Source organism: Blautia caccae (assembly GCF_040095955.1).
Classification (GTDB): Bacteria; Bacillota; Clostridia; order Lachnospirales; family Lachnospiraceae; genus Blautia; species Blautia celeris.
Window position 1 is genome coordinate 1 of sequence record NZ_JBBMFP010000029.1, and the last position, 56,108, is coordinate 56,108.

General features: G+C 47.1%; 66 protein-coding genes (1 of these 66 running past the window's edge). 4 read left to right on the forward strand and 62 right to left on the reverse strand.

Annotated features, from left to right (window positions below; translation table 11 throughout):
- Positions 1–98: 98 nt before the first annotated feature.
- The 49 genes from WMO65_RS22810 to WMO65_RS23050 all read right to left on the reverse strand — a co-directional run bounded on the left by WMO65_RS22810 (position 99) and on the right by WMO65_RS23050 (position 41,446).
- Positions 99–1,880, reverse strand: coding sequence for a cobaltochelatase CobT-related protein (locus tag WMO65_RS22810; protein WP_148392901.1), 1,782 nt, complete (start codon positions 1,878–1,880; stop codon positions 99–101).
- Positions 1,877–2,797: an AAA family ATPase gene (locus WMO65_RS22815; protein WP_148392900.1), complete on the reverse strand. Its 921-nt coding sequence runs from the start codon at positions 2,795–2,797 to the stop codon at positions 1,877–1,879. Before WMO65_RS22815 ends, WMO65_RS22810 begins: the two co-directional genes overlap by 4 nt.
- Before the next feature lie 228 nt (positions 2,798–3,025).
- Positions 3,026–5,140, reverse strand: a complete 2,115-nt coding sequence (locus WMO65_RS22820; RefSeq protein ID WP_033143860.1) for a glutamine synthetase III family protein — start codon at positions 5,138–5,140, stop codon at positions 3,026–3,028.
- A 172-nt stretch (positions 5,141–5,312) separates the two neighbouring features.
- Positions 5,313–5,867 carry a manganese efflux pump gene (locus tag WMO65_RS22825; RefSeq protein WP_227212154.1) on the reverse strand — a complete coding sequence of 185 codons (555 nt, stop codon included), beginning with the start codon at positions 5,865–5,867 and terminating at the stop codon, positions 5,313–5,315.
- 61 nt (positions 5,868–5,928) lie between these two features.
- The gene (locus WMO65_RS22830; RefSeq protein WP_033143862.1) at positions 5,929–6,849 is read right to left on the reverse strand and encodes a diacylglycerol/lipid kinase family protein; all 921 of its coding nucleotides are present in this window, start codon (positions 6,847–6,849) and stop codon (positions 5,929–5,931) included.
- Between the two features lie 372 nt (positions 6,850–7,221).
- A complete protein-coding gene (locus WMO65_RS22835) occupies positions 7,222–7,758 on the reverse strand; it encodes a bL17 family ribosomal protein (RefSeq protein WP_033143863.1) in 537 nt (178 codons plus the stop codon).
- A gap of 91 nt (positions 7,759–7,849) precedes the next feature.
- Positions 7,850–8,809 carry a DNA-directed RNA polymerase subunit alpha gene (locus WMO65_RS22840; protein ID WP_018595063.1) on the reverse strand — a complete coding sequence of 320 codons (960 nt, stop codon included), beginning with the start codon at positions 8,807–8,809 and terminating at the stop codon, positions 7,850–7,852.
- A gap of 26 nt (positions 8,810–8,835) precedes the next feature.
- Positions 8,836–9,429 carry a 30S ribosomal protein S4 gene (rpsD, locus tag WMO65_RS22845; RefSeq protein ID WP_033143864.1) on the reverse strand — a complete coding sequence of 198 codons (594 nt, stop codon included), beginning with the start codon at positions 9,427–9,429 and terminating at the stop codon, positions 8,836–8,838.
- Between the two features lie 18 nt (positions 9,430–9,447).
- The gene (gene rpsK, locus WMO65_RS22850) at positions 9,448–9,840 is read right to left on the reverse strand and encodes a 30S ribosomal protein S11 (protein ID WP_018595061.1); all 393 of its coding nucleotides are present in this window, start codon (positions 9,838–9,840) and stop codon (positions 9,448–9,450) included.
- Between the two features lie 96 nt (positions 9,841–9,936).
- On the reverse strand, positions 9,937–10,308 hold the full coding sequence (gene rpsM, locus WMO65_RS22855) for a 30S ribosomal protein S13 (RefSeq protein ID WP_018595060.1): 372 nt from the start codon (positions 10,306–10,308) through the stop codon (positions 9,937–9,939).
- A gap of 321 nt (positions 10,309–10,629) precedes the next feature.
- Positions 10,630–10,743 carry a 50S ribosomal protein L36 gene (rpmJ, locus tag WMO65_RS22860; protein ID WP_003022746.1) on the reverse strand — a complete coding sequence of 38 codons (114 nt, stop codon included), beginning with the start codon at positions 10,741–10,743 and terminating at the stop codon, positions 10,630–10,632.
- 1,078 nt (positions 10,744–11,821) lie between these two features.
- Positions 11,822–12,082 carry a hypothetical protein gene (locus tag WMO65_RS22865; RefSeq protein ID WP_148392899.1) on the reverse strand — a complete coding sequence of 87 codons (261 nt, stop codon included), beginning with the start codon at positions 12,080–12,082 and terminating at the stop codon, positions 11,822–11,824.
- A gap of 154 nt (positions 12,083–12,236) precedes the next feature.
- Positions 12,237–12,455, reverse strand: coding sequence for a translation initiation factor IF-1 (gene infA / locus WMO65_RS22870; protein WP_003022750.1), 219 nt, complete (start codon positions 12,453–12,455; stop codon positions 12,237–12,239).
- A gap of 3 nt (positions 12,456–12,458) precedes the next feature.
- On the reverse strand, positions 12,459–12,734 hold the full coding sequence (locus tag WMO65_RS22875) for a KOW domain-containing RNA-binding protein (protein WP_033143865.1): 276 nt from the start codon (positions 12,732–12,734) through the stop codon (positions 12,459–12,461).
- A gap of 8 nt (positions 12,735–12,742) precedes the next feature.
- Positions 12,743–13,498 (reverse strand): type I methionyl aminopeptidase, encoded by a 756-nt coding sequence (gene map / locus WMO65_RS22880; protein WP_033143866.1) that lies wholly within the window; start codon positions 13,496–13,498, stop codon positions 12,743–12,745.
- 3 nt (positions 13,499–13,501) lie between these two features.
- Positions 13,502–14,146: an adenylate kinase gene (locus WMO65_RS22885; RefSeq protein ID WP_033143867.1), complete on the reverse strand. Its 645-nt coding sequence runs from the start codon at positions 14,144–14,146 to the stop codon at positions 13,502–13,504.
- A gap of 159 nt (positions 14,147–14,305) precedes the next feature.
- Entirely contained in the window at positions 14,306–15,622 is a 1,317-nt protein-coding gene (secY, locus tag WMO65_RS22890) for a preprotein translocase subunit SecY (protein ID WP_033143868.1), read from the reverse strand.
- Entirely contained in the window at positions 15,622–16,062 is a 441-nt protein-coding gene (gene rplO, locus WMO65_RS22895; RefSeq protein WP_033143869.1) for a 50S ribosomal protein L15, read from the reverse strand. The genes secY and rplO overlap by 1 nt, the downstream gene beginning before the upstream one ends.
- Before the next feature lie 23 nt (positions 16,063–16,085).
- Positions 16,086–16,268 (reverse strand): 50S ribosomal protein L30, encoded by a 183-nt coding sequence (gene rpmD / locus WMO65_RS22900; protein WP_033143870.1) that lies wholly within the window; start codon positions 16,266–16,268, stop codon positions 16,086–16,088.
- 12 nt (positions 16,269–16,280) lie between these two features.
- The gene (gene rpsE, locus WMO65_RS22905) at positions 16,281–16,790 is read right to left on the reverse strand and encodes a 30S ribosomal protein S5 (protein WP_033143871.1); all 510 of its coding nucleotides are present in this window, start codon (positions 16,788–16,790) and stop codon (positions 16,281–16,283) included.
- A gap of 19 nt (positions 16,791–16,809) precedes the next feature.
- Positions 16,810–17,178: a 50S ribosomal protein L18 gene (gene rplR, locus WMO65_RS22910; RefSeq protein WP_033143872.1), complete on the reverse strand. Its 369-nt coding sequence runs from the start codon at positions 17,176–17,178 to the stop codon at positions 16,810–16,812.
- A gap of 17 nt (positions 17,179–17,195) precedes the next feature.
- On the reverse strand, positions 17,196–17,735 hold the full coding sequence (rplF, locus tag WMO65_RS22915; protein WP_033143873.1) for a 50S ribosomal protein L6: 540 nt from the start codon (positions 17,733–17,735) through the stop codon (positions 17,196–17,198).
- Positions 17,736–17,958: 223 nt separating this feature from the next.
- Entirely contained in the window at positions 17,959–18,360 is a 402-nt protein-coding gene (rpsH, locus tag WMO65_RS22920; RefSeq protein WP_033143874.1) for a 30S ribosomal protein S8, read from the reverse strand.
- Positions 18,361–18,460: 100 nt separating this feature from the next.
- Positions 18,461–18,646: a type Z 30S ribosomal protein S14 gene (locus WMO65_RS22925; protein WP_018597906.1), complete on the reverse strand. Its 186-nt coding sequence runs from the start codon at positions 18,644–18,646 to the stop codon at positions 18,461–18,463.
- Positions 18,647–18,664: 18 nt separating this feature from the next.
- Positions 18,665–19,204, reverse strand: a complete 540-nt coding sequence (gene rplE / locus WMO65_RS22930) for a 50S ribosomal protein L5 (RefSeq protein ID WP_033143875.1) — start codon at positions 19,202–19,204, stop codon at positions 18,665–18,667.
- A 22-nt stretch (positions 19,205–19,226) separates the two neighbouring features.
- A complete protein-coding gene (gene rplX, locus WMO65_RS22935; protein WP_018597904.1) occupies positions 19,227–19,538 on the reverse strand; it encodes a 50S ribosomal protein L24 in 312 nt (103 codons plus the stop codon).
- Between the two features lie 11 nt (positions 19,539–19,549).
- Positions 19,550–19,918 carry a 50S ribosomal protein L14 gene (gene rplN, locus WMO65_RS22940; protein WP_033143876.1) on the reverse strand — a complete coding sequence of 123 codons (369 nt, stop codon included), beginning with the start codon at positions 19,916–19,918 and terminating at the stop codon, positions 19,550–19,552.
- A gap of 21 nt (positions 19,919–19,939) precedes the next feature.
- Complete coding sequence (gene rpsQ / locus WMO65_RS22945) at positions 19,940–20,194, reverse strand: 30S ribosomal protein S17 (RefSeq protein ID WP_033143877.1); 255 nt, start codon at positions 20,192–20,194, stop codon at positions 19,940–19,942.
- Between the two features lie 16 nt (positions 20,195–20,210).
- Positions 20,211–20,423 (reverse strand): 50S ribosomal protein L29, encoded by a 213-nt coding sequence (gene rpmC / locus WMO65_RS22950; RefSeq protein WP_033143878.1) that lies wholly within the window; start codon positions 20,421–20,423, stop codon positions 20,211–20,213.
- A complete protein-coding gene (gene rplP, locus WMO65_RS22955; RefSeq protein ID WP_103731980.1) occupies positions 20,413–20,850 on the reverse strand; it encodes a 50S ribosomal protein L16 in 438 nt (145 codons plus the stop codon). The genes rpmC and rplP overlap by 11 nt, the downstream gene beginning before the upstream one ends.
- Positions 20,851–20,852: 2 nt before the next feature.
- Positions 20,853–21,509 carry a 30S ribosomal protein S3 gene (gene rpsC, locus WMO65_RS22960; RefSeq protein ID WP_033143880.1) on the reverse strand — a complete coding sequence of 219 codons (657 nt, stop codon included), beginning with the start codon at positions 21,507–21,509 and terminating at the stop codon, positions 20,853–20,855.
- Positions 21,510–21,520: 11 nt separating this feature from the next.
- Positions 21,521–21,907, reverse strand: a complete 387-nt coding sequence (gene rplV, locus WMO65_RS22965; RefSeq protein ID WP_018597898.1) for a 50S ribosomal protein L22 — start codon at positions 21,905–21,907, stop codon at positions 21,521–21,523.
- 23 nt (positions 21,908–21,930) lie between these two features.
- The gene (rpsS, locus tag WMO65_RS22970) at positions 21,931–22,212 is read right to left on the reverse strand and encodes a 30S ribosomal protein S19 (protein WP_018597897.1); all 282 of its coding nucleotides are present in this window, start codon (positions 22,210–22,212) and stop codon (positions 21,931–21,933) included.
- A gap of 14 nt (positions 22,213–22,226) precedes the next feature.
- Positions 22,227–23,072, reverse strand: coding sequence for a 50S ribosomal protein L2 (gene rplB / locus WMO65_RS22975; protein ID WP_033143881.1), 846 nt, complete (start codon positions 23,070–23,072; stop codon positions 22,227–22,229).
- Positions 23,073–23,204: 132 nt separating this feature from the next.
- Entirely contained in the window at positions 23,205–23,504 is a 300-nt protein-coding gene (gene rplW, locus WMO65_RS22980) for a 50S ribosomal protein L23 (protein WP_033143882.1), read from the reverse strand.
- Positions 23,504–24,124, reverse strand: a complete 621-nt coding sequence (gene rplD, locus WMO65_RS22985) for a 50S ribosomal protein L4 (RefSeq protein WP_033143883.1) — start codon at positions 24,122–24,124, stop codon at positions 23,504–23,506. Before rplD ends, rplW begins: the two co-directional genes overlap by 1 nt.
- 29 nt (positions 24,125–24,153) lie before the next feature.
- On the reverse strand, positions 24,154–24,789 hold the full coding sequence (gene rplC / locus WMO65_RS22990) for a 50S ribosomal protein L3 (RefSeq protein WP_033143884.1): 636 nt from the start codon (positions 24,787–24,789) through the stop codon (positions 24,154–24,156).
- Positions 24,790–24,927: 138 nt separating this feature from the next.
- Positions 24,928–25,245, reverse strand: coding sequence for a 30S ribosomal protein S10 (gene rpsJ, locus WMO65_RS22995; protein ID WP_018597892.1), 318 nt, complete (start codon positions 25,243–25,245; stop codon positions 24,928–24,930).
- Between the two features lie 467 nt (positions 25,246–25,712).
- A complete protein-coding gene (locus WMO65_RS23000; RefSeq protein WP_148392898.1) occupies positions 25,713–26,660 on the reverse strand; it encodes an L-lactate dehydrogenase in 948 nt (315 codons plus the stop codon).
- A gap of 59 nt (positions 26,661–26,719) precedes the next feature.
- Positions 26,720–27,127: a hypothetical protein gene (locus WMO65_RS23005; protein ID WP_148392897.1), complete on the reverse strand. Its 408-nt coding sequence runs from the start codon at positions 27,125–27,127 to the stop codon at positions 26,720–26,722.
- 390 nt (positions 27,128–27,517) lie between these two features.
- Positions 27,518–28,696 carry a sortase family protein gene (locus tag WMO65_RS23010; protein ID WP_148392896.1) on the reverse strand — a complete coding sequence of 393 codons (1,179 nt, stop codon included), beginning with the start codon at positions 28,694–28,696 and terminating at the stop codon, positions 27,518–27,520.
- Between the two features lie 110 nt (positions 28,697–28,806).
- Positions 28,807–30,177 carry an aminopeptidase gene (locus WMO65_RS23015; RefSeq protein ID WP_148392895.1) on the reverse strand — a complete coding sequence of 457 codons (1,371 nt, stop codon included), beginning with the start codon at positions 30,175–30,177 and terminating at the stop codon, positions 28,807–28,809.
- A 186-nt stretch (positions 30,178–30,363) separates the two neighbouring features.
- Complete coding sequence (locus WMO65_RS23020; RefSeq protein ID WP_148392894.1) at positions 30,364–33,507, reverse strand: alpha-mannosidase; 3,144 nt, start codon at positions 33,505–33,507, stop codon at positions 30,364–30,366.
- Positions 33,508–33,531: 24 nt separating this feature from the next.
- The gene (locus WMO65_RS23025) at positions 33,532–34,353 is read right to left on the reverse strand and encodes a carbohydrate ABC transporter permease (RefSeq protein WP_052099733.1); all 822 of its coding nucleotides are present in this window, start codon (positions 34,351–34,353) and stop codon (positions 33,532–33,534) included.
- A gap of 13 nt (positions 34,354–34,366) precedes the next feature.
- Positions 34,367–35,251, reverse strand: coding sequence for a carbohydrate ABC transporter permease (locus WMO65_RS23030; protein WP_148392893.1), 885 nt, complete (start codon positions 35,249–35,251; stop codon positions 34,367–34,369).
- 104 nt (positions 35,252–35,355) lie between these two features.
- Positions 35,356–36,753, reverse strand: coding sequence for an extracellular solute-binding protein (locus WMO65_RS23035; RefSeq protein ID WP_148392892.1), 1,398 nt, complete (start codon positions 36,751–36,753; stop codon positions 35,356–35,358).
- Between the two features lie 106 nt (positions 36,754–36,859).
- Positions 36,860–38,116 carry an ABC transporter substrate-binding protein gene (locus tag WMO65_RS23040; RefSeq protein WP_054351894.1) on the reverse strand — a complete coding sequence of 419 codons (1,257 nt, stop codon included), beginning with the start codon at positions 38,114–38,116 and terminating at the stop codon, positions 36,860–36,862.
- A complete protein-coding gene (locus WMO65_RS23045; RefSeq protein WP_033143892.1) occupies positions 38,113–39,630 on the reverse strand; it encodes a response regulator transcription factor in 1,518 nt (505 codons plus the stop codon). The genes WMO65_RS23040 and WMO65_RS23045 overlap by 4 nt, the downstream gene beginning before the upstream one ends.
- A 10-nt stretch (positions 39,631–39,640) precedes the next feature.
- Positions 39,641–41,446 (reverse strand): cache domain-containing sensor histidine kinase, encoded by a 1,806-nt coding sequence (locus tag WMO65_RS23050; RefSeq protein WP_118593782.1) that lies wholly within the window; start codon positions 41,444–41,446, stop codon positions 39,641–39,643.
- 221 nt (positions 41,447–41,667) lie between these two features.
- Here WMO65_RS23050 and WMO65_RS23055 point away from each other — a divergent pair, with 221 nt between their 5' ends.
- A complete protein-coding gene (locus WMO65_RS23055) occupies positions 41,668–42,414 on the forward strand; it encodes a GNAT family N-acetyltransferase (RefSeq protein WP_033143900.1) in 747 nt (248 codons plus the stop codon).
- A 375-nt stretch (positions 42,415–42,789) separates the two neighbouring features.
- On the opposite strand, the gene WMO65_RS23060 is transcribed toward WMO65_RS23055, so the two are convergent.
- Positions 42,790–43,350 carry a PadR family transcriptional regulator gene (locus WMO65_RS23060; protein ID WP_148392891.1) on the reverse strand — a complete coding sequence of 187 codons (561 nt, stop codon included), beginning with the start codon at positions 43,348–43,350 and terminating at the stop codon, positions 42,790–42,792.
- A 161-nt stretch (positions 43,351–43,511) separates the two neighbouring features.
- Between WMO65_RS23060 and WMO65_RS23065 the strand changes: the two genes are divergently transcribed.
- From WMO65_RS23065 to WMO65_RS23075, 3 genes are all read left to right on the forward strand, one after another.
- On the forward strand, positions 43,512–44,855 hold the full coding sequence (locus tag WMO65_RS23065; protein ID WP_148392890.1) for an MATE family efflux transporter: 1,344 nt from the start codon (positions 43,512–43,514) through the stop codon (positions 44,853–44,855).
- 72 nt (positions 44,856–44,927) lie between these two features.
- Positions 44,928–45,566, forward strand: a complete 639-nt coding sequence (locus tag WMO65_RS23070; RefSeq protein ID WP_052099735.1) for a TetR/AcrR family transcriptional regulator — start codon at positions 44,928–44,930, stop codon at positions 45,564–45,566.
- Positions 45,559–46,131, forward strand: a complete 573-nt coding sequence (locus WMO65_RS23075) for a hypothetical protein (RefSeq protein WP_148392889.1) — start codon at positions 45,559–45,561, stop codon at positions 46,129–46,131. Before WMO65_RS23070 ends, WMO65_RS23075 begins: the two co-directional genes overlap by 8 nt.
- Positions 46,132–46,170: 39 nt before the next feature.
- On the opposite strand, the gene WMO65_RS23080 is transcribed toward WMO65_RS23075, so the two are convergent.
- The 12 genes from WMO65_RS23080 to WMO65_RS23135 all read right to left on the reverse strand — a co-directional run.
- Positions 46,171–46,404: a hypothetical protein gene (locus WMO65_RS23080; RefSeq protein ID WP_148392888.1), complete on the reverse strand. Its 234-nt coding sequence runs from the start codon at positions 46,402–46,404 to the stop codon at positions 46,171–46,173.
- Between the two features lie 124 nt (positions 46,405–46,528).
- A complete protein-coding gene (gene araA / locus WMO65_RS23085) occupies positions 46,529–48,025 on the reverse strand; it encodes an L-arabinose isomerase (RefSeq protein ID WP_148392887.1) in 1,497 nt (498 codons plus the stop codon).
- A 107-nt stretch (positions 48,026–48,132) separates the two neighbouring features.
- The gene (locus WMO65_RS23090) at positions 48,133–49,389 is read right to left on the reverse strand and encodes an AfsR/SARP family transcriptional regulator (RefSeq protein WP_052099736.1); all 1,257 of its coding nucleotides are present in this window, start codon (positions 49,387–49,389) and stop codon (positions 48,133–48,135) included.
- 105 nt (positions 49,390–49,494) lie between these two features.
- Complete coding sequence (locus WMO65_RS23095) at positions 49,495–49,749, reverse strand: HPr family phosphocarrier protein (protein WP_054352075.1); 255 nt, start codon at positions 49,747–49,749, stop codon at positions 49,495–49,497.
- On the reverse strand, positions 49,746–50,705 hold the full coding sequence (gene whiA / locus WMO65_RS23100) for a DNA-binding protein WhiA (protein ID WP_033143396.1): 960 nt from the start codon (positions 50,703–50,705) through the stop codon (positions 49,746–49,748). Before whiA ends, WMO65_RS23095 begins: the two co-directional genes overlap by 4 nt.
- On the reverse strand, positions 50,684–51,574 hold the full coding sequence (gene rapZ / locus WMO65_RS23105; protein WP_033143397.1) for an RNase adapter RapZ: 891 nt from the start codon (positions 51,572–51,574) through the stop codon (positions 50,684–50,686). The genes whiA and rapZ overlap by 22 nt, the downstream gene beginning before the upstream one ends.
- A 21-nt stretch (positions 51,575–51,595) precedes the next feature.
- Positions 51,596–52,507 (reverse strand): UDP-N-acetylmuramate dehydrogenase, encoded by a 912-nt coding sequence (gene murB / locus WMO65_RS23110; protein WP_033143398.1) that lies wholly within the window; start codon positions 52,505–52,507, stop codon positions 51,596–51,598.
- A gap of 223 nt (positions 52,508–52,730) precedes the next feature.
- The gene (locus WMO65_RS23115; protein WP_103732536.1) at positions 52,731–53,498 is read right to left on the reverse strand and encodes a tRNA threonylcarbamoyladenosine dehydratase; all 768 of its coding nucleotides are present in this window, start codon (positions 53,496–53,498) and stop codon (positions 52,731–52,733) included.
- Positions 53,499–53,645: 147 nt separating this feature from the next.
- Positions 53,646–54,002, reverse strand: coding sequence for a stage V sporulation protein AE (spoVAE, locus tag WMO65_RS23120; protein WP_033143953.1), 357 nt, complete (start codon positions 54,000–54,002; stop codon positions 53,646–53,648).
- A 25-nt stretch (positions 54,003–54,027) separates the two neighbouring features.
- Entirely contained in the window at positions 54,028–55,053 is a 1,026-nt protein-coding gene (locus WMO65_RS23125; protein WP_033143954.1) for a stage V sporulation protein AD, read from the reverse strand.
- Positions 55,050–55,541: a SpoVA/SpoVAEb family sporulation membrane protein gene (locus WMO65_RS23130; protein ID WP_225305380.1), complete on the reverse strand. Its 492-nt coding sequence runs from the start codon at positions 55,539–55,541 to the stop codon at positions 55,050–55,052. Before WMO65_RS23130 ends, WMO65_RS23125 begins: the two co-directional genes overlap by 4 nt.
- 132 nt (positions 55,542–55,673) lie before the next feature.
- Positions 55,674–56,108: the 3' portion of a GTP pyrophosphokinase gene (locus WMO65_RS23135; protein WP_033143955.1), read on the reverse strand. The gene runs 156 nt beyond the window's last position; only the last 435 of its 591 coding nucleotides appear in the window; its start codon lies off the right edge, out of view — the gene reads right to left on this strand; it ends in the stop codon at positions 55,674–55,676.

Sequence of the window (56,108 nt, forward strand, 5' to 3'; positions counted from 1 at the left end):
GTGGTGATTTGGACATAAAAATACCTCCTAAGTAGCTTTTGGTTATTTCCATTGTCTACTTAAGAGGTATCATATCACGAAGGCCTCTGCCGTCTGTACTATTCCTCTTTTTCCAACTGCCGGATCAGATATCTCCCCACCACTTTGGAAAATCCGTTTACATTGTGGATATAGGCAAAATCCTTCCCAAAGATTTTCTTCTCCGCCGGCAGATCCTTCTCCTCCCCTGCAAATACCCCCAGGACACACACACCCTGATTCCGCAGTCTCCGCACCTCGAAGGCCGTATCCGAGATGGCGTATTTTCCCTGGTACGGCTGCGGGTTTCTGGCATTTGGACGGTTTAATATCACATCATAGGGACGACCGTCGCTTAACACGATAAGGACTTTATGTTCCTCGTCCCGGTTCAGCAGTTCGTGGCCTGCTGCCTTCAGGGCAAGTCCGTCTCTGTTATTAGAGGATGTGATATATTCAAAAATATTACTGTTTGCACTCCTGTCATCCTCATAACCGCGGAAACGGTGCATGATTGTATAATCCCAGAAAGTGCAGAAACTCATCACCCTGTGGGGAATATTCACATTGCTCAGGGCTTCACTCAGAATATACGCCTGCATGGCAACCTGACCCTGCCGGCTCCTCTGGGAGCCGCTGGCATCAATGAGCACATCCACCACAAAATCACTATTGTCCTGCTTCAGTTCCCGTACAAAAAACTTGGCGTCATCTGTCCTGCCGATCCTCCACAGCCGGGAGGGAATGATTCTGCCCCTGTCCGACAGCACTTCATCTGTCTCATCCCGCATGGTAAACGCTTTTTTCAGCATGTCTGTAAGCGTCCAGATATTATTTTTCACCATTCTGTGATTATTGTGATAGGCATAAAGGTTCTTATCCTTCTGCTTTTTCGCATATTCATATTGATAATTGCGGAGCACCGGATTCTTTAGAACTCCCTCCGTAAAATACAGGCTGCAGTCTGCATGGATTCCCCTGCACAGTAAATAGTTCAGGCGTTTTTCCTCCGGTTCTGTCAGAAAAGTCTTCCCGTAATTTCTCTGTACATAGCTGTACATGCGCTCCAGGGCCTTTTCATCCACCACCAGCACCTTTTTCCTGTTGGTGTTCTCCTCTTCCCCGTCCTCTTCCTTCTCCTGCTGCTTTTCCTGCTCCATCATATCCAGGTTGGTCATGCTCTCCGTCACTTTGTCCAGGTAAGCGGAAAATGTCTCCTCGAGGGCTTCCTCCTCCAGATAATCCTTCCAGGAAAACTCTGTCAGTTCCTCCAGGGTGACCGCCAGCACCCGCTCCAGGGAACCATGCTGCTTTTCAAACTGGGGATCCACGATCTCATTATAAAGAAAATCCACTGTCCGTATGACTTCCATAGTATCTGCGGCATTTTTCAGCTCATAGACTCTCTCCATGAAGCCCCGGAGTCTGTCCGTGGCTGGTTCCTTTCCATTCAGAGCCTCCTTAAAAAGAGAGATTTTTAACCGCCCTGCCTCATATCCTACCAATTGGGAAAAATCCAGCTCCAGGGTGTCCTCAAAAGCTCTTCTTCTGATCTCCCCTACGCCTTCTCTCTCCTCCATGATCCGGTCACAGATGGCCCACTCAATACAGAGCTGCGCAAGGCTTATAAGCTCCCCTTCCGAAGCATGGAGGTATATTTTCTTGACCAGATAAAGAGATAGCTCCTCCCGGTCAAAATAGCGGGCAAATGCCCCCTGTTTGATACCGTCATAGAGGGCAATATACCTGGAACGCCGGAAACTGTCAAGATCCGGCTTCACATCCAGGGTATAATCCCCGCTCACCGTCCACATGAGGTTGCGGATTCTGTTTTCCAGCTCCAGCTCAAATTCTTCTCTCATTGAAACACATCCTCTGTGGTCCAGGATTCCGGTATTCTTGTCATAACCACATCCTGGACGATCTCTTTTTCGAACACGTCAAAGCATTTATTAACTACCCCCATACGGACAGCAAGCGCCGGGTCAAGGCCGCAGGAAACCGCCTTCAGCGCCCCCAGCATTCCCCGCAGATCAAGGGACTTTGTTGTGATCTCACTGTTGCCAGCCTTTGTCTGCAGGTCCATGAACAGTCCAATCCACTGCTTCAGGGCGTTTTCTTTGATACTGGGGAATTTTCTCCGGAATATATATTCCAGGGTTTCCTCATTCTGAGGGGGCATATCGATCACAAGAAAACGGGAGACCAGGGCCTCATTCAGTTCTTTTGTTCCCGCATATCCGTAATTCATGGTTCCGATAAAGCGTGCTGCGTCGTGCAGGTCAATCTTGTCATATCCGGGCACATCAATGCATCGCCTGTAATCCAGGGAGGCGTGAAGAACGGAAACCGCATCATTTTTTGCCATATTGATCTCATCCAGGACTCCGAAACCGCCGAACTCGGCACACCGGTAGATACTTCCCTTTCTCAGCTCCACCTCATTATTGACAAATGTATCTGTTCCTATTAAGTCACCGCTGTTGGTATTTACATGGAAAGAAACATTGTACACCGGACGTCCGAAAATCCAGGCCAGATTTTCCGCCAGCATATTTTTTCCTGTAGCTTTGGGGCCTGTCAAAAGCAGGTTCTCCCCTTCCAAAAGAGCAGCGATTCCCATTTCCAGAACTTCCCTGCCGTAAAAGGGCATATCCGGGCAGATCACACGCCCCTTTGCCTCCTCTGCCACATCATATTTTGCCCGAAATTCCTCCACGCCGTCAATGAGTCCGCTGTCCACGCCCTGTTCCCGTAAAAATTCCAATTCTTTCTCCATGTCTGATTCCTCTCACCTATTTATTCTACTCCTACCCTGCGTCAGGGTAATTACAAAATACTTCTTCACATATGAATCTCTAACTTTTATCCGATTATATCATCCCATATGGATTCCAGTCTGTTGCAGATGCAACACCGCTTTTATTATTATAACACAAAAGGTGTTCCGAATCTGTATCCGGAACACCTTTTCCTGTATTATTTATAATGATTCCCGGCAGCCGTTTTATACATCAAACAACAGATCCCCATAAGACGGCATGGGCCAGATATCCTTATCCACGATCATTTCCAGTTCATCCACAGGACGGCGCAGGGCTTCCATTGCCGGCATTACCTTTTCACGGTAATAGAAGGCACGGTCTCTTCCCTCCTCCATGTCCGCTGCTGTCTTTGCCACTTCTTTTAAATGGTTCAGCGCATTCCTGGTATCCTTCAGAAGGCCGGATGTGTCCCTGAGCAGTTCTGTCTGCACATCTACATCCAGAATGCCTGCTGACACCACTGCATTGATGGAGTCCGCCAGATTCTTCGTGTATTTGATCACTGCCGGAATGATCTGTTTGCTGGCAATATCTATCATAGTCCTTGCCTCAATATTGATGGCCTTGGAATATGTCTCGTATTTGATCTCTTTTCTGGATTCCAGCTCAGCCTTTGTAAATACGCCGAACTCCTCAAACAGGCTCACGGATTCCTCATAAGTCAGGGCTTCCACAGCTTCCACCATGCATCCGATGTTGGGAAGGCCTCTCTTAGCAGCCTCTTCCACCCACTCCTCGGAATATCCGTTTCCGTTGAATACAATCCTCTGATGCTCTGTAAAATTCTTCTTGATCAGGTCATGGACTGCCATATCGAAGTCCTCTGCCTTCTCCAGCACATCACAGGCTTCCTTGAAGGACTGGGCAACAATGGTGTTCAATACCATATTGGCCGGCGCTATAGAATCCCTGGAACCAACCATACGGAATTCAAACTTATTGCCTGTGAAGGCAAAAGGTGAGGTCCTGTTCCTGTCTGTGGTATCACGCATAAACTCCGGAATGGATTTTACACCGGTCTCCAGCTTCTCGCTCTCAATACTGTGGTCAGCCATTCCTGTTGTGATCAACTGGTTCATAACATCTGTAAGCTGGTCTCCCAGGAATACAGAGATGATGGCCGGAGGAGCTTCATTTGCGCCCAGACGATGGTCATTTCCCACATCTGCGGCGGATTCCCGAAGCAGTGCCGCGTGTCTGTCCACGGCCTTCAGTACACAGCTTAAAACAAGCAGGAACTGGATATTCTGATGAGGTGTAATACCCGGATCCAGCAGATTTACACCTGTGTCCGTTGTCAGGGACCAGTTGTTGTGCTTACCGGAACCATTTACGCCTGCAAACGGCTTCTCATGAAGCAGACATTTCATCCCGTGCTGGGAGGCGATACGCTTCAGCGTCTGCATTATGATCTGATTATGGTCAACCTCCACATTGACTTCCGCATAGATGGGAGCCAGCTCATGCTGTGCCGGAGCCGCTTCATTATGCTGTGTCTTGGAGGTAACGCCCAGTCTCCACAGTTCCTCATTTACATGCTTCATATATGCAGATATTTTCTGGCGGATGGTTCCAAGATAATGGTCATCCATCTCCTGACCCTTGGGAGGCATGGCTCCGAAAAGCGTACGCCCTGTAAAAGTCAAATCCTTTCTCTGCATAAAATTCTTATCACTTACCAGGAAATACTCCTGCTCCGCTCCCACGGAGGGGGTAACTTTCTTGGCTGTTGTATCGCCAAAAAGGCGGATCAGGCGCAGTGCCTGTTTATTGACAGCCTGCATGGAACGCAGCAGCGGGGTCTTCTGGTCAAGAGCTTCCCCGGTATAGGAGCAAAAGGCTGTAGGAATACAGAGTGTGGCACCTGCCGCATCATGCCTTACAAATGCCGGAGAGGTACAGTCCCAGACCGTATAACCCCTGGCCTCAAAAGTGGCGCGTAGCCCGCCGGACGGGAAGGAAGACGCATCCGGTTCACCCTTGATCAACTCTTTTCCGGAAAAACTCATCAGGACTTTTCCACTTGGAAGCGGTGCTGTGATAAAAGAATCATGTTTCTCAGCAGTCACGCCTGTCAGCGGCTGAAACCAGTGTGTATAATGTGTTGCCCCTTTTTCTATAGCCCATTCCTTCATTTCATGGGCAATCACATCAGCCATCTCAGGAGACAGTTCTTTCCCCTCCAGGATCGCCTGTTTCAAATCCTTGTAAACCTTTTTCGGCAGACGCTGCTGCATGACAGTGTCATTAAACACGTCCTCTCCAAAAATTTCAGCTACGTTTGTATACTCGCTCATATGTTTTTCCTTTCCTTACTGTGCTGCCCCATACTACATCTCTCCCAGGCCCCATATCTACCCCTTAACAAGTCATATGTCCCCGCACCTGAGACCCGCAGAGACACCTGGTCATTGAAACTGTTTCTAAGATACCTCAAAAACCGCTAAAAATCAAGAAAAAATTTACAATTCATCCCCTCAGGGAGCCAATTGCCAGCAGAAGAAGACACACTCCGCTGAGCCAGGACAGGTCCCGGTTCAGTATATGCCTGGTCCCATGTCCCAGCATCCATCCAGCCTCCATCACAGCGATACCCGCCAGAAAAGAGCCGATGACCAGCATCACCTGCCCGGACTGCACCAGCCCGGTCCCGATGCCCACCGCAATACTGTCGAGAGACAAAATAAAAGCAAGCCCCAGTCCTTCCAGCAGATTCAGCGCCTTCACCTTATCTGTATCCGCTTCCCCCTTCTTCAAAAAATAAGAAAAAAGCCTGTAACATCCAATCCCAAACAGCAGAAGAAACCCCAGTCTTCCCGTAACTCCTTCCGGAAGCAGCGCTGCCAGTCGACTTCCCATAAAAATAGCGGTACCCAAAATTGTACTCATCAGCAGGTTCATACAAACCACAATACCAAAAGGCATCTTAGTCTTACTCACCCCATAAGCAAAACTGACCACGAAAGAATCCATGGTCAGTGCAAGAATCAACAATATACCCTTTAAAACAGCCAGAGAATTCATTGCACACCTGATTAGTTTCTGTTTCTATTATAGTATTCTGATGTGTGCAGAAGTGGTATCCCTATTCCAGCGTATTGATCAGAGGCACCGTCTCATCCTCTTTGATCATAATCTGTACTGCATGCTTCATATTCGTAATTTCCACATCCCTGTGCTCTCCCCCGAATTCCCCGTCCAAAGTCCAAGAAACAGGCCCGTCACAGGAAATCTTCAGCGAAGACGTCTTAAATGACTCGATCAGCTTCGTATCCGCCCCACCCAGCAGAGACGCAATGATCTCATTCAGCTCCAGTATATTTTTAGGCCTGTGCACCAGCATAACCTCAAACACCCCGTCATCCAGCATCACATCCGGCCCTGTCAGCTTCCGAAATCCTCCCACAGAAGTGGCATTACTCACCATCCCAAAGATAAATTCCCCTTCCATGTTACATTCCGCGCTCTCCACCGCCATATTATAGGACCTGATATTAAAAAGCCTCTGTGTTCCCTCTAATATATAAGCCGCATGCCCCAGAATATTCTTCAGATCCTGGTTCGTCTCATAAGAAACATCCGTAAACAGCCCGAACGCCGCAATATAAACAAAAAAGTCATCATTAAACTTTCCCACATCAAAAGCGTGCGCCCTTCCCTCCACAATATCCACAGCCGCCTCCAGCATATTCTTAGACACATGCAGACTATTGGCAAAATCATTAGTACTCCCCGCAGGAATATACCCCACCGGAGTCGAATGTCCCCCTTCCATGATCCCCGTCACGATCTCATCCAAGGTCCCATCCCCCCCGCTGGTAACCAGCAGGTCATACTCTCCCCCCTTACGTCTTGCCACTCTCTGCCCATCCCTATAAGCCTGCGTAGGATGCACAGTCACCTCATACCCAGCCTTCACAAATATATCAAGAATATCCACCAGCCTGTTCTTAATACTCCCCTTCCCAGCCCTGGGATTAAAAATAAACAACATCCTCTTACCCATAACCAATCCTCCCTTTTCATCTCCAGCTTATTTTACTACCGAACCCCCAATTATACAACCCTCATCCCCCGCATCCTCTTTTTTATTCTCTTTTTTTCCCGCATGACGCTCTCAGGGGAACCCGCGGCAGGGAGCAGCCCTGTGGTATCCTGTGAACGGTGTTCACGGAGCGCCTGGGAGATCCACCTGCCTCAGACGCTTAATGAGGAAGCCTCTGCTGACGAATTTAGCGACTGAAAGCAGGTTAGCTCCCTGGCAAGCGCAGTGCACCGTTCACAGGATACCACAGGGCTGCTCCCTGCCGCGGGTTCCCCGTCCCCTTCATCATACAAAAAAAGGCCCCCAGGTTCCCCCAGAGGCCCAACACTCATATTAAACTAACTCCAATACCACTTCCATAGCAGCATCGCCCTTACGCGGTCCGATCTTGATGATACGAGTATAACCACCATTACGATCAACATATTTCGGAGCGATCTCAGTAAACATTTTGTCTACCATGTCCACTTCTTTGGTATTTTTCTTCTTACCAGCAGCTGCAGCCGGAACTTCCTTAATCGGATAGAAAACCTTCAGCATCTGTCTTCTTGCATGTAATCTGGAAGGAGCATCTTTTTTGATCTCCTTTTCCACTTCGTCATATACGGTAACTTTCTTACCATCAACAACTTCTTTAACTCTCTTTCCGTCAGCATCTTTGCGCGGAACTTTTGCCATAACTTTAACTGTCTCAAAGTTGTCTTTTTCTTTCACTGCCATAGCGATCAGTCCGTCAGCAATTTTGCGAACTTCTTTTGCTCTGGTCTCAGTGGTAACGATTTTACCGTGATATAACAGGTTTGTCACCTGGCTTCTCAGTAATGCTTTTCTCTGGTCAGATGTTCTGCCTAATTTTCTATATTTTGCCATCTCAATATTTCCTCCATTTGTGGAACCATATGCCATGCTTCTTCGGTCTTACTGACATATAGCTTTTTGCCCATAAATTCTTATCAGAGGCTTACTCCTCGCTGGGATTTAACTGTAAGCCCAATTCTTTCAGCTTCGCAAGCACTTCTTCCAGAGATTTGCGTCCCAGGTTACGGACTTTCATCATATCTTCAGAAGTACGGTTGCAAAGTTCTTCTACTGTATTGATACCAGCACGTTTTAAGCAGTTGTAGGAACGAACGGATAACTCAAGTTCATCGATGTTCATCTCCAGAACTTTTTCCTTCTCGTCATCTTCCTTCTCAATCATGACTTCTGCAGTCTTTGCACTTTCAGAAAGATCAATAAAGAGGCTTAAATGCTCGCTCAGTACTTTAGCCGCAAGGCTGACTGCCTCATCGGCGTCCAGGGTACCATTGGTGTAAATATCCAGTGTCAGTTTGTCAAAGTCAGTAACCTGACCGACACGGGTATTTTCAACAGTCATGTTCACACGCTCTACCGGAGTATAAATTGCATCAACAGCAATCACACCAATCGGCATATCGTCTGTTTTTCCTTTGTCAGCGCTGACATATCCGCGACCCTTGGTAATTGTCAGTTCTGCATTGAATTTGCATCCTGTGCCGCCGTTTAAGGTGGCAATTACCTGTTCTGGGTTCAGGACTTCGATATCCTGGTCAACCTGGATATCTGCGCCTGTGACAACACCTTCGCCTTCAAACTCGATATAAGCTGTCTTGGGTTCTGTGCTGTCGCTTGTGTTCTTGATTGCCAGGTTTTTCAGATTCATGATGATTTGTGTCACATCCTCTTTCACACCCGGAATCGAACTGAATTCGTGCAGAACACCGTCAATCTTGACCTGGCTCACTGCAGCACCCGGTAAAGAAGAAAGCATGATTCTTCTTAAAGAGTTGCCGAGAGTGATACCATATCCTCGCTCCAGTGGTTCCACCACGAATTTCCCATATCTCTTATCATCAGACATTTCTGTGATTTGAATTTTGGGTTTGTTAAAATCGAACATGCAAAGCCCTCCTTGCTACGTGCATATTACTTAGAATACAACTCGACGATTAACATCTCGTCAACAGGAACGTCGATTTCCTCTCTTGTCGGAAGTGCTTTTACTTCACCTTTCAGATTTTCCTGGTCAACATCTAACCAAGCCGGTACAAGACGTCCGCCTGTTGCTTCCAGAACGTCTTTATATCTCTGAGAAGATTTGCATTTTTCTTTGATTTCGATTGTGTCTCCGGCTTTTACCAGGTAAGACGGAATGTTTACCTGTTTGCCGTTTACCATTACATGTTTATGGTCAACGATCTGTCTTGCTTCTCTTCTGGTTCTTGCGAATCCCATACGGAAGATAACATTGTCCAGACGTGTCTCCAGCATGATCATCAGGTTTTCACCTGTCTGACCCTGTTTCTGGTCAGCCTTTACGTAGTAGTTACGGAAAGGTTTCTCCAGAACGCCGTAGATGAATTTAGCTTTCTGTTTTTCTCTTAACTGAAGTCCGTACTCAGACATTTTTCTGTTTGCTCTTCTTAACTGTCTGGTGGATTTCTTGTCAATTCCTAAATATACAGGATCCAGACCCAGGGATCTACATCTTTTCAGAACCGGTACTCTATTTACTGCCATGATTTCTTAACCTCCTAATTAGACTCTTCTACGTTTTGGTGGACGGCATCCGTTGTGGGGAACCGGTGTTACGTCGCGAATGCTTGTAACTTCCAGACCACAAGCTGAGAGCGCACGGATTGCTGCTTCTCTTCCTGATCCCGGTCCTTTTACAAAAACGTCAACAGTCTTCAGACCATGAACTAACGCTGCTTTTGTAGCAGTCTCTGCAGCCATCTGAGCTGCATACGGAGTAGATTTCCTTGAACCTTTAAATCCCAGACCACCGGCACTTGCCCATGATAAAGCATTTCCTTCAGCATCTGTCAATGTTACGATTGTATTGTTGAAAGATGACTGGATATGTGCCTGTCCGCGTTCAACGTTTTTCTTAATACGCTTTTTTGTCACTTTTTTTGTAACTTTAGCCATTTTTAAACTAACCTACTTTCTCACTTAATCAAAAATTATCATGTTTCTTATATTGACTGCAGAAAGCACGCACTGCGAACTCTCTCTTGTCATAAATTATTTCTTCTTGTTAGCAACAGTTCTCTTCGGGCCTTTTCTGGTTCTTGCATTTGTCTTAGTCTTCTGTCCGCGAACCGGAAGTCCTTTTCTGTGGCGGATTCCTCTGTAGCATCCGATTTCCTGTAATCTCTTGATGTTCAGAGCGATTTCTCTTCTCAGATCACCCTCTACAGCGATATTCAGTTCATCGATTGCATCACGAATCTTTCCTACTTCTTCGTCAGTTAAATCCCTGCAGCGAGTGTCAGGGTTTACTCCTGCCTCTACTAAGATACGGTCAGCGCTTGTTCTACCAATTCCGTAGATATAAGTCAGACCAATTTCAACACGTTTTTCTCTTGGTAAGTCTACACCAGCTATACGAGCCATGTATTTGTTCCTCCATTGTTCTTAAAAAATATTGTTCCTAATTGGGATACATAAAAATGACGGGTCTCTATGCATCCAGCCGCAAAATAAAATTTTACGCAGCCTTTCCGTCACGGCAGAGCGACGGTATTAAGCAATATTCTGTAATCGCCCTCTCGGCAGGACGACAAACGTGATATATTACTATATTTAATCAGTACGAACAACGCAACCGCGCGTTTCATACTGCAGCCGCACTAAAATAATTCACACAAATCACATCGTTTAAACACGCATCTCAAATTTCATGCCAAAAAACAGCATTCTTTTAGAGTTCCATGCTTAACCCTGACGCTGTTTGTGTTTCGGGTTTTCACAGATAATTCTGATACTGCCTTTTCTCTTGATAACTTTGCATTTTTCGCAAATCGGTTTTACAGATGATCTTACCTTCACGGATAACCCTCCTTTCTGAATTTCTCTGCACATGGGCATAAAAAGTCCACGTACGAGCACAAAAGTACGTTTTTAATGATAACACTGTCGTTGCAAGAATGCAAGCACTTTTTTAAAAAATTTCCACTTATTGATTGAAATGGCATATTTGTTGGCAAAGCGGACGCCGGAGGCGGTCCTGGGGTTCCCCGGGCGGACGAGAGCAGAGAACTTCCAAGCTAACACGTAACCCGCACTAAGTTCATCGCCTTATGGCTCTTCACTAAGTGCTTGCTAACGTGTGGATCTTGTAAGCTTCTCTACCCGCTCTTAAACGCCCGCCCGGGGAACCCCAGGACCGCCTCCGGCTGTTTTTAGACACCGAAAGGCTCAGTGAATGCTCATTTTTATTCTCAATAGCAGATTTGTATGAAAACAGGGAAGAATGTATTGAGGCTGCCTATCAGAGCACATCCACCATAATAGAAATAACCTCAACTATATCTCCAAAAATTATAGGATATCTTTAAGAAAAAGGCGTATCTCCCCGAACTACCTACTAAATTCAATGATTCATTGAAACCTATAGGTAATTTAACACCAAAACCAGGGCATCCCTCACCCATTTACCTACTAAAATACAAGATTCAATGAATCCTATAGGTATTTTGGCACCAAAAGCAAGGTCTTACCTCACCTATTTACCTACTTAAAGGCAAGTTTCAGTGAATCCTATAGGTATTTTGCTCCAAAAACAGGCTTACCCCACTCATTTACCTACTAAAATACAAGATTCAGTGAATCCTATAGGTATTCTACCGCCAAAACAAGGTTGAACCCTACCATTTACCTACTAAAATACAAGGATCATCGAACCCTATAGGTACTTTGGCACCAAAATCAAGTCTTACCTCACCCACTTACCTACTGAATGGCAAATTTCATTGAATCCTATAGGTATTTTACCGCCAAAACCAGATTTTACCTCACTTATTTACCTACTAAACGGCAAATTTCATTGAATCCTATAGGTATTTTACCGCTAAAACCAGATTTTACCTAACCTATTTACCTACTAAATGGCAAGTTTCATCGAATCCTATAGGCATACCGGATAGAAAACCTTTTCCACCAGTCTGTACAGCAATAAGGCACCTCCATAGATAAAAACATATCCGCGGAAAGAGAACACCAGTGAAACAGGGATGCGGCGGGGGCGGAGGTGGGAATGGGGTGAGCGGCGCACTGCGCCTGTCAGGGAGCTAACCTGCTCCCATACACTAAATTCGTCAGCAAGGGCTTCCTCATTAAGTGTCTGGGGCAGGTGGATCTCCCAGACGCTCCGTGAAACGCCGCTCACCCCATTCCCACCTCCGCCCCCGCCGCATCCCTGTTTCACGTCCGCCTTTCAAATCCCCGCCTTAAACCAAAAAAAGGAGATGCCTCCCACTCCGCAAAGCAGCCCGCATCCCCTTATAAAACTCTCAACTTATTTCAATTTGAAACCAAAACTCTTATTTGTCTCTCCAGATAATCCTGCCCTTACTCAGATCATACGGTGACATCTCAATCGTCACCTTATCTCCCGGAAGAATCCTGATGAAATTCATCCTCAGTTTCCCGCTGATGTGCGCCAGAATCACATGTTTATTCTCCAGTTCCACCTTAAACATAGCGTTCGGCAACTTCTCCAGTACCGTTCCTTCTACTTCAATAACATCTGCCTTTGACATATATCAAACCTCCTGTTTCCTTCTATATTCTTTTACAACTCTCTTGATAGTTTCATTCTTCCATTCCCCGCCTTCACTGAGAATACTCTCAATCTCCGGGGAAATCCTGCGGTTAATCTGGACATGCCTCATTTTCTTCTTCTTGGGATGCTCACAAGTCCTAAGCGTTCCGTCAGCCAGATAGACATATCCGTCCTCCGCTCTGACGATGATATAATATCTGCCGGTATCATGGCCAGCCATGGAAACCGCTGCCATTCCTGCTCTCACCTCGCTCATAGGTCCACCTACTCACTCAAGGTCAGTATTTCAGGATCGCCGTCTGTGATGAGAATGGTATTTTCATAGTGGGCTGACAGAGAACCATCTTCTGTCACCACGGTCCAGTCATCATCCAGCCAAACCACATCGGCTCTGCCTTCATTAATCATCGGTTCAATCGCAAGAGTCATACCTGCCTGAAGTCTCAGCCCTCTGCGCTTCTGACGGAAATTCGGTATCTGCGGGTCTTCGTGCAGGCTTGTGCCGATTCCATGTCCGACCAAATCCCTGACTACACCGTATCCGAACTTCTCTGCATATGCGCCGATGGCTGCGGAGATTTCATATAAATGCTGTCCTGCCCTGGCATACTTGATTCCTTCAAAGAAACTCTGTCTGGTCACATCAATGAGTTTCTGCGCCTCCGGCGCGATCTCGCCCACCGCATGGGTACGTGCCGCGTCTGAATGATATCCTTTGTAGATCAGCCCGGCGTCCAGACTCACAATATCCCCATCCTGGAGAATGTGGTCCTTACGCGGAATTCCGTGTACCACCTCATCGTTGACAGAGACACAGATAGATGCCGGATATCCATTATAGTTCAGGAAATTCGGTATACAGCCCATCTGACGGATAAGCTTTTCTCCATACTGGTCAATGTCGAGGGTGGAAATACCCGGACGGATAAAATCCCTCAGCTCGTCGTGTACCTTCTCCAGAAGCCTTCCGGCCTCCCTCATAAGTTCAATTTCATTGGCAGTTTTTATCGATACTGACATTTTTTACGCTCCTAATATTTTGACGATCGCCTGGAACACATCTTCCATATCGACGGTTCCGTCAACCTGTTTTAATATACCGGACTTGGTATAGTAGTCAATCAGGGGCTGTGTCTGGTCATGATATACTGTGAGACGTTTTAAAACAGTCTCCGGCTGATCATCATCTCTCAGAATCAGTTTCTCACCGCAGATATCACATACATCCTCTGTTTTCGGAGGATTGTACTTGATATGGTAAGTAGCGCCGCATCCTACACACGCTCTTCTGCCGGACATACGGTTTACAATATTCTCATCCGGAACATCCACGTCAATGGCATAATCCACCTTCTGACCCATTTTAGCCAGCGCTGCGTCCAGGCTCTCTGCCTGGGGAATTGTTCTGGGGAATCCATCCAGCACATAACCATTTTCACAGTCATCCTGTGCCACTCTGTCCACTACCAGGTCCACTACTAATTCATCCGGAACCAGCAGGCCCTGATCCATATAGGTCTTAGCCTTTTTACCCAGCTCTGTTCCGTTCTTGATGTTGGCACGGAAAATATCACCTGTGGAGATATGCGGAATCTGATACTTCTCCGCAATTTTCTTCGCCTGTGTTCCTTTTCCTGCCCCCGGTGCGCCTAACATAATAATCTTCATACTTCTCTTCCCCTTTCGTATTTCAATCCGCATTCCGCCTTAAAGTATAAGCGCGGAATCATAGCCCACGGATCGCTGCCCAGACCCCAATCAGGGTGTGTGTCCTTATATAGCATTTTAGTGCACCCACAAAAGTGGGTACACTTAAATCATATAAGCTTATTCACTTAAAAATCCCTTGTAGTTACGAACCAGCATACGGGACTCAACCTGCTTGATCGTCTCCAGGACAACGCCCACCACGATGATGATGGATGTACCGCCGAAAGAAACATTTGCACCGAACACACCATTAAAGAAGAATGGGATAACGGCAACAATGACCAGACCTGTGGCACCGATGAAGATAATGTAACTTAAGATTTTTTCCAGATATTCCTGTGTCGGTTTACCCGGACGGATACCCGGAATGAAACCGCCCTGTTTTTTCATATTATCCGCAACTTCCATCGGGTTGAAGGTGATGGATGTATAGAAATAAGCAAAGAAAATAACAAGTACGATGTAAACAACCAGACCAATGGAATAAAGAGGCTCATTCGGGTTGAACCAGTTGCTTGAAGTCAGACCTTTTAAAATCTTGCTTCCGATTCCTGTACCGCCGCCTTTACCCAGGAAGCTCGCGATGACTACCGGGAAAGACATAAGGGAGGATGCGAAGATAATGGGAATAACACCTGCAGTGTTCACCTTCAGAGGAATCGCACTGGACTGTCCGCCCATCATTTTTCTTCCTACCATCTTCTTGGAATACTGGACCGGAATCTTCCGCTCTCCACCGTTCAGGATAAGTACAAGTACCACTACCACTATAATGATTGCCATGATAATGATAGCTGCCAGGCCGCCTCTTGCGATGGTTTTCCCTTTTACGAATTTCTCGAACAGGGAAGCCAGGTCGCTTGGGATCCTGGATACAATGTTGATCATCAGGACGATAGAGATACCATTTCCCACACCTTTTTCAGTGATCTGTTCACCGATCCACATCAGCATTGCAGAACCGCCGGTTAAGGTCACTACTGCAACAACAATGCTGGTGAAGTTCATCTCTGTCAGCCAGCCGCGGTTACCGAAGCCGATCACCATGGCTACAGACTGGAACAGAGCCAGACCTACAGTCAGATAACGGGTGATGGCAGTCATTTTCTTCCTGCCTTCCTCACCGTCACGCTGCATTTCTTCCAATTTGGGAATTGCAATTGTCAGAAGCTGAATGATGATAGATGATGTGATATATGGCGTAATACTCAACGCAAAGATAGACATCTGTTCAAATGAACCGCCTGTAAATGCATTGAAGAAATTGAACGCATCATTAGACTGGCTTGCAAACAGGTTCTTAAAAAAGTCCCTGTCTACGCCCGGAATTGGCAGCTGAGAGCCAATCCGGACAACAACCAGCATTAACAATACATAGTAAATTCGACGTCTTACATCTTTTATTTTAAAAGCGTTCCTAAGAGTCTCAAGCATTAAATCACCTCGACTGTTCCACCTGCAGCTTCGATTTTAGTTTTAGCGGTTTCGCTTACAGCGTTAACCTTTAAGTTAACCTTCTTTGTGATTTCACCACTTCCGAGGATTTTAACGCCGTCGCCAAGACGGGAAATAGCTCCGGATGCCAGTAAAGCTGCCGGTGTTACCTCTGCTCCATCCTCGAATCTGTTTAACTCGCTGACATTGATCGCTACGATGTCTTTAGAGTTTCTGCATTTGAAGCCTCTCTTAGGAAGTCTTCTGTATAAAGGCATCTGTCCACCTTCAAATCCCGGTCTCTTAGCTCCGGAACGGGCTTTCTGTCCTTTATGGCCTTTACCTGCGGTCTTACCGTTTCCTGAACCGTGGCCACGGCCTCTTCTGAAGTTATCGCTCTGTCTGGAGCCTTCAGCTGGTTTTAAATTTGATAAATCCATGACTGCACCTCCTTCTTCAATGATTAGATTTCTTCTACTTTCACTAAGTGTCTTACCTGCTGGATCATACCGCGAACGGCTGCATTGTCAGGCATTTCCACTGTCTTGTTCAGTTTTCTTAAACCTAAAGCTTCTACTGTTTTTCTGTTTTTCGGAACAGCACCGATTGTAGATTTCACCAGAGTGATTCTTAATTTATCTGCCATTTTTCAATCCTCCTACGCAAAAATCTCGTCAACAGATTTTCCACGAAGTTTTGCTACTTCTTCCGGAGTCTTTAACTGACTTAAACCTGCGATGGTAGCCAGAACTACGTTCTGTTTGTTACGGGAACCCATACATTTTGTACGGATGTTTTTGATACCTGCAAGCTCGATTACCGCACGGGCCGGGCCGCCGGCGATAACACCGGTACCTTCCGGAGCTTTCTTCAGCAGCATCTCAGCGCTTCCGAATTTTCCGATGAAGTCATGGGTAATACTTCCGTTTTCGTCTCTTGCTACTGTAACAAGTTTCTTCATAGCATCCTCTTTTCCCTTGCGGATAGCTTCGGGAATCTCGGCTGCCTTTCCTAATCCAGCGCCTACGTGACCATTGCCGTCACCTACAACAACTAAAGCTGTGAAACGGAAGTTACGACCACCTTTAACAACCTTTGTTACACGCTTGATTGACACTACTTTTTCTTCTAATTCTAACTGACTAGCATCAATGATAGAACGTTTCATGTGTTCATTTCCTCCCTTATTAGAATTCTAACCCAGCTTCACGTGCTGCGTCTGCTAATGCCTGAATTTTTCCGTGATATATAAAGCCGCCTCTGTCAAAGACAACCTCTTTGATGCCTGCTTCGATAGCTTTCTTACCGATCACAGTTCCTAAATATGCTGCAGCATCAACGTTATTGGTTTTTTCCAATTCAGCTTTTACCTCTTTCTGAGTGGTAGAAGCGGAAACCAGAGTTTTTCCAACGGTATCGTCAATAATTTGAGCATACATATGATTATTGCTGCGGAAAACTGCTAAACGTGGAGTTGTAGCGGTGCCGCTCAGATGATTACGTAATCTTCTATGTTTTTTTGCGCGAACTTTCGCTCTTGATACTTTACTAACCATTTTTACACTCTCCTTAATTATTTCTTACCAGTTTTACCAACTTTACGTCTGATAACTTCATCAGCATACTTAATACCTTTACCTTTGTATGGCTCCGGTCTTCTCTTATCTCTGATTTCAGCAGCGTACTGGCCAACTTTTTCTTTATCGATTCCTTTTACGATGATTTTATTACCATCTACAGAAGATTCCAGTCCTTCTGGGTCTTCCATCTCTACCGGATGTGAGTATCCTAAGGAGAGAACCAGTTTCTTACCCTGTTTTGCAGCTTTATAACCTACACCGTTAACTTCCAGAGTTTTTTCATATCCCTGGCTTACACCGATCACCATGTTCTGGATCAGTGTTCTTGTTAAACCGTGTAAAGATTTCATTTTCTTTAAATCATTTGGTCTTGTAACAACTACCTGACCATCCTCTAATTTGATTGACATCTCTGTCGGTAACGCTTTCTCAAGTGTTCCCTTTGCGCCTTTTACGGTCACAAAATTGTTCTCAGCAATTTTAACTTCTACGCCTGCCGGAACAGCTACTGGCTGTCTTCCAATACGTGACATACCTGTTGTCCTCCTTACTTAAATTTTCGGAAGGGCCTATTATGGTTCCCTTCTGTTTTCAGTATCTCTATCTACACAGTATCCCCGTTCCGTAAAGAAGGGGTATGTTCGCTCAACTAAACTCATCTGTCGCCTGCGGCTCGGATTCGTTAAGGTTCGCGAACGGCTTCGCACTAAGTTCAGTTTTCGCCTTACGGCTCGACTTCACTAAGTTGCTTTCAGCCTACCATACGAATGCTAATACCTCGCCGCCAACGTGCAGCTTTCTTGCTTCTTTATCTGTGATAACACCCTGGTTTGTGGACAGGATTGCAATACCCAGTCCGCCCAGAACTCTCGGAATCTCCTGGCTGCCTGCGTATACACGTAAGCCCGGTTTGGAAATTCTTTTCAGGCCTGTAATGATCTTTTCATTCTTGTCTGCACCGTATTTTAAGGTGATACGGATGGTCTTGAATGCGCCGTCTTCCAGAACGTCGTATTTTGCGATATATCCCTCTTTTACCAGGATATCGGCAATAGCAAGTTTCATTTTAGATGCCGGAACATCTACTGTATCATGTTTTGCAGTATTTGCATTACGGATTCTTGTAAGCATATCTGCAATTGGATCGCTCATTGTCATTAGAGTTTCCTCCTTCTATTCTTTATCCCATATCCGCCCAGGCGGATGAACTGATTAGATACTTTTAGTCCGCGGCTTGCGCTCGCTAAATATTCAATGCCTACCAGGAAGCTTTTTTCACTCCCGGAATCTGGCCTTTGTATGCTAATTCACGGAAGCAGATTCTGCAGATTCCGTATTTTCTCAAGTAAGCATGTGGACGGCCACAAATTCTGCAACGATTGTATTCTCTTGAAGAGAATTTCTGTTTACGCTGCTGTTTTAATTTCATTGCTGTTTTAGCCATGAATTTTCCCTCCTATAATTACTTTGCAAATGGCATGTTAAATAATGTCAATAATTCGCGGGCTTCTTCGTCTGTTTTAGCAGTTGTAACGAAAATGATGTCCATACCTCTTACTTTATCGACTTTATCGTATTCCACTTCCGGGAAAATTAACTGCTCTTTGATACCGAGTGCATAGTTACCTCTTCCATCAAATGCGTTAGGGTTAACGCCGCGGAAGTCACGTACTCGAGGCAGTGCTAAGTTGATAAGGCGATCAGCAAATTCATACATTTTTTCGCCTCTCAGAGTTACTTTACAACCGATCGGCATGCCTTCACGGAGTTTGAAGTTAGCAATGGAGTTTTTTGCTTTTGTTGTTACAGCTTTCTGACCTGTGATCAGTTCCATGTCAGCTACAGCTGCATCTAACAGTTTTGCGTTTTCCTTTGCTTCGCCTACACCCATGTTCACAACGATTTTGTCGAGTTTCGGCACTTCCATGATATTTTTATAACCAAACTTTTTGACCATAGCGTCTACGATCTCATTTTTGTATACTTCTCTCAGTCTGCTCACTTTAAAATGGCCTCCTCTCTAATTAATCGATTACTTTGCCTGTAGCTTTGGCGAAACGCACTTTCTTGTCGCCTTCCATCTTGAAGCCGACTCTGGTAGCTTTGCCTTCGTGTACTAACATAACGTTAGATACATCCAGCCAAGCTTCCTTCTCAACAATACCGCCCTGCTGATTAGCCATGGAAGGTTTTGTGTGCTTTGTTACCATGTTTGCGCCTTCAACCAGAACAGCACCTTTTTTCGGATTAACAGAGATTACTTTTCCTTCTTTGTCTTTATCTTTACCGGCGATCACTTTAACAGTATCACCTTTTTTAATCTTAAATGTTGACATCAGGTTACCTCCTATAATACTTCGGGAGCTAAGGAAACAATTTTCATAAACTGTTTCTCACGAAGCTCTCTGGCTACTGGTCCAAAAATACGGGTTCCTCTCGGAGTCTTGTCATCCTTGATGATAACTGCAGCGTTCTCATCGAATTTGATGTAGGAACCGTCTTTACGACGAGCGCCTTTTTTAGTACGAACAACAACGGCTTTTACAACATCACCTTTTTTAACAACACCACCTGGTGTTGCATCTTTGACAGTAGCAACGATCACATCACCGATGTTAGCATATCTTCTCGTAGAACCACCCATAACACGGATGCAGAGGATTTCTTTTGCACCTGTATTGTCAGCGACTCTAAGTCTACTTTCCTGTTGAATCATGCTTGGATTCCTCCTTACGAATTATTTGGCTCTTTCAACTACTTCAACAAGTCTCCATCTCTTGTCTTTGGACAGAGGTCTTGTTTCCATAACTTTTACAGTGTCACCGATATTGCATGTGTTTTCTTCATCATGCGCTTTTAATTTATATGTTCTCTTCACAATTTTTTTGTAAAGAGGATGTTTAACGTGGTCTTCAATCGCTACAACGATGGTTTTATCCATCTTATTGCTTGTAACTTTACCAACACGTGTTTTTCTAAGATTTCTTTCCACGGTTATGCCTCCCTTATTACTCTGCTGCTTTTGCCTTGTTCTGGGCAATCAGTGTCTGAATTCTGGCAATATTTTTGCGAACCTCTTTGATTCTGCTTGTATTGTCCAATTGATTGGTTGCATTCTGAAATCTCAAATTGAAGAGTTCCTTTTTAGCAGCTACTAATTCTTCCTGTAATTCTGCAGCTGATTTTGTTTTTAAATCTTCTACATAATTTTTAATTTTCACTGTTATCACCGCCTTCTAAGTCTGCACGAGAAACGATTTTACATTTACATGGTAACTTGTGCATAGCAAGACGCAGCGCTTCGCGTGCTGTCTCTTCCGGCACACCTGCGATTTCAAACATTACTCTGCCTGGCTTTACAACTGCTACCCAGTATTCTAAGGCACCTTTACCGGAACCCATACGTGTTTCTGCTGGTTTTGCTGTTACTGGTTTATCCGGGAAAATCTTGATCCAAACTTTACCACCACGTTTGATGTAACGGGTCATAGCAACACGGGCTGCCTCAATCTGGTTGGATTTGATCCAGCACGGCTCAGTTGATACTAAGCCGAACTCACCGTAGTTGATTTTATTTCCTCTTAATGCTTTTCCTTTCATGGATCCGCGGAATTGTTTACGACGTTTAACTCTTTTAGGCATTAACATAATTATTTATCGCTCCCTTCCTTAGTTCCTTTAGTTGGAAGTACCTCGCCATTGTAGATCCATGCCTTAACGCCAACTTTGCCGTAGGTGGTATCTGCTTCAGCGAAACCGTAATCGATATCTGCTCTAAGTGTCTGCAGCGGAATATTTCCCTCGCTGTAGAACTCTGTACGTGCCATATCTGCACCGCCAAGACGTCCTGATACAGCAGTCTTGATTCCTTTTGCTCCGGCTCTCATGGTTCTCTGCATAGTAGATTTCATGGCACGACGGAAGGAAATACGGTTCTCTAACTGTAATGCAATGTTCTCAGCTACTAACTGAGCATCTTTGTCCGGTCTCTTTACTTCTTTGATATCAACGATCAGTTTTTTGCTTGTGTAGTTCTGTAATTCAGCTTTCACTTTTTCGATCTCAGAACCGCCTTTACCGATAACAACGCCCGGTTTTGCAGTATAGATGATCACTTTTACTCTGTCAGATGCTCTCTCGATTTCAATCTTAGAAACACCTGCGCTGTATAATTTCTTTTTCAGGAATGTCCTGATGTTATAATCTTCCACTAAGTTATCAGCGAAGTCGCCTTCAGCGTACCATTTGGAATCCCAATCTTTGATAACGCCGACTCTCAGTCCATGTGGGTTAACTTTCTGTCCCATGATTGTCCTCCTTATCTCTCATCCAACACAACGGTAACGTGGCAGTTTCTCTTTTCGATCCTGTAAGCTCTGCCCTGTGCTCTCGGTTTGATTCTCTTCATAGTCGGAGCTTTGTTAGCGTAGCACTCAGCGATATAAAGGTTTTCCGGGTTCATACCATTGTTGTTTTCAGCATTTGCGATTGCTGATTCCAGTAATTTCTTGATTACGCTTGACGCGTATCTTGGGTTATATGTCAGGATACCAAGGGCAGTCTGAACGTCTTTCCCACGGATTACATCCAGTACATAGCATGCTTTCTGTACGGACATTCTAGCGTAGGATATCTTCGCAGACGGTCTTGTATCTTTATTAGCATTTCTTGCTCTTTTAATCTGACTTCTATGTCCTTTAGCCATGATAAAAGCCTCCTTCTAAAATATTAACGAACACCTGATTTTTTCTCGTCTTTGCCATGTCCTCTGTAGGTTCTGGTAGCAACGAACTCACCGAGTTTGTGACCAACCATATCCTCTGTTACATATACCGGCACATGTTTTCTTCCGTCATGGACAGCGAATGTGTGTCCAACGAAGGACGGGAAGATTGTAGAACGACGTGACCAGGTTTTGATAACTGTTTTATTTCCAGCCGCATTCAGAGCGTCTACTTTTTTCAGTAAGCTTTCATCTGCGAACGGTCCTTTTTTTAATGAACGAGCCATTTAGCCTTACCTCCTTATTTCGCTAATGTTTTACCATCTCTTCTTCTTACGATATACTTGTTAGACTGTTTGTTTTTCTTTCTTGTCTTCAAGCCAAGAGCCGGTTTGCCCCATGGTGTACACGGACCCGGACGGCCGATACCGGTCTTACCTTCACCACCACCGTGCGGATGGTCATTCGGGTTCATAACAGAACCACGAACTGTAGGTCTGATACCCATGTGACGTTTACGTCCTGCTTTACCAATATTGATAAGGCTGTGCTCGCCGTTACCTACTACGCCGATAGAAGCGCGGCAGTTAATCGGAACCATTCTCATTTCACCTGACGGCAGACGAAGGGTTGCGTATTTGCCTTCTTTTGCCATTAACTGTGCACCGTTTCCAGCGGAACGAACTAACTGACCGCCTTTTCCAGGATACAGCTCAATGTTGTGGATCATAGTACCAACCGGAATCTCAGACAGAGGCAGGCAGTTACCTACACGAACCTCGGCATTTGCACCGTTCTGAATCTTCATACCAACCTTTAATCCTTCCGGAGCAAGGATGTATGCTTTCTCACCATCTGCATATGCAACTAATGCAATGTTTGCAGTTCTGTTCGGATCGTACTCGATTGTTTTTACTGTTCCGGGAATATCATCTTTTCTTCTCTTGAAGTCGATGATTCTGTATTTTCTTCTGCTGCCGCCACCACGGTGCCTAACTGTAATTTTACCTTGATTATTTCGTCCAGCGTTTTTATTTAAGGACACTACCAGAGACTTCTCAGGTGTTGCTGTTGTGATTTCAGAGAAATCAGAACCTGTCATGTGTCTTCTGGAAGGTGTATATGGACTATAGGATTTAATTCCCATTTCTGTCTCTCCTTTCATTCTCCACGCCGCAAGCATTGTTATTCACAACGCATCCTGGCGTTTTCATGCCGGCAGTCAAATATCGGATTAATTTTTCTTGACTGCGCTTAGTTACTATTGGTTAAGGGCTGATTAAAGTCCCTCGAAGATTTCGATATCCTTGCTGTCCTCTGTTAAAGTAACAACAGCTTTTTTGGTTTTTGCTGTTTTGCCGAAGGTCATTCCGCGTCTTTTTGTCTTGCCATCTAAATTCATGGTGTTGACAGTTTTTACTTTTGCTCCCTCGAACATTTTCTCAACAGCTTCTTTAATCATGGTTTTGTTTGCTTCCGGATGAACTAAGAAAGTATATTTCTTCTCGCCCATAGCAGCCATGCTCTTCTCGGTAATAACCGGTTTCAGGATTACATCATAATACTGTACGTTTGCCATTATGCGTATACCTCCTCAATTGAAGCTACAGCAGATTTTGTCAGGATTACCGTATTGTATTTCAGAACATCATATACGTTAATGGTGTTCGGTAATGCTGTGATCACATCCGGGATGTTTCTTGCGGATAATACTACGTTCTGATCATTGTCAGCCAGTACTACCATTGCTTTGGAAACATTCAGGTTATTTAAAACTGCCTGCATTGCCTTGGTCTTTACTTCATCTAATTTCAGGTCATCAAGAACGATGAGCTTGTTCTCCTGTACTCTGCTTGTCAGAGCGGATTTCAGAGCTGCTCTTCTTTCTTTCTTGTTCATTTTGATTTCATAATCTCTCGGAACCGGAGCGAATACAACACCGCCGCCTGTCCACTGCGGAGATCTTGTTGAACCCTGTCTAGCATGACCGGTTCCTTTCTGTCTCCACGGTTTTCTTCCGCCGCCGCTCACTTCAGAACGTGTTTTCGCCTTCTGAGTTCCCTGACGTTTATTTGCAAGCTGACGAACAACAGCTAAATGCACTAAATGGTCGTTGATCTCAACGCCAAACACTGCATCGTTTAATTCCATTGTTCCAACTTCTTTGCCTTCCATATTATAAACAGATACGTTTGCCATCTGTGTGGTCCTCCTTTCCCAGAAAAACTTTATTTCACGGTTTTAACAGATTCTTTGATTGTTACTAAGGATTTCTTCGGTCCCGGAACGCTTCCTTTAACTAAAAGCAGGTTGTTCTCAGTATCTACTTTCACAACTTCCAGGTTCTGAACTGTAACTTTTACATTTCCCATCTGGCCCGGCATCTTTTTGCCCTTGAATACTTTACTCGGATCTGATGCTGCACCGTTGGAACCTGCATGACGATGATATTTAGAACCGTGAGCCATAGGTCCTCTGGACTGTCCGTGTCTCTTGATAGCGCCCTGGAATCCTTTACCTTTGCTGATTGCAGTAGCGTCGATCTTATCGCCAGCTTCAAAAACATCGCATTTGATTTCCTGGCCCAGTGCCATCTCCTCAGCACCGTCTAATTTGAATTCTCTTACAAATCTCTTGCAGGAAACACCAGCTTTGTCAAAGTGTCCTTTCATCGGTTTGTTGACAAGGTTTTCTCTCTTGTCTGCGAAACCAACCTGAACTGCGCTGTATCCGTCATTATCCTGTGTCTTAACCTGTGTTACTACACAAGGACCAGCCTGCAGCACTGTTACGGGAGTTAAAACTCCGTCTTCATTGAAGATTTGAGTCATTCCGACTTTGGTAGCTAAAATCGCTTTCTTCATTTTTTCTTTACCTCCTGTGAATCTACAGCGGATTACACTGTGTTGTGCAATCATCCTAGACAAACAGTCAATATAGACTATATATCAACCTTGTAAGGACAATCTCATATCTTACCGGGCTGCCCCGTTAAGCATGACTTATTTCTGTTTCATTTTGATATCAATGTAAACACCGGCCGGCATCTCTAAACGAGACAGGGCATCAACTGTTTTCTGAGTTGGTGTGATGATATCGATCAGTCTCTTATGAGTTCTCTGCTCGAACTGCTCTCTGGAGTCTTTGTATTTGTGTACCGCACGCAGGATAGTTACTACTTCCTTCTTAGTGGGAAGCGGCACCGGTCCGCTAACAGTTGCTCCATTCTTCTTTACAGTCTCGATGATCTTGCTTGCGGATGCATCTACTAACTGATGATCGTAAGCTTTTAATGTGATTCTCATTACCTGACTTGCCATAAAAAAAGTCTCCTCCTTTTCGCACTTATAAGTAGTACGACAAGCGGCGACTGTACACATTCCCGTGTGTGTCATCTAACGTTTCACACACTCCCACATTCCCGTGGTAAGTCTTCAAGATTTTGTACAGTGACTTGTCGTCAGTTTCCTAACTTGACATTCGCTCCACGGAAAACCTGCCACTTGGGCAGCAACCTCACGCTTCACAGCTATCAATGTCACAGCACTAGTTAGTATACAGGATGTTTTTCCAGAATGCAAGGTATTTTTTTCTTTTTGTTAAAAAAAGTTTGCATTTTTTCCCGTACACAGCACTTTTCCGATAAAAACCACAAAAACAGCGGCACATCTCTGCCTTTTTTAAGGGATGCGCCGCTATACTGCTGTCCATCCTTACCGATATATGTTGCTTCTCGGCTGTTCCTGACTGTCCGGCAGCCTCCGCAGGCGGGATTATCAACCTGTCATTACGATCCGATGACCTGTTCTGTAAACGCTCTCAGAATATCCACGGATTTATCCATGTCTGCCTTTTCTTTCTCATTCATGGGAATGCGCAGGGTCTGTTCGATTCCGTCCCATCCGATTCTGCAGGGCAGGGAAACCGCAACGCCTGCCCACTCCTCAAAGCTCTCCTCCAGCACATGTGCCACCGGAAGTATGGCATCATCATCTTTCATGATTGTCTCTACGATATTGGAAACCGCCATGGCAATTCCATAGAATGTAGCTCCCTTCAGCTTGATCACCTCTGCACCGCCGTCTTTTGTCCTGTGTGCGATCTCCTCCTCATCCAGCGTGATTCCCACCTGCTGTGCATAATCATAGAGCGGAAATCCCCCGATATTGGCGGAGCTGAAGATAGGTACCTGGCTGTCACCGTGCTCTCCTAAAATATAGGCATTGATATCCTCCACATTAACATGCAGCTTCTCACTCAAAATATATCGGAAACGCGCTGTATCCAGAGATGTTCCGCTGCCGATAACACGTCCTGACGGCAGCCCCGACTCTTTATACACTGCCGCAGTTGTCACATCCGCAGGATTGGATACCACAAGAATCAGAGGATTTTCAGCAAACTTCATAATATTCCGGGTGATACTTTTTACAATGGAAACATTTGTCTTTGCAAGATCCAGCCGTGTCTGTCCCGGTTTTCTGGCAATCCCCGCTGTAATGATTATGATCTGCGCATTGGCGCACTCTTCATATCCGCCCTTTCTCACCCACACCTGTTTAAAAAAACTTGTGCCATGAGCAATATCCAGCGCTGCCCCTTCTGCCCTGTCCTCATTTAAATCCACCAACACAATATCATTTGCCTGTACCCTTACCATCAAAGTATAGGCAATCGCCTCTCCTACATTACCTGCACCTATCACTACAATTTTGTCTCTATGGGATTCTTTCATTTATATTCTCCTGTCTGAAATATTATTTTCTATATAAGTTTTTATATCCTCCTGCAATTTCAGACAAACACCGGCGGCCCCCGCCTCTTCCAGCGATCATATCTCCTCTCACGTTCCTCCGCAGCCGCACTGCAGATACCTGCCTTCCTAGTGCACAGCCATTCCCCTGCACACACTACCCCCACCGCAATCCCCCAGGACAATAGCTGTCCCCTTTTTTTCTCCTGCCTGTGAAACTTGTCCTGGGAACGTTCTTTTATCACACAGTCATTATTATAATGAAAGCTTCTACGTTCAAAAGAAACCTCTGTACTTCCCTCCCGGCTATCCCACTGCCCTTCGGTCTCTGCATACGCCCCAAAAACCCCCGAAAGAACTACCCCCAGAACCAGAAGACTCTTCAGAACAGTCCCTATCCTCTGTTTTATTTTTTTCACGTCTATATTTTCTCCGCCCAAATTTTTCAAAAATACACCTCCATCATAATACAGACAACCTCTTTTTTCAACACTTTATTTCAACAGAGTAGAGGAATATATAGACAGTTAGTCGTAGAATTACGAGGGCTGCGGAAGAGACACTGTTTTTTTATCTCCCGGAGCGAAGAACAGGGATGGAGGGGGAGGGTGCAGTTTGCTTTTGGCAGACATTGCGGCAGAGAGCCTGAAGATCCAGTACCTACTAAGACTTAGGCGCGACGGCTCTTCCGGAGCGTCTTAGTCGCAGTTGGTACTTAGCTGAAGGGGAACGAAGCTGGCTGCCAAAAGCAAACTGCACCCTCCCCCTCCATCCCGTCCCCCTCCCGCCAACACACAAAAAAAAGGACAACGCCCCAAAACGTCATCCCTTTTTTCCACCTATATAAGCTTAGAATAATCCAGAAGTGTCACCTCATTATCCTTATCCTCAATCACTTCCGGTGATTCCCCCGCCGCTTCCGCCTTAGAAAGCAGTTCCGTCACAGACGGAGCAGGCAGCACAGCTTCCTTGTCCACTACAGGCACCTCCTCAGGTTCAGATTCCATCTCCTCTTCCTGCTGTACCTCTTCCTGTGCAGCCGTCTCTTCCTGTGGCTGCGCAGCTTCTTTCTCTGCTGTCTCCTGAACAGCGCTGTCATCAGAAACCATCTCCACTGCAGACGCATCGGAACTCTCTGTTTCCTCTGCATCCTCCATACCGAGAATGATCTCTGCAGTCTCCTGCGGCACGATTGTTTCCTGTACCTTATCAGGCGCTTCTATCTCTCCGTTCTGTACCTTGGCAATACTCTCTGCAATAGATGCCATGGCATCTTTCATAGCACTGTCATATTCATCAGGCTGCTTTTCCGGTATGGGGGCAGCTTCCAAAACAGGAGCTTCCTCTTCCTCATCTTCTGTTTCTTCCTCATCCAGAAGACCCTTCTTGGCAAGTTTTTTGCGGCGCTTCTCCTCTTTTTTGAGGCGCTTGCGTTCCCTGCGGCTCAGCTTCTCTTCTTCTTCGTCATCTTCGTCCTCGTCGTCCTCACTGTCCTCCTCATCCGAAGCCTCTTCATCCTCATCTTCGTCGTCCTCATCGTCAGCCTCGTCCTTACGCCATAACTCAGCCAGAATAAAAAGGATAATTAAAAAGATCACGCCGAGTCCCACAACGATCAGGCCTTCCTTGCTCTGCAGGGCAATGGCCGCATACGCAATGTAGGGAACTACCACAACGACTTTTACTGCATTATTGATTAACTGGACCGTTTCCTCCTTCGCATTCTTGTCATACACACTTTTTACCTTGTATGAACCTGCGGAGGAATCCATATCCGTAACTTTATAGACATATGCCTTATTGTTATTGGTATAGATGATCTTATCGCCCTTTTTCAAGCTTGCGGCATCTATCTCTCTTCCGTAGGCAACAGAACCCACCGGGAGATTGGTATCTTTACTGCTGTTGTCATTCATGACTGTGTTGACCCCTGCAAAGGGAGGAACGAGCAGGGCGGCTGCCACAAGAATTGCGCAGATCACAACCAGATTCACAATAAATTTCAAAAACTTAGACATGTGTGTATTCCTCATTTCGTAATCTCGTGCTTATTTTTTGCTGAAGTCCATGCATATTTTATATTAACATTTTCCGGCAGAGATGTACATAGGAAATCGCAAAAATTTTCTCAGCAGTTCCTGAGGAACGCAAGATATCCCTGATAAGCCTCATAGATATCCACTTTACTGGCAATCTCCCAGGGAGAATGCATATTCAATACAGGCACACCGCAGTCAATGACTTCCATATTATAATTGGCCAGAATGTAGGCAATGGTGCCGCCTCCGCCTGCGTCCACCTTGCCCAGTTCCGCTGTCTGGAAGGATACCTTGTTCTCATCCATAACACGGCGAAGTTCAGCAATGTACTCAGGGTTGGCATCGTTGGAGCCGCTTTTTCCTCTGGAACCGGTATATTTGTTGAAGGTAATCCCATGGCCCAGATAGGCGGAGTTCTTCTTTTCCATCACCTCCGGATAATTGGGATCAAAGGCCGCGCTTACATCTGAGGAGAGCATTTTTGAGTTTTTCAAAGCCCTGCGCACCAGCAGTTCGCTGTACTGTCCGCAGGCATTCATCACCTCTGCCACGGTGTTCTCAAAAAAGCGTGACTGCATGCCCGTGGCACCCACACTGCCGATCTCCTCTTTATCTACCAGGAGGCATACGGAGGTATACTTCACCTCATCCACAGCGGCAATGGCCTCGAATGAGGGGTATGCACACACCCTGTCATCATGACCGTATGCCATAAGCATACTTCGGTCCAGGCCAAAATCCCTGGCAGCTCCCGCAGGGACCACTTCCAGCTCAGCGGAGATGAAATCCTCTTCCTCCACCTGATACTTCTCCTTTAATATAGAAAGAATCTGTGCTTTTACTGCCTCTGTCTCCGCGCCTTCCAGCGGAATGCTGCCAACAAGCACGTTCAGGTTCTCACCTTCCACCACTTCCTTGGCGTTCTTCTCCATCTGTTTTCCTGAGAGGTGGATCAGCAGGTCTGAGATTCCCACAACCGGGTCGTCTGCATCCTCGCCGATGACGATGGGGAGCACTGTGCCGTCCTTTTTCACGATCACACCGTGCAGGGCCATGGGCAGTGTCACCCACTGGTATTTCTTCACGCCGCCGTAATAATGTGTGTCAAGGAGGGCCTGTTCTCCCTCCTCATAGAGCGGATTCTGTTTCAGGTCAAGTCTGGGGGAATCCACGTGGGCGCCCAGAATGCGCATTCCTTTTTCCATGGGTTCCTCTCCTATTACATAGAGCGCCAGTGCCTTTCCCATATTGTCTGCATAGACCTTATCCCCGGCCTTCAGTTCTGTTCCTGCATCCACTACAGCATTCAGATCCTGAAATCCGGCCTGCTTCGCTCTCTTTACCATCTCCGCAACACATTCACGTTCTGTCTTGCAGTCAGATATAAACTTCCTGTAAGCTTCGCAGAAAGCAAAAATTTCACTTTTGTCTCCGTATTTTTTCCAAGCATTTTCTGTCAATTGATGAACCACCTTTCCTATCGGGCATCTGCCTTTTTCTTATTTTAAAGCTTACTACACAGAGAATGGAAATGCAAGCGTGAACCGTAACCCAAAGGCAGTCAGGCCGGAAATCCGGCGCAGCGCCTGCTGCGGCGCCGTCTGCCAGGATTCCGGCCTGGGTGTATTTCTTCTTATTATATAGGATCAAAATTTAAGCTTCAGGGTCTTGATCTCATAAGGTTTCATCCTGAAGGATACCTTTCTTCCGTCAGGCTGCAGTTCTTCCATATCCGCTTCCAGCATATCGCATTCGCAGACTGTCTTGATGTCCTCCGCAAAGGTCAGAGAAACCTCTGTCCTTCTGTTAAAACATTCGTAGAGTCTGACAATGACTGCCTCCTCTTCCTCCGCCTTTTTCACAACCTCAACCACCACATTCTCACGGCTGCAGGTTACAAAGGAATAGACATCCGGCAGTGTGCCGCCCTCATTGGCCTTTACGGCAGCCTCTAGAGGATTGTTCAGCAGATATGCCTGGTTTACGGTTCCCGCCTCCTTCCAGCTTCCCCGGTGCGGGTAGATGGAATAGGTGAAGGTATGGTGTTCTTTATCTGCCTCCGGATTGGGATATATGGCGGACTTCAGCATGGAAATGCCGATCACGCCGTCCCGGACGCTGCATCCGTACTTGCAGTCATTTAACACGCTGACGCCGTAACCGTCCTCAGACACATCCATCCACTTGTGTACACAAACCTCGAACTTTGCGAAATCCCATGAGGTGTTGGCATGGGTAGGACGTTTCACATTGCCATACTGGATCTCAAAAGATGCCTCGCTGGTGTGGATATCCACCGGGAACAGAGCCTTCACAAAAATCTGGTGCTCTTTCCAGTCTATCTCATTTTTGATATCAATGCGGGCTGTATCCTTATAAATGCAGATGTACTGACTGATTACGGAATCCAGATAATTCCTGGTTATTTTCAGGCACCCGCGAACCGGGCCGCACTCTGCTGCCTCTATCCCGGCCACGTCATCGATCTCCCAGGATTTTTCCGTGTAGTAATTGTTCAGATCCCAGGCGTCATAATTGTGGGGCCTGTCCTCATAGCTCATGAGCACATTGGCGGCTTTCCCTTCCGGTAAAAGCTCCCGGTCTGCTCTCTTGTCATAGATGCTGATGAACTGCCCCTTCTCGTTCAGATCAATGGAGAAAAATGCGTTCTCCATATGGGTTTCCGTTACCTGAATCTCTGATTCGTATTCTTCCTCTTTCTCTTCTATCAGGAAGGTTTTATACCCTTTTGCGGGAACATCCTTTGCGGTAAACATCCAGGTGCCGTCTGCCATCTTCTGTACGGGAAGGCATTCCTCCCCTGCCTTCACTGCAGGATATGAGATATCTTCCGGACACGGGAAGCACACCGCTTCCTCAGCGTTCATGCTGTTAGGGTTGTAAACTACGACAGAGTGTTTCGGCGCATTCACGTGCTCTGCCAGACTGCCCAGCCTTCTGTCAGTGTACTCCCGGTTGGCGCTTAAGATTGCTTCGTACTCCTCTTTGGAGTCATCGTAAACCTCTTTGATGGAAGATCCGGGAAGGATATCATGGAACTGGTTTCTCAGGATCACCTCCCAGCCCTCATGGATCTCTTTGTCCGGATACGCTTCTTTCAGCAGGTACTCGCCCAAAATACCGTACAGCTCCATGTTCTGGTAAGCAAATTCTGATCTGCGGTTATATTTTTTATTCCTTGCCATAGAGGTATACGTTCCTCTGTGATACTCCAGATAGAGTTCCCCTACCCAGGAGGGCAGATATTTTCGGTCTCTCACCTTTTTGTCCAGCACATGGAAGAACTGCTGTGAGGTGCTCATGACCGTCTTCGGGCAGCCCGGGATCCCTTTTGCCAGACGCCTCTGGTTTTCCAGCATATCCTTTGTGGGGCCGCCGCCTCCGTCTCCGTATCCGAAGCTGCACAGAACTTCGTCGTTTAAGTATTTCTGGCTGTAGCGCTTCCATGCCCCTTTCATCTGGGACGGATTGATATATCCGTTGTAGGTGGTGAAGTGCTCCGTCTCAAAGCCGCCCTCCACGGCGCCTTTGTTGTAATCCCTGGTGGGCACGAAATGCGTCAGTATCCTGGTACCGTCAATGCCCTCCCACTCAAAGGTGTCACAGGGCATTTTATTGAATTCATTCCAGCTTATCTTTGTGGTCATGAAATAGCGGATACCGCATTTTTCCATGATCTGAGGCAGAGCCGCGGAATAGCCGAACACATCAGGCAGCCACAGGATCTCATTGTCCTTTCCGAACTCATCCCTGAAGAAGCGTTTGCCGTGTACGAACTGACGAACCAGCGCCTCACCGGAGGCAATGTTGCAGTCAGCTTCCACGAACATACCGCCCTCCACTTCCCAGCGGCCTTCCTTCACCCGCTCCTTGATCTCCTCATAGACTTCCGGCGCGTTTTTCTTTACATATTTGTAGAGCTGGGGCTGGCTGGACATGAAGATGTATTCCGGATATCTGCGCATAAGCTCCAGTACCGTGGAAAAGCTTCTCACAGCTTTATCCTCTGTCACCTTAAGTGTCCACAGCCATGCACAGTCTATGTGGGTATGTCCCACGCAGTAGATATAAGCATCACTGTCCCCGCAGTGTTTGCCGTAAAATTCCCTGGTAATATACTCCTGTGCCTTTTCCAGACTCTCATAGTATTCCCCGGAGCCTTCTTTTCTGAAGTCCAGCAGATTCAGGGATTCATTCAGGCAGTTAAGGATGGTCAGATATGCCCTGTCATCCTCCGGCAGAAGTCTTGCCACCTCATAAGGTACAGATAAATCATAAAAATATTTCTCCGTTTTTCTGTCCAGTACCTTGATGGCCGAACAGAGCCTGAGGGAAAAGTTCTGGTCACCTGTGAAGGCTGACAGGATAATGCGGTATTCCTGTCCTGCACAGGCATTTTCCGTAAGGATGATCTCCCTGTGGTTCACATCCAGACCCTGGATCCTTTTTCCGTCTACGAAAATGGAAAACTGCGGGTTGGTGGCATCCCACTCCCCTTCTCTTCCTGTCATCAGTTCGTAGACTACACATTCCCCGTCAAACTCCGAAGGGATGACCACCTTTGTCTCAAACCAATAATACTCCCTGTGACCTCCCCAGAGCTGCTCCCTTGTAAGCCTCTCCCAGTCGGAGGTGTCAAGGTTCTCAAGATCCGTGAACGTATCCTCTGTCTTCTTCATTCTGTAATCCTGAATCTCGCAGGATCTGGGATAGATCTGCTCCTGCAGGTATTCCAGCAGTTTGCCGATTCGTTCTCTCATCAACACCATGTAAAAATTCCTCCCGTTTTCACATTATCCTTTTGCTGCACCCGCCATGGTAAATCCTTTTGACATATAGTTCTGTGAGAGAATGTACAGAAGGATGGAAGGCAGTGCGTAAATCGCGGAGTATGCGGCAAGAGGACCATACTGGATGGTACCGTGCTGTCCGAAAAACTGGTACAGCATAACAGATGCCGGCATCTTCTCCGGTGAACTTAACAATATGTAAGGAATAAAGAAATTCCCCCAGCTTCCGGAGAAGGTGTAGATAAATACCACACAGATTCCCGGAAACATCAGCGGCGCCACAATCTTACGGATAGACTTCATGGTAGTGGCACCATCCACCCAGGCAGCCTCCTCCAGCTCCACCGGCACTCCGTCCATAAAATTCTTCATAAGCCAGATACCGTAGGGCAGAGATGACGCTGACAAAAACAATACCAGCCCCGGAATGCTGTCCAGGAGTCCTACGCTCAGAAAAATTTTATATACAGGCACAGTGACCGCGATCATGGGAAGTGCTGTCATAAACAGAATAACATACATAAAGCCTTTTTTGTAGCTCAAATGATATCTGGATAAAGGATAAGCCGCAAGCCCTGAGATCAGCACCACGATCAGGGACTGGGCAAAGGAAATAACAAGACCTACGCCGAATCCCCGCAGGTTATCCGAGTTGGTCAGCACATCACTGTAATTGCTGAAAGTCCACTGCGCGGGCCATTTTAAAGCCTCACCTGCATTGGTATCCAGAGACGCGATCACTACCCACAGAAGCGGAAGGATAAACACAATCCCCACGATCACCAGAAATGCACAATGCAGGGTTTTTACCATCTTTTCACTCATTACGTTCCCTCCCTTACTGGTCCTTCAGAATTCTTGTATAGATCACACTGCACACAGCGCCTACGATCAAGATCAGCATACCGATCGCGGTACCGTATCCAAGCTGCAGCCCCTTTAAGCCCTGGTTGTACATGAATATGGGAAGGGTCGTGGTGGATGAACCGGGACCTCCTCCTGTCATGGCATAGATCAGACCGAAAACGCCCAGGGTAGACAGGGTATTCAGCATGGTATTAGTGGCAATGGTGTCCTTGATGCAGGGCACAATAATGCGGATCAGTGTCTGGAACCGGTTGGCCCCGTCCACTCTGGCTGCCTCCTCAATATCTCCGGACACATTGTCAAGGGCTGACTGGAAGTTCAGCATAGAAAATGCGGTGCCGTGCCATACATTGGCGATCACAACAGTCATCATGGGATGCTTGAACAGCCAGGATACTGCCGGTATGTGTACAGCGCCCAGGATCATGTTCATGGTTCCGTTGTCCTTGAAAAATGCCATGCAGCACAGGGCAACCACGATCTCCGGCATTACCCATCCGGCCAGGATGCAGGGTCCCACAACACTTCGCAGTCCCTTGGGTTTTCCCTTCATGAAATATGCGATCAGAAATCCCAGGATACTCTGTCCCAGAAGGCTGCCCACTAAAAAGAGCAGTGTGTTTTTGATACTGGTCATGGTGCTGGGGTCTGTGAGCATTCTCTTATAGTTCTCAAATCCGATAAATTCCACATTTTTTGCATTGGCTCCGCTGAGAGCCAGGTTGGTAAAAGAATAATATACCGTCAGTACGATCGGTATGATAAAAAAGCATAAAAGCAGCAGCACTGCCGGAAGCAGCAGGATAGATTTCTTCGCCTCATCTTTTATGACAGCCGCACGGCTTGGTCTTGCCATAAAGCGCCCTCCCTTCAATCATGAAAAAATATGGGCGGCGGCACTTTACGGTGCCGAAGCCGCCCAGTTGCTGAACCTGCCGGAATATCTTTCCGGACAGCCTTTTATTTCTCGGTTACATTGTCATCGCCCACGGCACGTGCCACATCCGTAGCGTACTGTGTCATGGCATCTTCCGGAGAGGTACCGGATACCACAGATTCCACCATGGTCTGGATGCTGGTGGTGACAGTGGAGTATTTGTCATTCTGCGGTCTGAAATCAGCGCTCTCCAAAAACTCTGTAGCAATCTGTTTAAAGGGCTGTGCGGAATAGGTCTCGTCACCGGCTACATCCTGTCTGGTGGCAATATTTCCCTGTGCAATAACAGCATCGGTGTAAACCTCCGGGTCCATAAGATGTTTGATGAATTCAAAGGTCTCATCCTTGGCATCTGCATTTTCCGGAATAGATAATGCCCAGCCGCCTGCCAGTGTAATGGTTTTCGGGTCCTGTCCCTCAGATGTGGGCATGGATGCGAATCCCAGTACATCCTTAGCCTCCGGCCACGGTGCTGCCCCTGTGTCAGTCCAGTTTCCTGTGATCCAGCTTCCGTCAAGGGAGATTGCCAGCTTGCCCTCCGGCAGGTACTCTCTTGCAGATGTATTGGAAGCCTGTCCGTTTAGTACAAGGGAGAGGTCCGGTCCGTATCCGTTGGTATAGATATCCTGCAGGAAGTTCAGGGAATCCAGAATACCCTGGCTCTTCACGATCCATTTATCATCATCGGAGAGCAGTCTCTCTCCGGTTCCGTAGAGCAGCATCTCATATGTCTGCATGGAAGTTGCCTCACCGGTTGCCACACCGGAGTTGCACCAGAAGGGCACTACATCGGGACACTTTTCCTTCACCGCTTTGCAGGCATCCAGGATATCGTTCCAGTTCTTTGGCTCCCAGTCCTGTCCTTCGCTGATCACACCGGCCTGTGCCAGAATGTCTCTGTTGTACCACAATCCTCTTGTATCTGTACAGTACGGAATACCGTATACAGAACCGTCCGCGCCAGTCACGCCTTTTTTCATGGATTCATAGTAGGAGGTATTCCAGTCCTCATAATCTTTCACGTAATCATCTAATTTTGTCAGGTAGCCTGCACTCACATCATTGGGAAGCTGGAAGGTGTCCTCACAAACCAGGTCCGGGCAGGTTTTCTTATCTGCAAGCTGAAGAGCCACTTTTGTAAAGTAATCTCCCTCCTGTGCCACGATAGGGGCTATATTTAACTCCACCGTATCTTTTTTATCCCAGGTGTCATATCCGTTCTGTATCCATTTCCAGAGAGCGCCGTCCTCACCCTGGCCGTCATCCCTGAAGCAGAAGGTAATGGTCTTCTTACCGCTGTCTGCCTCTTTCTTCTCATTTCCTCCGGTGGAGGCTTCCTTGTCACTTCCTCCGCCGCAGGCGGTAAGCCCTGCTGCCATCACGACTGCCAAAGACAGGCCCATCACTTTTTTCATCTTCATACTCGTTCTCTCCTTTTCCGTGTTTTTTTGATGAAACAAGAATACCATTTTTTTCCGGTACAGTATATTCCACTTATTTAAAAAAGGGGGTCATTTTTGACCACCCTTAACGTTTTTTAATAATAATGAGTTTCACAGCGTTCTGCAGTTCCCGTGCTGTGTCCTCCGGCGGGGTGCCTCTGACCTCCATCAGTTCATAGAGACTCTCTGACACCTGCTGCGCGATCTCAAACCAGGAATTGTTGGTCTCTGCACACCATCCTTCGTTAATGTAACGGTCCAGAAACTCTGTCCCCTCGTCCGGCCCCACGCGCTTTGCCTGGTACGGCACCGCAGCCTTTACGGGCAGAGTATCCATGACATTGCAGATTCTCTCCTGAATCTCATCTCGATAGAGATAGGTGAGAAAACGGTAAGCCTCCCGGTCCGCATAACCCGTCACCCCAATATTTTCCCCTGAGAGCATCAAAGATTCCCTCACGTCTCCCGGCAGCGGTATGATACCCGCTGAAAATTCCATTCGTGAGCTTCTGAGAATCGTGGAGGCGCTGAGCCTGTTTGCCATCATCAGCACCTTCCCCTCAGCGAAAGAGCGGGCTACATCCGCCTCCGTGAGATTAATGGTCTGCTTTCCTACATACCGGCTCCTCTTCAGCTCCTCCAGAATACCGGCCGCCCTGATCCCGCCTTCCTGGTCTATGGTGTTTAAACTGCCTCCGCAGGCATAAAGCAGTGCTCTGTAGAAAGCGTAGATTTCCTCAGGACGCTTTGCCGCGAATCCGAACTTGTCCCCAACGCTGTCCTGCAGTGCACTGCAGGTATCCAGAAGCCCATCCCAGTCTTCCGGGGCTGACAGCCCGTTCTCCCTGAACACATCGCTGTTGTAAAAAAGTACATAAGGATCACAGGTAAAGGGAATGCCATAATATTTTCCGTCATCCATGGTGGTGTTCCACAGCTTCTGGAAGTTCATACTGTCCTGGCAGCATGTTTCCACATACGCGGAAATATCGGCAAACACTCCCATATCAATGAGAGCAGGCATCATCCCGTTATCACATATGATCAGGTCCGCCGTTCTGCCGTTATCCATGCGGAGACAGATTTCTTTCTTAAAGTTCTCCTTTGGGATGAACTCCATGTTCACCTTGGCACAGCCGGAGCGGCTGGAATAATTTTCTGCCACTTCCTTCAAAATCTGCTGGTGCAGTTTTGTCTCATAGGCGCAGAGCACGTAAATCTGCTTTTTCTGCACCTCTTCCGCCTCCGATTCCTCTTTTTCTCCCTTCTCCGGCCAAAAGAGAAAGGCGGACACAGCCAACACACACAGAAGGAAGGCAGCAAAATACCCTTTTTTCTTCATTTTGCATTCTCCCTTTTGTATTCCGAGGGCGTGACACCGCAGAGCTTTTTAAAGACTTTCACGAAATATTTCTGGTCATGGAATCCCACCATCTCAGCCACCTCATAAACCTTATAGTTGCCGGACAGAAGCAGGCGCTTGGCTGTACTGACCCTGAAATTCTGCAGAAAGGAGGTGAAATTCACCCCGGTCTCCCTGCAGAAAATGCGGCTTAAATATTCCGGTGTGACACAGCATCCCTCCGCTGCCTCGGACAGTGTAATGTCCCTCTGGTAATTGCTGCGGATAAAGTCAATCACATTGAGTATCATGCCATTCTCTGTAATATCAAGGGTGTCCCTGCTGCTGGCAACCGCGTTCATGATCTTCTCAAACTGATATCTCACCTCTCTTTTTGAAGTGCTCCTGGCTATATTCTCCATGATATAGGAGGTATCATCCACTGCTTCCAGGCTGCCTCTGGTCTCCCCTGCCACCCTGAGGATTCCGGCTGCAAACCTGAGGACATACTCCCGGATGCAGGCAGGCCTTCCCTCGCTGTCGATCACATACCTGGCAAACTGCTCCCCGATCATGCGCACCTTGTCATACCGCCCGCTGCGGATCTCCCGGTAAATGCTCTGCTCCAGATAATCCGGATATTCCAGTTCCCTGTACACAGCGGACTCCACCAGTTCCCTGCTCAGTATGGTTTCATCCGGCAGAGAAAACGCGTACTGCATCATGTCTTTCAGCTCCTCAAGCTTCTCATTCAGTCCGGTAAGCCCGTAAAGGGTCCCGTAGCTGCAGTGGCATTCCGTGATCTGGCAGAGAGAATGATAGATTCTGGTCTTAAAGATCTTGAACAGGTTTTTATTTCTCTCCGTATCTGTCAGCATCACTAAAAACCCCTGCTGTCTCGGCAGAGGCATTACATAATAGTTTTCCATGCAGAAGGAATCCAAAAGCTCTGTGGTGTGTTTCTGGAGTTCACTCCCCGTCTCATTTGCCAGACTGCACGGATAGATCAGAAAAAGTGAAATCTGTGTTCGGTCATCCACCTGCAGGGTTTCCCTGAGAATCGGTTCTGCCTGCTGCCTGTCTATATCCGTTCCGGTAAAATAGGTCCACAGAAGCTGTTCCGCAGAGACCTTTTCCACCCGGTTTTTCTCAATGTTTCCCTCCGCCTTGTGCAGCACTTCCAGAAAATCATCCACCTCCAGAGGTTTCAGCACATACTCCACCACCTGCAGCTTCAGTGCTCTTCTGGCGTATTCAAACTCCGAATATCCGGTCAAAAGGACAGCCTGTACCGCGATCCCTTCCTCCAGAATCTTTTCCAGCATCTCAAGACCGCCCATGACCGGCATCTTTATGTCTGAGATGACCAGGTCCGGTCTGTATTTTCTCACTGCCTCCAGCCCTTCTTTTCCGTTTCCGCAGACTGCTGCCACCTCATACTCTGTATCCCGGGCGAGTATGTTTAAGATCCCTTCTCTTGACTTCGGTTCATCCTCTACTACGATTATCTTCATATTGTTCCTCCTACTCATAGGGAATCAGAATGGTTATAACAGTCCCTTCCTGGCTCGACTCCACGTGAAAGCTCCCCTGCTCCCCGTAATAAAGCTTGATCCTTGTTATCACATTGCGCACACCGATGCTGGATTCTATGCGCTCTTTCTTATAATCAAAATGATTGAAATATTCTGCCTGCCCCTCCTCCATGCCTTTTCCGTTGTCTTTCACCACTATGGATATTTTATGCTCTCCTGCCTTTGTCAGGCGGATATTGATCTCATCCATACCTGTATTTCCCGGAAAACCATGGACCAGCGTATTTTCCAGAAGAGGCTGTATGAGCAGCTTGTGGATTCTGCACTTCATCAGATTCTCATCGGCCTCCACAGTACAGATAAAGGAATATTCAAATCTCTGCTGCTGGAGGTATACATACCGCTTCAGATATTCCAGTTCATCCCGAATCTCCACGATCTCATTGCTTTTGTGAATGCTGTATCTTAAGATCAGTGCCAGGCTGGTGAGCATTTTGCTGATGCTGTACTCTTTTCTGTCGATGGCGACCCAGTTGATGGCATCCAGGGTATTGTACAGAAAATGTGGGTTTATCTGGGCTTCCAGGGATTTTATCTCCGCGTATTTTTCCCGTACCAGGGCCTCCTTTTCCTGCTCATTGGATGTGCGTATCTGGCTGAGCATACTGTTAAAGTGTCTGCCGATCCTGGCGAACTCGTCCATACCCTCCTCCGGGACGCGCACCTCCATGTTCCCCTCATTGGCCTTGTCCATTGCATTTAAGATGGGCTTCACAGAGCGGTCCATGTCTTTCGAGAAGGAGACGGCAATAAGCACGCAGATAACCCCTGCCAAAAGCCCCACCAGCACAATCAGGAAGGTCAGGTTATGCAGGTCCTTCAGCACGTAATTCAAGTCCCGCACATTTACCACATAAAAGGTCTGGTTCTGGACCCCTTTGCTGCGGGCGGACAGGCTTGCACCCTGAGGGTACCGGTTGTTCTCCACAAATTTCTGGGCTGCCTGCTCTATCTCTTCTTTGCTTCTCTCTTTTTTCTCCTCCCCGGCAAATATGTTTCTTTCCCCGTAATTGCCTTCCGGATAAGAGATAATATCACCATACCGGTTCACCACAAATGTAATATTGGATTTTGTGCTGCCCTGTTTATATACATCACACAGTGCTTTTTCATCCACACACAATAAAATGCACCCAACAGGCCCCTCCTTATAATCGTTGAAGTCTGTGAGCTGATGCGCCACATAGAAATAGTCTTTCTCCCCGTATCTGGTGTCCAGCTTGTGGTAGGTTCTGGAATAGACGGTCTGCTTCTCCGCATAGGCCTGTTTTACCATCTCATTGTTTCTGATGTTGTCCAGGTCAAAGCAGAAGCTCTCCGCGCCGGACAGGGTCATGCTGTCGTAGAAGCATACATCACCGTAAATGCCGGTGACTGCAATGCCCAGTATATTTTTGTTTATGTATACAATGTTCTGCAGATTTTCCTCTATCTTATGTTTTGCCAGGTAAAATCCGCTGCTGTCCCAAATGTTGATGGGCTTTAAATTGTCCACATAGGTCTGGTCTGTGTAGATGTCCTGTATGAGATTCTCAAAGGTATCCAGAAAGTTCTGCACATTTCCGGATGACTGTTCCAGATTGGCTTCAATCAGTTCCCCGGTCTGCCTGGTTATGGTTGAGGCACTCTGTCTGTAGGAAATCAGCAGAACGAATATGATAGGGACCAGGGAAACACCTAAAAGAAGCACAAGCATACGCCTGCCAATCCCCAGTCTCTGCAGTCTTTTATTCAAAATAGGTCTCTTCTCCTCCTTTGGCTTTTATGTGTGGTTTTATGTCCGTACGGATTTTAGGGATATTTTCCCATTATGAGATACTTCTTCATTTTACAGTATGTTTTCTTCCGTGCCAAGGTGGAGATATTTGACTTTTGGGGTGTATTCTATATATAATAAATGAAGCGATATACAGGCTGCTGTCTACAGAAAACTTTTATGATAAGGCGGAAACGCAGATGAACAGTAAGATTAAAATTATTGAGGACCTTTCCCTGAATGCATGGCCCTCACATCAGATGCAGATATATGACGGATGGATTCTCAGATTTTCTTATTTTTATACCCACAGGACGAACTGTGTGGAGCAGATTGGTCTCTCTTCCATTCCACTAAGGGATAAGATTGCGTACTGTGAGGAGGTTTATGCCAAATGGGGGACTCCCACCATCTTTAAGATCAATCCTCTGATGGACAGCTCTTTTGACCAGAAGCTTATGGAACGGGGGTACCATACTGCCCATACCACAGAGGTGATGACAATGGATCTGGAAAAGTATAAGGTGCAGAAGCCGGCAAGACCGGTGTTTCTCAGCCGGGAGATTTCTCCGGATTGGCTGAATGGGCTTTTTTCACTGAAGGGGACTGTGAATGAGGTGCACAGAAGGATTGTGCCGTCTATGTACCGGGCGATTCCTAAGGATACTATCTTTGCGTCTATTTATGATGGGGGGAGGATCATCGGGACCGGGCTGGGGATTTTGGACAGGGATTATGTGGGGATTTATGCAATTCATGTGGATGAAAGGTATCGGAGGCAGCATTTGGGGGAGTCTATTTGCAGGTCTATATTGAATTCGGCGATTGATGAAGGGGCTACGGAGGGGTATCTTCAGGTGGTGGAAGGGAATGAGGGGGCACGGAAGTTGTATGAGGGGTTGGGGTTTGGGTATTTTTATACGTATTGGTTTCGGCAGGAGTATTAGGGCGGACAGGGGGATTCAAATGGGACGGAGAAGCGTGCCGTGGGAGCGAGGGCGGGTGTGGGTATGGGACAGACGAAGCGTTCCGCTGCACAGAAGCTAACCTGCTCTCATTCACTAAGCTCGTCGGCAATGGCCTCCTCGCTAAGTGACTGAGGCAGGTGGATCTTCTGCGCGCTCCACTGAGACATCGCCTGTCCCATACCCACACCCGCCCTCGCTCCCACGGCACGCTTCTCCTGATTTTGAAGGGCTGTCGGTTTATTGTATCGTATTCAGGGCCTTTTTTGCATTTCTTCAATGCGTTTTTTTGCGTAGTTTATTAGGATCTTTTTACTTTTCTTGGTAGTTCATCTTTTTTCCTTAACTTTTAAATGTTTATATGGAATCGATCTGGCTGGGGGCGGTTGTTGTGATCAGGTTGGTTTTTACGGAGGCGAGCCAGGTTTCTATGGATTGGGCCAGGAGGTATTGCTGGTGCAGGACGGCTTTGGCGGTTTCGGGAATTTGGGGGTTGGAGGTTTTTTCGGTTATGTTTTGTTCCAGGTTGGTTTTTAGGGTTTTTATGCCGGATGCAATGTTTTCGAGGCAGATTTTCTGGGTCTCGGGGGGGAGATTGTCCAGGTTTACCATGACAGCGTTGAAGTCCAGGAAGATGTTGATGGGCTGGGTGGAGATTCCCAGCATCAGGGTTTTGAATTCCTGCTCGCCGGCTTCGGTCAGGGAATAGACGGCTTTTTCCGCCATGTTTCCCTCTTTTACCATGGTGCTCCTGATGTAGCCTTTTTTCTCAAGCTGGATCACCTTTTTGTAGATGGAGGGGGTGCTGATCTTTACCCAGCGGGATATGTTTCGGTACTCTACCAGTTTTTGAATGTCGTATGCGCTTAGCGGCTCTTTTTTTACAATTCCCAGTACGATTAAATCTATGGTTGCCATGTGGTTACCTTCCTTTTTTATATTTTTCTTGACAGTTACTATAAATTATAGTATTATTTAGCTCAACTTGTTTTTACTATAATTTATAGTATTATATTTTATAACTGCTGTCAAGCAAAAAGAAAGGAGTTTGTAACGGTACCGTTACAGAAATCATGATTATGAGTGAAGGAAATAAAAAAATGGAACTGCTGGGCAGCGCACCTGTATGGAGGGCGCTTTTGGCAATGGGGCTTCCCACGATGATCGGGATGATGATCAATGCCTTGTATAATCTGGTGGATGCTTATTTTGTGGGGGGACTGGGGACGAGTCAGATGGGGGCAATCTCTGTGGCGTTTCCCATTGGGCAGGTTGTGGTGGGTCTCGGGCTGTTGTTTGGTAACGGGTCTGCCTCTTATATCTCCCGGCTTTTGGGAAGGGGAGACAGGAAAACGGCAGATCAGGCGGCAAGTACGGCCCTGTACAGCAGTATTGCGGTTGGTGCCCTGTTGATTCTGTGTACGGTTGTCTTTCTGCATCCCCTTTTGAAGATGCTGGGGGCAACGGAAAGTATTCTGCCTTATGCGGAGGAGTATACGCGTATCTATGTGGTGTTCTCCATTTTTAATGTGTTTAATGTGACAATGAATAATCTTGTGACCAGTGAGGGGGCTGCGAAAACCACTATGTTTACGCTGCTTGCCGGCGCTGTGCTGAATATTGTTCTGGACCCTGTCTTTATCTATGTTCTGGATTTTGGTGTGGCCGGTGCTGCGGCTGCTACGGCTATCTCCCAGATTGTCTCTTCTCTGGTATACCTGGGTTATATTCTCAGGAAAAAAAGTATCTTCAGTTTCCGTATCCGTGCGTGCTGTTTCTCCAAAGAGATCATGTCTGAAATATTGAAGATCGGTATTCCCACTATGGTATTCCAGCTTCTGACAAGTCTCTCCATCTCCCTCATTAATTTTCAGGCTAAGGAATACGGGGACTCTGTCATTGCAGGTATGGGGCCTGTGACAAGGATCATTTCTGTGGGGAGCCTTATGGTCTTTGGCTTTATGAAAGGTTTCCAGCCCATTGCGGGATACAGCTACGGGGCAAAAAAATATGAGCGTCTCCACGAGGCCATACGGCTCTCCATTATCTGGTCCACTGTTTTCTGCGTGATCTATGGGGTATTGGCATCTCTGTTCTCCGCGAATATCATCTCTCAGTTTACAAAGGGGGATCTGGAAATGGTCAGAATCGGCGCCAGGGCCCTGAGCGCAAACGGCCTGTCCTTCCTGCTGTTCGGTTTCTACACGGTGTACTCCTCACTGTTTCTGGCTCTTGGCAAAGGGAAAGAGGGCTTTATCCTGGGGGCCTGCAGACAGGGCATCTGCTTTGTGCCGTTCATTCTGCTCCTTCCCCTCTTTGCAGGTGTCAGCGGAATCCTGTACGCACAGCCGGCTGCAGACGTCATCTCTGCTGTGATCACTGTCTTCATGGCAATACGTCTTCACAGAGAACTTGGATTCTAAACTTGACTCCGGAGAAATTCTGTGCCATAATTAATTAAACGTACGGTTAATTAATTACAGAAAGGCAGTTTTATGGCAAGGAAAAAAGTACCGGAGAACTATGAGAAAATGAAACAGGGAATCATACAGGCAGCCATCGAGATCATGGTAAAGAGGAGCATGACCGAGTTCAGCCTGACCGATGTGGCGAAAAAAGTTGGTCTGACAAAGGCTGCCATCTACTGGTATTTCCCAAACAAAAATGCCCTGGTCGATGAAGTAGCCCGGAGCATTTACGATACCTATATCGGATACATAGAAAAAATCAGCGGCAGCCCTCTGAGTTCCTGTGAAAAACTCCGCAGGATCGTTCTCGGGGAGGAGGACACCATACAGGCTGCCCTGATGTGTGTCTTTCCCATCAAATTCTATCTGGAATCCTACTCCGAAAGCCACGTGGTCAAGACACTGATCAAAAGCGGCTATGAAAAATACAATGCCCTCATCACTGCAGTTCTGGAAGAAGGCATCCGAAACGGGGAGTTCCAGACCTGCCTGCCGGTTTCCGAGCTGGCTAAATTCATCACAGGAGCCATTGACGGACTGGCCTTTCAGAACCTGCTGGTCTCCTCCGAAAAACCGGAGGTACCCAGATCCCTCCTATTTTCCGTATTGGATCGTATCCTGACCCCCATTCACCCAACACCAAGAAAAGAGGTCTCAAATGACTAAAAAAAGAAATTTGTGGAACATCCTGCTGGCATCCCCGTTTATCCTGGCTGTCCTGACCTGTTTCATCGTAAACTTTGCCCTGGACCGGCAGTTTAGCTGGTCCCTCCTGACAGCAGCCAGTTGTCTCTACGCCTATCTGATGCTGTATACCCTCATATTCGGCGGGAAACACCGTATCCTTTTCACATACCTGGTCCTGGCCATCCTGCTGATTCCCTTCCTCTATATTATAGAATACACAGCCAATCTCTACCTCCCCCAGCCCATATACTGGACAACAAGACTCGGCATCCCCGTAAGCCTGGCCTGGCTGGCCGCACTTGCAGTCACTGCCCTTCTCAAAACCCTGACACACGCTAACGGATTCCTGACAACCGGTTACTTCATCCTTGCCTTCTACGCCGCAGAGCGCTGCACCAACAACAGGATTGATGCCTTCATCGGCTCCAATGACTCCTGGAGCCTCTCCGACCACTACCCCATCCTCTACTTCTCAGCCGCCGCTCTCTTCCTCCTACTGGGCCTCATCACCACCGCCGTAAAACGTTCACGCTCCCGCGCCTGATGCCTCCCCTAGGCCTCATCATCACCACCCGGAAAATACTCACGCCCCGCGCCTGAGGCCTCCCTGGGCCTCATCATCACCGCCCGTAAAATACTCACACCCCCGCGACTGATGCCTCCCCTGGGCCTCATCATCATCACCCGTAATATACTCACACCCCTGCGCCTGATGCCTCTCTCCTCCCACGCAAAAAGAGATACAGCATTCCATCACCCGACGAATGCCATATCTCTCTTTTAAAAAACCACTCACCATTGTCCTTCCACTTTCCACACAGAAGCTTCCGCTCTAAAACGCCAGGCGGAGCAGTGGATGGGAAGGCGGGGAACCGGTTCGGGGGGAGCGATGTCTCAGTGGAGCGCCCGGGAGATCCACCGTCCCCCCTTAACCAAAATTCCTACCTAAACACCAATTCCCCCAACTGCAGATCCCTCTTAAACCCGCGAATCTTCGTATCCCCATCAATATAAACCGCTTCAATCCCCATAGCCGCAGCCCAGTCACCCATCTGCTCAGCCGTAATATCATAAGAGAACGCCGTATGATGCGCCCCTCCTGCCAGAATCCAGGCTTCCGCACCTGTAGCCAGATCCGGCTTCGGTGTCCAGAACGCTGTAGCCACCGGCAGCTTCGGCATGGCCTTCTCTGTCTTCTTACAATCCACCTCATTAATGATCAGACGGAACCTGTTCCCCAGATCGATCAAAGATGCAGCGATGGCCGGACCGGTCTTAGCTGTGAATACAAGACGCGCCGGGTCTTCCCTGTCTCCCATGCTCAGCGGATTCACCTTAATGCTGATCGGACCGTCAGAAATAGTCGGGCACACTTCCAGCATATGCGCCTGCAGAATTCCTTCCTTACCCGGAACCAGATTATATGTATAATCCTCCATAAAGGAAGTACCCTTTGCACCTTCCATACCTGCTGTCATAATCTTCATCAGACGCACCATAGCTGCAGTCTTCCAGTCACCCTCTCCGCCGAAACCGTAACCTTTTTCCATCAGCCTCTGAATAGCCAGTCCCGGAAGCTGTTTCAGGGAACCCAGATCACCGAAATGTGTTACGATCGCCTGATAATTTTTCTCCTCCAGGAATCTCTCAAATCCGATTTCGATCTGTGCCTGCACTGCCACGTGACGCTTGAACTCTTCCGGATCTCTGCCTTCCAGAAGAATCTCATATTTATCGTAATACTCTTCCACCAAAGCGTCCGTATCACCCTTTGACACAGCTTCCACTGCCTCTGCGATCTCATTTACCGGATAAGCGTCAATTTCCCATCCGAACTTGATCTGGGCCTCTACCTTGTCACCTTCTGTCACAGCTACATTTCTCATGTTGTCCGCAATTCTCATAACACGGATATGGCTGCTCTCCATAATACCTACTGCAGTGCGCATCCAGGACGCAATCTTTTCCTGTACTTTTTCATCGCTCCAATGGCCCACTACCACTTTGCGCTCAATCCCCATGCGGGACACAATGTGACCATATTCTCTGTCACCGTGGGCAGACTGGTTTTCATTCATAAAATCCATATCAATGGTATCATATGGGATTTCCTGGTTGAACTGTGTATGCAGATGCATCAGGGGTTTTCTGTACTCCTGCAGTCCCAGAATCCAGGACTTAGCCGGTGAGAAGGTGTGCATCCATGTGATGACACCTGCGCAGTCCTCATCGTCATTTGCCTCATTGAATGTCTTTCTGATAACCTCATTTGTGATCAGAGTTGGTTTCAGAACCACTTCGTAAGGAAGCACTCCTGATTTATTTAATTCCTCTACGATAATTCTGGAATGCTCAGCCACTTTTCTGAGGCACTCATCTCCGTACAGATCCTGAGAACCTGTTGCAAACCAAAACTTGTAATTTCTGCCTGTCTTCATTAAAATCGCCCTCCTGTTAGGTTTTCTGTTTCCTTTATCTTAAAACTTGTACGGTTATCTTTACAAGTTGTATTCACAGGAAGGGTACAAGTTTTTCAGTTGTATGTTTATGGCCGCATCCAGCCGTCCGGAAAGGTGATCCCATGCTTAAGCCCCCCGAAGTCCTCGGTCACATCGATCAGGGAACTGATATAACATCGGATTCTGTTGCTGCCGCCCCCTGCCTCCTTAAAAAGACGGCTGATGCGCTCCGCCACACGGAAACAGTTTTCCTGGGTAATGCCCGGAAGCATGACCAGAAACTGACAGGAGCTGTACCTGGTATATAAGTCTCCGCGGCGCAGGGACAGCTTCACCGCTGTCTGGAATTTTTCTGCTGCTTTACTGATCTTCTCTTCTTTTTCAATGGGAACTCCAAAACTGTCCGTCAGTGTGCACAGCATGAGAAATACAGACATCCCGGTCCTCTCCATCATACGCGTCATAATCCTGTAGGTATCAATAAAACTGGGCAGAGAGCAGAAATAAGCGCCTTTTCCCTTTGTCTTCTCCCTTAAGTCCCTGCGGATCTCCGACATATCTGAGGGAACCCCCTGTATCTGACTGCTCATGGCATGAAAGCGCTCCAGCATTTTCCCGGACGGATTTAAGCCAAACTCATTAAAATACAGGGATGCGGTCTCCTCATAGACCTTCAGTGCCTCTTTATGCCGGTTCAGGGCAAGGAGGCTGTCAATCCGCCAAAGCTGCCACTCCTCATAGGGATAGATAGAGGCCGCATGGGAGCTGATGTAAAGTATATCCTCATAGGCTCCGCGGTTTTTCAGAATGGAAAACAACTCCCGCATACAGTCAAAGTATAAGTCTCTGTACTTCACGCCTGCTATGACAGACCAGGCTTCCGCTGCGGAGGATGGCAGAAATTCCCCTTTATACAGACTGCAGGCTTCCTTTAAAAGCTCTTCCTTCTTCTCCCCGCTTTCCATGCAGGCCTCCTCGATGGCTGCCTCCATTTGATGGATATCCACCACTGCCTTAATATTCTCACTCCACCGGCATTTCCCCTTCTTTACAATAATGTACGCATCCTCCGGCATGCCTGCCTTTTTCAACTGTCTGCGGAGCCTGAAGATTGTATTGTTCAGACTGCTGTTCCCGTTTTCCACCCCATCCTTGCCGTAAAGAGCATCGATCAGCTCCGCCTTATCTATCCCCTCCCTTAAGTGCAGCATGAGAAGCTGAAATAACTGGATAAATTTTGCCGGGCTCCTCCTGTCAAAGACCACTGCCGCTCCCTCATAAGTAATGGAAAACCCCCCTAACATCCTTACCCTCATAATACCGATACTTTTTTCTCTCTCCATCTTTTTATATCTCCTGCAATCTGCGCGCCGTTAAAAAGGCCGCCCCTCATCCAGGACGGCCTCACTCTTTCATATCTGCTCTCTTTTTCCTTAAAAGTTCAATATTTATTTGTTGCTCAAATACTCTTCGATGCTTTTCATCGCTTCGACTTCGTCTTCGCCTTCAACTGATACAGTCACGCTCTCACCAGCGTCTAATCCCAAACTCATCATACCCATGATGCTCTTTGCATTTACCTTCTTTTCCTGACTCTCCAGATAGATATTGCTGGCATACTGGCTGGCTACCTGCACGAGTAATGCGATCGGTCTTGCTTCCAGGCCGTTTGAAATACCGATGGTAATTGGTTTCCTGATCATATCTGTTCCTCCTTGTTCCCTCTGAGCTCCTCTGCTATGCTGCCGATTTTCCGCAGTCTGTGATTGACTCCTGACTTTCCCACTGGCGGTGCTAGTAACATGCCAAGTTCTTTCAAAGAAGCCTGTGGATATTCCAGCCTTATCTGTGCAATCTCCTCCAGATTATCCGGAAGCCGCTCCAATCCAATGGTATCACGGATATAGGCTATATCCTCCATTTGTTTTACTGCAGCATTTACAGTCTTGTTAATATTCGCCGTTTCGCAGTTAACCTTGCGGTTTACGCTATTGCGCATTTCCTTCAGAATCCTGACATTCTCAAGATTCATCAAAGATACATTGGCCCCCATGAGGCCTAAAATTTCTACGATCTGCGCGCCTTCTTTTACATAAACAACTTCGTGCTTCTTGCGGCTTACAACTTTAGCATCCACCTCAAAGGATTGCACCAGTTCCTGAAGCTGCTGAGCTTTTGACAATGTGGAACATACGATTTCAAAATGATAAAATTTCTCCGGGTCACTGATAGAACCTGCACATAAAAATGCTCCCCGCAGAAAAGCCCTCCTGCAGCAGTTCTTTTGAATAACCAGAGGATTCACAAGAGCGGCACAGGGCATTGGCTGCCTGTCTGCGGTCAGATACTTTGCTGCCTGCAGAATTCTTACGGTATCTTCCTGACCTCGTACTTCAATCACAAATCTGTTGTTTCTTTTTATTAAACGTTTATCTATAGAAATTTCTCTATCTATTTTAAATGTTTTTTGCAATAAAGTAAAGCACTTTCTTATAACACTTTCATTTTCTGTAGAAAAACAGAGAAATGTCTGGCCTTCCTCTGTTCTCTGTATCTCACCGCAAAAGCTGAAAATAGCTGAAAGCTCTGCGATCTGGCAATGCCTGGCAGGGCTGATGCAGCGCTCCAGCTCCTGTTTTACGCTTCCGGAGAATGACATTTCTTCGCATCCTTTTCTATATCTCTATGTTCAATCCGTATTCCGTATTCTTCTGACTTTTTCAGCCGTCTGTATAGTTCATTGGCCAGCGTCACACTGCGGTGCTTGCCGCCTGTACATCCGATGGAGATCACAAGCTGGGATTTGCCTTCGGATATGTAGTTGGGGATCAGAAAGCGCAGCATATCCTCCAGTTTATCGGAGAACTCCTGTGCCAGCTCAAATCCCATGACGTAGTCGCTGACCGGCTTGTCATTGCCGCTCAAAAAACGCATTCCTTCTATATAATAAGGGTTCGGCAGAAACCTCACGTCAAACACCAGATCAGAATCACCGGGGATTCCGTACTTGAACCCAAAGGACAGAACTGTGATCATCAGATTCTTGAACTTCTGGTTCTCCACAAAGATCTTTTCCAGTTCTTCTTTCAGCTCCCTGGTGAGAAGCTGGCTGGTATCCAGAATGTAGTCCGAAAATTCCCGCAGAAAAGCCAGCCTGCTGCGTTCCAGTTGAATCCCTTCATCCACCCTTCCGTTGCCGGAAAGGGGATGGGAGCGCCGTGTCTCCTTATAACGCTTTACCAGTGTCTTGTCATCCGCATCCAAAAAGAGGATCTCCGGCTGGAATCCCGGCAGCCGCAGCCGCTCCAGAACATGTTCCAGTTCACTTAAAGCTTTGCCGCTCCTGATATCAACACCCACGGCTACACGCTCTATCTCCCCGGAACTTCCGTCCTTCACAAGCTGTGCAAATTTCTCAATCAGGAGTATGGGAAGATTATCCACACAAAAATACTCCATATCTTCCAGCATTTTCAGGGCCGTACTCTTGCCGGCACCTGACATTCCCGTCACAATTACAAAACGCATATAGAATCCTCTCCGCTAATGTCAAAACTCACCCAGGAATTTTACTTCCGGCTCAAGTGTGACGCCGAATTTCTCCCTGACTCTCTTCTGTACTTCCTCTATCAGGTTCTTCACATCCTCCGCTGTGGCATCTCCGGTATTGACAACAAAACCGCAGTGCTTCTCGGAAATCTGCGCTCCGCCCACCTGAAAGCCGCGCAGACCTGTATCCATGATCAGTTTTCCTGCAAAATATCCCTCCGGCCGCTTGAAGGTACTTCCGGCACTGGGCATATCCAGCGGCTGTTTGCTGGTACGGCGCTCTTTGAAGTCATCCATCTGCTCCTTAATATGGGATGCCTCACCTTTGTTCAGCCTGATGACAGCCTCCAGCACAATATATCCTTTTTCTTTTACGATACTTGTCCGGTACCCCAGATTCAGTTCCTCACGTTTCAGGCGGATTACATTGCCGTCCGCATCCATAACGGTGACTTCCTCCAGTACATCCTTCATCTCCCCGCCGTAAGCGCCTGCGTTCATCACTACAGCGCCTCCCAGAGTTCCGGGAATGCCGCTGGCAAACGCAAATCCGGCCAGGCTGTGCTCCAGAGCCACCACTGCGATTTTTGAGAGAAGTGCTCCGGCCTTTGCCCTGATGACGTCGTGGTTCACTTCTATGTCACTCATATTCTTCCAGAGCTGAATGACAACACCATTGTACCCTTTATCACTTACAAGCAGATTACTTCCATTGCCCAAAATGAAAAACGGCAGATTCTCCCTTTTACAGATATGTAAAATCTTCCGCAGTTCATCCACGCTGTGAGGACGCAGGTAGTATTCCGCAGGCCCTCCAATGCGAAATGTTGTATGCTTTTTCATTGGTTCACAGACATTGACATTGTCACTGCCCAGACACTGACAAAACTCATTCTCTATTTTTTTATTCACTTTCTTACCTCTTGCTTGATAATATTATGGAAATCCAATATGACACAGCTAAAACAGTTTCAGACAGAAATTTTATTGTTACTGTTCACACGCCACTATCCCCCGAGGTGTTTTCAGGCCGAAGGCATGAAAATCCCGAGGCAGCCAGCGCGATATGGAGCAGAATGCTCCATATCTGTGCATCGCGAAGCGTGTTGCTGGGCACGCAGTGAACAGTAACATTTTATTTTCTGTCTGTCTTCTGTCTCATCCCGATTAAATCTTTTATCACCTCTCCGGCGATCATCAGTCCGGCAACTCCCGGAACAAAGGATATACTGGAGGGCACCGGCCTTCCTGTGGACGGCCTGGTCTCTTCCGTCTGTACCTTTTCTTCTTTCAGGCCCATCCGGCGTTTTTTTTCTTTTGGCGCGATTTCCGTGGAGAAAAGCACCTTAACCTTCTTTATTTTTCTCTTTTTCAATTCCGTGCGCATGACCTTTGCCAGAGGGCACACACTGGTCTTCGCAATATCCGCAATCTGAAAACAGGACGGGTCCAGTTTGTTTCCGGTTCCCATACAGGATATGACCGGCTTATTGCAGGCTTTTGCCTTCTCAATGAGAAGGATCTTGGCAGAGACAGTGTCCACTGCGTCCACAATATAGTCATAGCTGGAAAAATCAAATAAACCGGCTGTCTCAGCTGAGAAAAAAGTCTCATAGGTATGGACCACTGCATCCTCATTGATATCTGCAATGCGTTCTTTGGCAACCTGTACCTTTTTCCTTCCGATCGTAGAGCGCAGCGCCACCAGCTGTCTGTTCAGGTTGGTCACTGCAACCTCATCGTGGTCCACCAGAATCAGGTTTCCCACACCGGCTCTTGCCAGCGCCTCAACCACATAAGACCCCACACCGCCCAGGCCAAACACCGCGACCTTGGAATCGGCAAGAATCTCCAGCCCCTCTTTTCCTATTAATCCTTCTGAACGGGAAAATGCATGCAGCATACTTGCGGTTCCTCCTAAGTAAAAAGTTCTCAATGTACTGCCCTGACTGTAGTCAAGCCGTATCGAATAACGGCTCGCTTCCCGGGCTTACTTCCCGGGCTCGCCGTTATTCTTCATTATACTATTAAATCTATCAATTGTATAGAACTAGTTTTTCATCTTAGGTTTAAAAATAAGGCTGGCCAAATAGGCGAAAATGAGGGCTGCGGAGATTCCCACGGCGCTGGATGTGAAGCCTCCCATGAAGATGCCGATGAAGCCCTGCTCACCGATGGCTTTTTTTACACCTTTCCAGAGCAGGTTGCCGAATCCCAAAAGGGGGACGCTGGCACCTGCGCCGGCAAAATCCATGAGCTTGTTGTAAATGCCCACAGACCCCAGTACGGCTCCGGTACATACCAGCAGCACCATAACACGGCCCGGCAGCAGCTTTGTCTTGTCTAAAAGTATCTGAACCAGGGCACAGATCAGCCCTCCTACCCAAAATGCATTGATATAATCCATATTTACTGCCTCCTGTTATCCTGTTTTAGCAATGCTCCACCACAACAGCCTGCGCAATTCCGGGCACACTTTTCCCCTCGTTGTAGCTGACCTTTGACAATAATGCCCCTGTGGGAACAAAAAGAACACGTTTCCACTCCCCCTTCTCAATCTTGGGAAGGATATAGGAGGCAAAGGTCACAGCGGAACAGCCACAGCCGCTGCCACCGGCATGTGTGTCCTGGGACTCCTTGTCATAGATCTCAATGCCGCAGTCCATATGCTGTTTCTCAATATCAAACCCCTTTTCTTTCATCATATCAAAGAGAATGTGCTGCCCAACCTCGCCCAGGTCACCTGTGATGATCCTGTCGTAGTCCTCAGGCATGCGGTTAAAGTCCATCATATTCTGGTAAATGGTATCACAGGCAGCCGGAGCCATACATGCCCCCATATTCAGAGAATCCTTAAGTCCGAAATCAATGATCTTGCCTGTAGTGATCCCTGTGATCCGTGCCTTACCGCCTTTTGTTCCAAGTACGCAGGCTCCGCTTCCCGTCACTGTCCAGGTGGCGGACAGAGGCCGCTGGTTTCCGTATCCGAGAGGAAAACGGAATTCTTTCTCCGCGCTGCCGAAATGGCTGGATGTCACTGCCACCACATAGTCACCGTATCCCGCGGCAACGGACATGGAGGACAGAGAGAGTGCTTCCCCCATGGTGGCGCAGGCGCCGTACAGCCCATACACAGGCGTGTCAAACCCTATGATGCCAAAAGAGGAGGCAATGGTCTGTGCCAGAAGATCACCCACGTAGATGGTGCGGATCTGCCAGTTCTCCAGCTCTGCCTTTCCGATTGCCATGCTGACGGCTTCTTTTTGAAGGACACTCTCTGCCTCCTCCCAGGACTGGCACCCGAACATGCCGTCCTCCCCGCCTATCACGTCAAAACATTTTCCCAGAGGGCCGTCCCCTTCCTTTTTCCCCACTATGGAGGCTCCGCTTAGAATATGAACTGCATGTTCAAACTGAATGCTCTGTTTGCCGATGGTCTGTTTTCTTACTTCTGTCATCCCACAATCCCCCATAATTTAAGAACGTAATAGATAGCCCCCAAAGCCGCGGAGGTCAGTATACCGTAAAGGATAACCGGACCTGCTATGATAAAGATCTTGCATCCGATTCCAAATACCTGTCCCTCTTTCTGGTATTCAATAGCCGGTGCTGCCACAGAATTGGCAAAACCGGTGATAGGTACCAGCGTACCAGCACCGCCCCATTTGGCTATTTTCGGATAAATATTAAATCCTGTACAGAGTACACTTAAAAGCACCAGGATCAGGGAAGTCCAGCCGCCGCTGATTTCCTTGTCCAGTCCCTGACTCATGCAGAAGTTCATGATTCCCTGCCCCAGTACACAGATTGCGCCGCCGCAGAGAAAGGCACGGCACATGTTTTTAAACAGGCTGTGGGTGGGTGTCACCTGTTTTACATATTTTTCATATTCTTTGGCTTTTTTCTGTTTTTCCTGCTCCGCCGCAGTTGCCATAACTTTCACCATCCTTTTTCCTGCTTCCTGATTTGGAAGCTTTCTGATAGTATGAGAATGTTACGGGAAAAATATGTGCTGGAAAAAATTATAAAAAAAGAGGCAGATCCGCTTATATTAAGATCTGCCTCAGCAGAAGAATCGTCAGCGCCTGTCATTGTACTGCTCAAATCCCTCTTCGATTTCTTTTAAAATTTTTGCATATCTGAGGAGTTCCTTCTGAATCTCCTCTTTGTCTTCACGCTCCTGTTTATAGCACACCCGGTGCTCCATGCTGGCCCAGAAATCCATGCCAATGGTTCTGATCTGTACTTCAACCGGATAGTATTCCGTACTGTCAATGGTGCAGACCTGAATGCCCAGAACCATGTGATAGCTCCGGTAACCGTTCTGTTTCGGATTGGCAATGTAGTCTTTTTCTTTGATCAATATGAGATCGCTCTGTTTTTTTAACTGCTCTGCCAGCAGCTCCACGTCTCTCTCAAAATAGCAGATTACCCTGGCACCTGCAATGTCCTGAAGGTTTTCCTTGGCATTTGTAAAGCTGGCGCTCAGTTCCATGCGCTCCAGTTTCTCCTC

Excerpts from the sequence above, each read along its gene's own strand:
- WMO65_RS22810 (WP_148392901.1), bottom strand. The coding sequence starts at position 1,880 with ATGAGAGAAGAATTTGAGCTGGAGCTGGAAAACAGAATCCGCAACCTC.
- WMO65_RS22815 (WP_148392900.1), bottom strand. The coding sequence starts at position 2,797 with ATGGAGAAAGAATTGGAATTTTTACGGGAACAGGGCGTGGACAGCGGA.
- WMO65_RS22820 (WP_033143860.1), bottom strand. The coding sequence starts at position 5,140 with ATGAGCGAGTATACAAACGTAGCTGAAATTTTTGGAGAGGACGTGTTT.
- WMO65_RS22825 (WP_227212154.1), bottom strand. The coding sequence starts at position 5,867 with ATGAATTCTCTGGCTGTTTTAAAGGGTATATTGTTGATTCTTGCACTG.
- WMO65_RS22830 (WP_033143862.1), bottom strand. The coding sequence starts at position 6,849 with ATGGGTAAGAGGATGTTGTTTATTTTTAATCCCAGGGCTGGGAAGGGG.
- WMO65_RS22835 (WP_033143863.1), bottom strand. The coding sequence starts at position 7,758 with ATGGCAAAATATAGAAAATTAGGCAGAACATCTGACCAGAGAAAAGCA.
- WMO65_RS22840 (WP_018595063.1), bottom strand. The coding sequence starts at position 8,809 with ATGTTCGATTTTAACAAACCCAAAATTCAAATCACAGAAATGTCTGAT.
- rpsD (WP_033143864.1), bottom strand. The coding sequence starts at position 9,429 with ATGGCAGTAAATAGAGTACCGGTTCTGAAAAGATGTAGATCCCTGGGT.
- rpsK (WP_018595061.1), bottom strand. The coding sequence starts at position 9,840 with ATGGCTAAAGTTACAAAAAAAGTGACAAAAAAGCGTATTAAGAAAAAC.
- rpsM (WP_018595060.1), bottom strand. The coding sequence starts at position 10,308 with ATGGCTCGTATAGCTGGTGTAGACTTACCAAGAGAAAAACGTGTTGAA.
- infA (WP_003022750.1), bottom strand. The coding sequence starts at position 12,455 with ATGTCAAAGGCAGATGTTATTGAAGTAGAAGGAACGGTACTGGAGAAG.
- WMO65_RS22875 (WP_033143865.1), bottom strand. The coding sequence starts at position 12,734 with ATGAGCGAGGTGAGAGCAGGAATGGCAGCGGTTTCCATGGCTGGCCAT.
- map (WP_033143866.1), bottom strand. The coding sequence starts at position 13,498 with ATGTCAGTATCGATAAAAACTGCCAATGAAATTGAACTTATGAGGGAG.
- WMO65_RS22885 (WP_033143867.1), bottom strand. The coding sequence starts at position 14,146 with ATGAAGATTATTATGTTAGGCGCACCGGGGGCAGGAAAAGGAACACAG.
- secY (WP_033143868.1), bottom strand. The coding sequence starts at position 15,622 with ATGCTTGAGACTCTTAGGAACGCTTTTAAAATAAAAGATGTAAGACGT.
- rplO (WP_033143869.1), bottom strand. The coding sequence starts at position 16,062 with ATGGATTTATCAAATTTAAAACCAGCTGAAGGCTCCAGACAGAGCGAT.
- rpmD (WP_033143870.1), bottom strand. The coding sequence starts at position 16,268 with ATGGCAGATAAATTAAGAATCACTCTGGTGAAATCTACAATCGGTGCT.
- rpsE (WP_033143871.1), bottom strand. The coding sequence starts at position 16,790 with ATGAAACGTTCTATCATTGATGCTAGTCAGTTAGAATTAGAAGAAAAA.
- rplR (WP_033143872.1), bottom strand. The coding sequence starts at position 17,178 with ATGGTTAGTAAAGTATCAAGAGCGAAAGTTCGCGCAAAAAAACATAGA.
- rplF (WP_033143873.1), bottom strand. The coding sequence starts at position 17,735 with ATGTCACGTATTGGAAGACAGCCAGTAGCTGTTCCGGCAGGCGTAGAA.
- rpsH (WP_033143874.1), bottom strand. The coding sequence starts at position 18,360 with ATGACAATGAGCGATCCAATTGCAGATATGCTTACAAGAATCCGTAAT.
- WMO65_RS22925 (WP_018597906.1), bottom strand. The coding sequence starts at position 18,646 with ATGGCTAAAACAGCAATGAAATTAAAACAGCAGCGTAAACAGAAATTC.
- rplX (WP_018597904.1), bottom strand. The coding sequence starts at position 19,538 with ATGTCAACATTTAAGATTAAAAAAGGTGATACTGTTAAAGTGATCGCC.
- rplN (WP_033143876.1), bottom strand. The coding sequence starts at position 19,918 with ATGATTCAACAGGAAAGTAGACTTAGAGTCGCTGACAATACAGGTGCA.
- rplP (WP_103731980.1), bottom strand. The coding sequence starts at position 20,850 with ATGTTAATGCCTAAAAGAGTTAAACGTCGTAAACAATTCCGCGGATCC.
- rpsC (WP_033143880.1), bottom strand. The coding sequence starts at position 21,509 with ATGGGACAGAAAGTTAACCCACATGGACTGAGAGTCGGCGTTATCAAA.
- rplV (WP_018597898.1), bottom strand. The coding sequence starts at position 21,907 with ATGGCTAAAGGACATAGAAGTCAGATTAAAAGAGCAAGAAATGCTAAT.
- rpsS (WP_018597897.1), bottom strand. The coding sequence starts at position 22,212 with ATGGCTCGTTCATTAAAAAAAGGACCGTTCGCAGATGAAAGCTTACTG.
- rplB (WP_033143881.1), bottom strand. The coding sequence starts at position 23,072 with ATGGGAATTAAATCCTATAGTCCATATACACCTTCCAGAAGACACATG.
- rplW (WP_033143882.1), bottom strand. The coding sequence starts at position 23,504 with ATGGCAAACGTACAGTATTATGATGTAATCCTGAAACCGGTTATTACC.
- rplD (WP_033143883.1), bottom strand. The coding sequence starts at position 24,124 with ATGGCAAACGTATCTGTTTATAATATGGAAGGCAAAGAAGTTGGAACA.
- rplC (WP_033143884.1), bottom strand. The coding sequence starts at position 24,789 with ATGAAGAAAGCGATTTTAGCTACCAAAGTCGGAATGACTCAAATCTTC.
- rpsJ (WP_018597892.1), bottom strand. The coding sequence starts at position 25,245 with ATGGCAAGTCAGGTAATGAGAATCACATTAAAAGCTTACGATCATCAG.
- WMO65_RS23000 (WP_148392898.1), bottom strand. The coding sequence starts at position 26,660 with ATGAAAGAATCCCATAGAGACAAAATTGTAGTGATAGGTGCAGGTAAT.
- WMO65_RS23010 (WP_148392896.1), bottom strand. The coding sequence starts at position 28,696 with ATGTCTAAGTTTTTGAAATTTATTGTGAATCTGGTTGTGATCTGCGCA.
- WMO65_RS23020 (WP_148392894.1), bottom strand. The coding sequence starts at position 33,507 with ATGGTGTTGATGAGAGAACGAATCGGCAAACTGCTGGAATACCTGCAG.
- WMO65_RS23025 (WP_052099733.1), bottom strand. The coding sequence starts at position 34,353 with ATGAGTGAAAAGATGGTAAAAACCCTGCATTGTGCATTTCTGGTGATC.
- WMO65_RS23030 (WP_148392893.1), bottom strand. The coding sequence starts at position 35,251 with ATGGCAAGACCAAGCCGTGCGGCTGTCATAAAAGATGAGGCGAAGAAA.
- WMO65_RS23035 (WP_148392892.1), bottom strand. The coding sequence starts at position 36,753 with ATGAAGATGAAAAAAGTGATGGGCCTGTCTTTGGCAGTCGTGATGGCA.
- WMO65_RS23040 (WP_054351894.1), bottom strand. The coding sequence starts at position 38,116 with ATGAAGAAAAAAGGGTATTTTGCTGCCTTCCTTCTGTGTGTGTTGGCT.
- WMO65_RS23045 (WP_033143892.1), bottom strand. The coding sequence starts at position 39,630 with ATGAAGATAATCGTAGTAGAGGATGAACCGAAGTCAAGAGAAGGGATC.
- WMO65_RS23055 (WP_033143900.1), top strand. The coding sequence starts at position 41,668 with ATGAACAGTAAGATTAAAATTATTGAGGACCTTTCCCTGAATGCATGG.
- WMO65_RS23060 (WP_148392891.1), bottom strand. The coding sequence starts at position 43,350 with ATGGCAACCATAGATTTAATCGTACTGGGAATTGTAAAAAAAGAGCCG.
- WMO65_RS23065 (WP_148392890.1), top strand. The coding sequence starts at position 43,512 with ATGAGTGAAGGAAATAAAAAAATGGAACTGCTGGGCAGCGCACCTGTA.
- WMO65_RS23070 (WP_052099735.1), top strand. The coding sequence starts at position 44,928 with ATGGCAAGGAAAAAAGTACCGGAGAACTATGAGAAAATGAAACAGGGA.
- WMO65_RS23075 (WP_148392889.1), top strand. The coding sequence starts at position 45,559 with ATGACTAAAAAAAGAAATTTGTGGAACATCCTGCTGGCATCCCCGTTT.
- araA (WP_148392887.1), bottom strand. The coding sequence starts at position 48,025 with ATGAAGACAGGCAGAAATTACAAGTTTTGGTTTGCAACAGGTTCTCAG.
- WMO65_RS23090 (WP_052099736.1), bottom strand. The coding sequence starts at position 49,389 with ATGGAGAGAGAAAAAAGTATCGGTATTATGAGGGTAAGGATGTTAGGG.
- WMO65_RS23095 (WP_054352075.1), bottom strand. The coding sequence starts at position 49,749 with ATGATCAGGAAACCAATTACCATCGGTATTTCAAACGGCCTGGAAGCA.
- whiA (WP_033143396.1), bottom strand. The coding sequence starts at position 50,705 with ATGTCATTCTCCGGAAGCGTAAAACAGGAGCTGGAGCGCTGCATCAGC.
- rapZ (WP_033143397.1), bottom strand. The coding sequence starts at position 51,574 with ATGCGTTTTGTAATTGTGACGGGAATGTCAGGTGCCGGCAAGAGTACG.
- WMO65_RS23115 (WP_103732536.1), bottom strand. The coding sequence starts at position 53,498 with ATGCTGCATGCATTTTCCCGTTCAGAAGGATTAATAGGAAAAGAGGGG.
- spoVAE (WP_033143953.1), bottom strand. The coding sequence starts at position 54,002 with ATGGATTATATCAATGCATTTTGGGTAGGAGGGCTGATCTGTGCCCTG.
- WMO65_RS23125 (WP_033143954.1), bottom strand. The coding sequence starts at position 55,053 with ATGACAGAAGTAAGAAAACAGACCATCGGCAAACAGAGCATTCAGTTT.
- WMO65_RS23130 (WP_225305380.1), bottom strand. The coding sequence starts at position 55,541 with ATGGTGAAAGTTATGGCAACTGCGGCGGAGCAGGAAAAACAGAAAAAA.